This is a genomic window from Bacillus sp. SRL543, assembly GCF_984799205.1.
The window spans coordinates 3,005,001-3,061,498 of sequence record NZ_OZ481794.1 but is presented as its reverse complement, the minus strand read 5'-3'; the positions used below and the strand labels follow the sequence as shown (position 1 = coordinate 3,061,498).

56 protein-coding genes, 2 rRNA genes, 1 pseudogene and 2 riboswitches (2 of these 61 cut by a window edge) are annotated in these 56,498 nt (G+C 45.6%); of the genes and pseudogenes, 46 read left to right on the top strand and 13 right to left on the bottom strand.

Annotated features, from left to right (window positions below):
- The 8 genes from deoD to AC4E8B_RS15625 all read left to right on the top strand — a co-directional run.
- On the top strand, positions 1 to 590 hold the 3' portion of the coding sequence (gene deoD, locus AC4E8B_RS15660) for a purine-nucleoside phosphorylase (RefSeq protein WP_490214285.1). It extends 112 nt beyond the left edge of the window; the window shows 590 of its 702 coding nt (coding positions 113-702); the start codon falls outside the window, past its left edge; its stop codon occupies positions 588 to 590.
- 139 nt (positions 591 to 729) lie between these two features.
- Complete coding sequence (locus tag AC4E8B_RS15655; protein WP_490214284.1) at positions 730 to 1,605, top strand: D-alanyl-D-alanine carboxypeptidase family protein; 876 nt, start codon at positions 730 to 732, stop codon at positions 1,603 to 1,605.
- A 78-nt stretch (positions 1,606 to 1,683) separates the two neighbouring features.
- A complete protein-coding gene (locus tag AC4E8B_RS15650) occupies positions 1,684 to 1,890 on the top strand; it encodes a heavy-metal-associated domain-containing protein (RefSeq protein WP_490214283.1) in 207 nt (68 codons plus the stop codon).
- 161 nt (positions 1,891 to 2,051) lie between these two features.
- Positions 2,052 to 3,542, top strand: a complete 1,491-nt coding sequence (locus AC4E8B_RS15645; protein WP_490214282.1) for a lmo1851 family serine protease — start codon at positions 2,052 to 2,054, stop codon at positions 3,540 to 3,542.
- A gap of 144 nt (positions 3,543 to 3,686) precedes the next feature.
- Positions 3,687 to 4,592 (top strand): LCP family protein, encoded by a 906-nt coding sequence (locus tag AC4E8B_RS15640; RefSeq protein WP_490214281.1) that lies wholly within the window; start codon positions 3,687 to 3,689, stop codon positions 4,590 to 4,592.
- 153 nt (positions 4,593 to 4,745) lie between these two features.
- Positions 4,746 to 5,657, top strand: coding sequence for a CobW family GTP-binding protein (locus AC4E8B_RS15635; RefSeq protein ID WP_490214280.1), 912 nt, complete (start codon positions 4,746 to 4,748; stop codon positions 5,655 to 5,657).
- 55 nt (positions 5,658 to 5,712) lie between these two features.
- On the top strand, positions 5,713 to 6,114 hold the full coding sequence (locus AC4E8B_RS15630) for a MarR family winged helix-turn-helix transcriptional regulator (RefSeq protein WP_490214279.1): 402 nt from the start codon (positions 5,713 to 5,715) through the stop codon (positions 6,112 to 6,114).
- A gap of 147 nt (positions 6,115 to 6,261) precedes the next feature.
- Positions 6,262 to 7,092: a hypothetical protein gene (locus tag AC4E8B_RS15625; RefSeq protein ID WP_490219717.1), complete on the top strand. Its 831-nt coding sequence runs from the start codon at positions 6,262 to 6,264 to the stop codon at positions 7,090 to 7,092.
- A gap of 69 nt (positions 7,093 to 7,161) precedes the next feature.
- On the opposite strand, the gene AC4E8B_RS15620 is transcribed toward AC4E8B_RS15625, so the two are convergent.
- The gene (locus AC4E8B_RS15620) at positions 7,162 to 7,404 is read right to left on the bottom strand and encodes a DNA alkylation repair protein (protein WP_490214278.1); all 243 of its coding nucleotides are present in this window, start codon (positions 7,402 to 7,404) and stop codon (positions 7,162 to 7,164) included.
- Positions 7,405 to 7,536: 132 nt separating this feature from the next.
- Between AC4E8B_RS15620 and AC4E8B_RS15615 the strand changes: the two genes are divergently transcribed.
- The 6 genes from AC4E8B_RS15615 (at position 7,537) to AC4E8B_RS15590 (ending at position 12,905) form a co-directional block, all read left to right on the top strand.
- Complete coding sequence (locus AC4E8B_RS15615) at positions 7,537 to 7,806, top strand: hypothetical protein (protein WP_490214277.1); 270 nt, start codon at positions 7,537 to 7,539, stop codon at positions 7,804 to 7,806.
- Positions 7,807 to 7,942: 136 nt separating this feature from the next.
- Positions 7,943 to 8,932, top strand: a complete 990-nt coding sequence (locus AC4E8B_RS15610; protein WP_490214276.1) for a YncE family protein — start codon at positions 7,943 to 7,945, stop codon at positions 8,930 to 8,932.
- On the top strand, positions 8,925 to 9,608 hold the full coding sequence (locus tag AC4E8B_RS15605) for a response regulator transcription factor (protein ID WP_490219715.1): 684 nt from the start codon (positions 8,925 to 8,927) through the stop codon (positions 9,606 to 9,608). Before AC4E8B_RS15610 ends, AC4E8B_RS15605 begins: the two co-directional genes overlap by 8 nt.
- Positions 9,605 to 10,999 (top strand): sensor histidine kinase, encoded by a 1,395-nt coding sequence (locus AC4E8B_RS15600; protein ID WP_490214275.1) that lies wholly within the window; start codon positions 9,605 to 9,607, stop codon positions 10,997 to 10,999. The genes AC4E8B_RS15605 and AC4E8B_RS15600 overlap by 4 nt, the downstream gene beginning before the upstream one ends.
- Positions 11,000 to 11,399: 400 nt before the next feature.
- Entirely contained in the window at positions 11,400 to 12,185 is a 786-nt protein-coding gene (locus AC4E8B_RS15595; RefSeq protein WP_490214274.1) for a CAP domain-containing protein, read from the top strand.
- 222 nt (positions 12,186 to 12,407) lie between these two features.
- On the top strand, positions 12,408 to 12,905 hold the full coding sequence (locus AC4E8B_RS15590) for a GNAT family N-acetyltransferase (RefSeq protein WP_490214273.1): 498 nt from the start codon (positions 12,408 to 12,410) through the stop codon (positions 12,903 to 12,905).
- 15 nt (positions 12,906 to 12,920) lie between these two features.
- On the opposite strand, the gene AC4E8B_RS15585 is transcribed toward AC4E8B_RS15590, so the two are convergent.
- Positions 12,921 to 13,388, bottom strand: coding sequence for an Hsp20/alpha crystallin family protein (locus tag AC4E8B_RS15585; RefSeq protein WP_490214272.1), 468 nt, complete (start codon positions 13,386 to 13,388; stop codon positions 12,921 to 12,923).
- Between the two features lie 177 nt (positions 13,389 to 13,565).
- Positions 13,566 to 14,060 carry an Hsp20/alpha crystallin family protein gene (locus tag AC4E8B_RS15580; RefSeq protein ID WP_490214271.1) on the bottom strand — a complete coding sequence of 165 codons (495 nt, stop codon included), beginning with the start codon at positions 14,058 to 14,060 and terminating at the stop codon, positions 13,566 to 13,568.
- 231 nt (positions 14,061 to 14,291) lie between these two features.
- Between AC4E8B_RS15580 and AC4E8B_RS15575 the strand changes: the two genes are divergently transcribed.
- Together AC4E8B_RS15575 and AC4E8B_RS15570 are read left to right on the top strand one after the other, a co-directional pair.
- On the top strand, positions 14,292 to 15,071 hold the full coding sequence (locus AC4E8B_RS15575) for an SDR family oxidoreductase (protein WP_490219714.1): 780 nt from the start codon (positions 14,292 to 14,294) through the stop codon (positions 15,069 to 15,071).
- A gap of 171 nt (positions 15,072 to 15,242) precedes the next feature.
- Positions 15,243 to 16,739, top strand: a complete 1,497-nt coding sequence (locus AC4E8B_RS15570; RefSeq protein ID WP_490214270.1) for an HD-GYP domain-containing protein — start codon at positions 15,243 to 15,245, stop codon at positions 16,737 to 16,739.
- 120 nt (positions 16,740 to 16,859) lie between these two features.
- Here AC4E8B_RS15570 and AC4E8B_RS15565 read toward each other — a convergent pair.
- Positions 16,860 to 17,966 (bottom strand): annotated as a pseudogene (locus tag AC4E8B_RS15565) (mechanosensitive ion channel family protein).
- 512 nt (positions 17,967 to 18,478) lie between these two features.
- On the opposite strand from AC4E8B_RS15565, the gene AC4E8B_RS15560 reads away from it, so the two are divergent.
- Both AC4E8B_RS15560 and AC4E8B_RS15555 read left to right on the top strand, forming a co-directional pair.
- Positions 18,479 to 18,634 (top strand): YflJ family protein, encoded by a 156-nt coding sequence (locus tag AC4E8B_RS15560; protein WP_490214269.1) that lies wholly within the window; start codon positions 18,479 to 18,481, stop codon positions 18,632 to 18,634.
- A gap of 99 nt (positions 18,635 to 18,733) precedes the next feature.
- Positions 18,734 to 19,519, top strand: a complete 786-nt coding sequence (locus AC4E8B_RS15555) for a hypothetical protein (protein ID WP_490214268.1) — start codon at positions 18,734 to 18,736, stop codon at positions 19,517 to 19,519.
- Between the two features lie 61 nt (positions 19,520 to 19,580).
- Here AC4E8B_RS15555 and AC4E8B_RS15550 read toward each other — a convergent pair whose 3' ends face one another.
- The 4 genes from AC4E8B_RS15550 to AC4E8B_RS15535 form a co-directional block, all read right to left on the bottom strand.
- Positions 19,581 to 20,144: a GNAT family N-acetyltransferase gene (locus AC4E8B_RS15550; protein WP_490214267.1), complete on the bottom strand. Its 564-nt coding sequence runs from the start codon at positions 20,142 to 20,144 to the stop codon at positions 19,581 to 19,583.
- A gap of 331 nt (positions 20,145 to 20,475) precedes the next feature.
- Positions 20,476 to 21,597 (bottom strand): amidohydrolase, encoded by a 1,122-nt coding sequence (locus AC4E8B_RS15545; RefSeq protein WP_490214266.1) that lies wholly within the window; start codon positions 21,595 to 21,597, stop codon positions 20,476 to 20,478.
- A 24-nt stretch (positions 21,598 to 21,621) separates the two neighbouring features.
- Positions 21,622 to 22,200, bottom strand: a complete 579-nt coding sequence (gene uptA / locus AC4E8B_RS15540; RefSeq protein WP_490219712.1) for an undecaprenyl phosphate transporter UptA — start codon at positions 22,198 to 22,200, stop codon at positions 21,622 to 21,624.
- Between the two features lie 24 nt (positions 22,201 to 22,224).
- Positions 22,225 to 23,007 (bottom strand): undecaprenyl-diphosphate phosphatase, encoded by a 783-nt coding sequence (locus AC4E8B_RS15535; RefSeq protein WP_490214265.1) that lies wholly within the window; start codon positions 23,005 to 23,007, stop codon positions 22,225 to 22,227.
- Between the two features lie 266 nt (positions 23,008 to 23,273).
- Between AC4E8B_RS15535 and AC4E8B_RS15530 the strand changes: the two genes are divergently transcribed.
- From AC4E8B_RS15530 to AC4E8B_RS15510, 5 genes are all read left to right on the top strand, one after another.
- A complete protein-coding gene (locus AC4E8B_RS15530; protein WP_490219710.1) occupies positions 23,274 to 23,573 on the top strand; it encodes a DUF4870 domain-containing protein in 300 nt (99 codons plus the stop codon).
- 150 nt (positions 23,574 to 23,723) lie between these two features.
- Positions 23,724 to 24,575 carry a patatin-like phospholipase family protein gene (locus tag AC4E8B_RS15525; protein WP_490214264.1) on the top strand — a complete coding sequence of 284 codons (852 nt, stop codon included), beginning with the start codon at positions 23,724 to 23,726 and terminating at the stop codon, positions 24,573 to 24,575.
- A 509-nt stretch (positions 24,576 to 25,084) separates the two neighbouring features.
- The gene (locus AC4E8B_RS15520; RefSeq protein ID WP_490214263.1) at positions 25,085 to 25,864 is read left to right on the top strand and encodes a hypothetical protein; all 780 of its coding nucleotides are present in this window, start codon (positions 25,085 to 25,087) and stop codon (positions 25,862 to 25,864) included.
- A gap of 87 nt (positions 25,865 to 25,951) precedes the next feature.
- Positions 25,952 to 26,278, top strand: a complete 327-nt coding sequence (locus AC4E8B_RS15515; RefSeq protein ID WP_490214262.1) for a four-helix bundle copper-binding protein — start codon at positions 25,952 to 25,954, stop codon at positions 26,276 to 26,278.
- Between the two features lie 173 nt (positions 26,279 to 26,451).
- Entirely contained in the window at positions 26,452 to 27,027 is a 576-nt protein-coding gene (locus AC4E8B_RS15510) for a TlpA disulfide reductase family protein (RefSeq protein WP_490214261.1), read from the top strand.
- 3 nt (positions 27,028 to 27,030) lie between these two features.
- On the opposite strand, the gene AC4E8B_RS15505 is transcribed toward AC4E8B_RS15510, so the two are convergent.
- Positions 27,031 to 27,867, bottom strand: coding sequence for an EcsC family protein (locus AC4E8B_RS15505; protein WP_490214260.1), 837 nt, complete (start codon positions 27,865 to 27,867; stop codon positions 27,031 to 27,033).
- A 161-nt stretch (positions 27,868 to 28,028) separates the two neighbouring features.
- Positions 28,029 to 28,175, top strand: a riboswitch (FMN riboswitch).
- Positions 28,176 to 28,315: 140 nt separating this feature from the next.
- On the opposite strand from AC4E8B_RS15505, the gene ribD reads away from it, so the two are divergent.
- The 6 genes from ribD (at position 28,316) to AC4E8B_RS15475 (ending at position 35,028) form a co-directional block, all read left to right on the top strand.
- Complete coding sequence (ribD, locus tag AC4E8B_RS15500; RefSeq protein ID WP_490214259.1) at positions 28,316 to 29,431, top strand: bifunctional diaminohydroxyphosphoribosylaminopyrimidine deaminase/5-amino-6-(5-phosphoribosylamino)uracil reductase RibD; 1,116 nt, start codon at positions 28,316 to 28,318, stop codon at positions 29,429 to 29,431.
- On the top strand, positions 29,412 to 30,062 hold the full coding sequence (gene ribE, locus AC4E8B_RS15495; protein ID WP_490214258.1) for a riboflavin synthase: 651 nt from the start codon (positions 29,412 to 29,414) through the stop codon (positions 30,060 to 30,062). The genes ribD and ribE overlap by 20 nt, the downstream gene beginning before the upstream one ends.
- A gap of 97 nt (positions 30,063 to 30,159) precedes the next feature.
- Positions 30,160 to 31,353: a bifunctional 3,4-dihydroxy-2-butanone-4-phosphate synthase/GTP cyclohydrolase II gene (locus AC4E8B_RS15490; RefSeq protein ID WP_490214257.1), complete on the top strand. Its 1,194-nt coding sequence runs from the start codon at positions 30,160 to 30,162 to the stop codon at positions 31,351 to 31,353.
- A 13-nt stretch (positions 31,354 to 31,366) separates the two neighbouring features.
- Positions 31,367 to 31,837: a 6,7-dimethyl-8-ribityllumazine synthase gene (gene ribH, locus AC4E8B_RS15485; protein ID WP_490214256.1), complete on the top strand. Its 471-nt coding sequence runs from the start codon at positions 31,367 to 31,369 to the stop codon at positions 31,835 to 31,837.
- Positions 31,838 to 31,951: 114 nt separating this feature from the next.
- The gene (locus AC4E8B_RS15480) at positions 31,952 to 33,247 is read left to right on the top strand and encodes an NCS2 family permease (protein ID WP_490214255.1); all 1,296 of its coding nucleotides are present in this window, start codon (positions 31,952 to 31,954) and stop codon (positions 33,245 to 33,247) included.
- 536 nt (positions 33,248 to 33,783) lie between these two features.
- Positions 33,784 to 35,028 (top strand): EAL and HDOD domain-containing protein, encoded by a 1,245-nt coding sequence (locus tag AC4E8B_RS15475; RefSeq protein ID WP_490214254.1) that lies wholly within the window; start codon positions 33,784 to 33,786, stop codon positions 35,026 to 35,028.
- A gap of 47 nt (positions 35,029 to 35,075) precedes the next feature.
- Here the strand turns inward: AC4E8B_RS15475 and AC4E8B_RS15470 are convergent, their stop codons facing one another.
- The gene (locus AC4E8B_RS15470) at positions 35,076 to 35,345 is read right to left on the bottom strand and encodes a hypothetical protein (protein WP_490214253.1); all 270 of its coding nucleotides are present in this window, start codon (positions 35,343 to 35,345) and stop codon (positions 35,076 to 35,078) included.
- 154 nt (positions 35,346 to 35,499) lie between these two features.
- On the opposite strand from AC4E8B_RS15470, the gene dapF reads away from it, so the two are divergent.
- A complete protein-coding gene (gene dapF, locus AC4E8B_RS15465; protein WP_490214252.1) occupies positions 35,500 to 36,483 on the top strand; it encodes a diaminopimelate epimerase in 984 nt (327 codons plus the stop codon).
- A 54-nt stretch (positions 36,484 to 36,537) separates the two neighbouring features.
- On the opposite strand, the gene AC4E8B_RS15460 is transcribed toward dapF, so the two are convergent.
- On the bottom strand, positions 36,538 to 38,376 hold the full coding sequence (locus AC4E8B_RS15460) for a DNA ligase D (protein ID WP_490214251.1): 1,839 nt from the start codon (positions 38,374 to 38,376) through the stop codon (positions 36,538 to 36,540).
- 170 nt (positions 38,377 to 38,546) lie between these two features.
- On the opposite strand from AC4E8B_RS15460, the gene ku reads away from it, so the two are divergent.
- From ku to AC4E8B_RS15415, 9 genes are all read left to right on the top strand, one after another.
- The gene (gene ku / locus AC4E8B_RS15455; RefSeq protein ID WP_490214250.1) at positions 38,547 to 39,392 is read left to right on the top strand and encodes a non-homologous end joining protein Ku; all 846 of its coding nucleotides are present in this window, start codon (positions 38,547 to 38,549) and stop codon (positions 39,390 to 39,392) included.
- Positions 39,393 to 39,503: 111 nt separating this feature from the next.
- Positions 39,504 to 40,157 carry a phosphatase PAP2 family protein gene (locus AC4E8B_RS15450; protein WP_490214249.1) on the top strand — a complete coding sequence of 218 codons (654 nt, stop codon included), beginning with the start codon at positions 39,504 to 39,506 and terminating at the stop codon, positions 40,155 to 40,157.
- 129 nt (positions 40,158 to 40,286) lie between these two features.
- Positions 40,287 to 41,777, top strand: coding sequence for a glycerol kinase GlpK (gene glpK / locus AC4E8B_RS15445; protein ID WP_490214248.1), 1,491 nt, complete (start codon positions 40,287 to 40,289; stop codon positions 41,775 to 41,777).
- Positions 41,778 to 41,941: 164 nt separating this feature from the next.
- A complete protein-coding gene (locus AC4E8B_RS15440; RefSeq protein ID WP_490214247.1) occupies positions 41,942 to 42,889 on the top strand; it encodes a nucleoside hydrolase in 948 nt (315 codons plus the stop codon).
- A gap of 664 nt (positions 42,890 to 43,553) precedes the next feature.
- A riboswitch (ZMP/ZTP riboswitch) is annotated at positions 43,554 to 43,639 on the top strand.
- Between the two features lie 57 nt (positions 43,640 to 43,696).
- A complete protein-coding gene (locus AC4E8B_RS15435) occupies positions 43,697 to 44,548 on the top strand; it encodes a bifunctional 5,10-methylenetetrahydrofolate dehydrogenase/5,10-methenyltetrahydrofolate cyclohydrolase (protein WP_490214246.1) in 852 nt (283 codons plus the stop codon).
- A gap of 199 nt (positions 44,549 to 44,747) precedes the next feature.
- Entirely contained in the window at positions 44,748 to 44,948 is a 201-nt protein-coding gene (locus AC4E8B_RS15430; protein ID WP_490214245.1) for a cold-shock protein, read from the top strand.
- A 336-nt stretch (positions 44,949 to 45,284) separates the two neighbouring features.
- A complete protein-coding gene (cshA, locus tag AC4E8B_RS15425; protein WP_490214244.1) occupies positions 45,285 to 46,736 on the top strand; it encodes a degradosome RNA helicase CshA in 1,452 nt (483 codons plus the stop codon).
- Positions 46,737 to 46,893: 157 nt separating this feature from the next.
- The gene (locus AC4E8B_RS15420) at positions 46,894 to 47,094 is read left to right on the top strand and encodes a cold-shock protein (protein ID WP_009795530.1); all 201 of its coding nucleotides are present in this window, start codon (positions 46,894 to 46,896) and stop codon (positions 47,092 to 47,094) included.
- A 67-nt stretch (positions 47,095 to 47,161) separates the two neighbouring features.
- Positions 47,162 to 47,659, top strand: a complete 498-nt coding sequence (locus tag AC4E8B_RS15415; RefSeq protein ID WP_490214243.1) for a metallophosphoesterase family protein — start codon at positions 47,162 to 47,164, stop codon at positions 47,657 to 47,659.
- Positions 47,660 to 47,688: 29 nt separating this feature from the next.
- On the opposite strand, the gene AC4E8B_RS15410 is transcribed toward AC4E8B_RS15415, so the two are convergent.
- On the bottom strand, positions 47,689 to 48,525 hold the full coding sequence (locus tag AC4E8B_RS15410; protein ID WP_490214242.1) for a GNAT family N-acetyltransferase: 837 nt from the start codon (positions 48,523 to 48,525) through the stop codon (positions 47,689 to 47,691).
- A 163-nt stretch (positions 48,526 to 48,688) separates the two neighbouring features.
- On the opposite strand from AC4E8B_RS15410, the gene AC4E8B_RS15405 reads away from it, so the two are divergent.
- Positions 48,689 to 49,099: a cytosolic protein gene (locus tag AC4E8B_RS15405; protein ID WP_490214241.1), complete on the top strand. Its 411-nt coding sequence runs from the start codon at positions 48,689 to 48,691 to the stop codon at positions 49,097 to 49,099.
- Between the two features lie 76 nt (positions 49,100 to 49,175).
- Here AC4E8B_RS15405 and AC4E8B_RS15400 read toward each other — a convergent pair whose 3' ends face one another.
- Positions 49,176 to 49,460, bottom strand: a complete 285-nt coding sequence (locus tag AC4E8B_RS15400) for a DUF6509 family protein (RefSeq protein WP_490214240.1) — start codon at positions 49,458 to 49,460, stop codon at positions 49,176 to 49,178.
- A 315-nt stretch (positions 49,461 to 49,775) separates the two neighbouring features.
- Here AC4E8B_RS15400 and AC4E8B_RS15395 point away from each other — a divergent pair, with 315 nt between their 5' ends.
- From AC4E8B_RS15395 to AC4E8B_RS15370, 6 genes are all read left to right on the top strand, one after another.
- Complete coding sequence (locus AC4E8B_RS15395; RefSeq protein WP_490214239.1) at positions 49,776 to 49,985, top strand: cold-shock protein; 210 nt, start codon at positions 49,776 to 49,778, stop codon at positions 49,983 to 49,985.
- A gap of 319 nt (positions 49,986 to 50,304) precedes the next feature.
- On the top strand, positions 50,305 to 51,156 hold the full coding sequence (locus AC4E8B_RS15390) for a hypothetical protein (RefSeq protein WP_490214238.1): 852 nt from the start codon (positions 50,305 to 50,307) through the stop codon (positions 51,154 to 51,156).
- 64 nt (positions 51,157 to 51,220) lie between these two features.
- Positions 51,221 to 52,375: a two-component system sensor histidine kinase NtrB gene (locus AC4E8B_RS15385; protein ID WP_490214237.1), complete on the top strand. Its 1,155-nt coding sequence runs from the start codon at positions 51,221 to 51,223 to the stop codon at positions 52,373 to 52,375.
- Between the two features lie 191 nt (positions 52,376 to 52,566).
- Complete coding sequence (locus AC4E8B_RS15380) at positions 52,567 to 53,223, top strand: GDSL-type esterase/lipase family protein (protein ID WP_490214236.1); 657 nt, start codon at positions 52,567 to 52,569, stop codon at positions 53,221 to 53,223.
- A gap of 320 nt (positions 53,224 to 53,543) precedes the next feature.
- Positions 53,544 to 55,093 (top strand): 16S ribosomal RNA (locus tag AC4E8B_RS15375).
- A gap of 290 nt (positions 55,094 to 55,383) precedes the next feature.
- Positions 55,384 to 56,498: ribosomal RNA gene (locus AC4E8B_RS15370) — 23S ribosomal RNA — on the top strand (it continues 1,830 nt past the right edge of the window).
- The 16S and 23S rRNA genes sit together here, the layout of an rRNA operon.

Genomic DNA, 56,498 nt, shown 5'->3' with positions numbered 1-56,498 from the left:
GCTACAATGAAGTCCGGAACATGTTTGGATATACAGGCACTTACAAAGGGAAAAAGATTTCTGTCCAGGGGACCGGAATGGGTGTTCCATCCATATCGATTTATATCAATGAACTGATGAACAGCTATAATGTCCAGAACCTCATCAGGGTTGGTACTTGCGGCGCCATCCAAAAGGATGTAAAAGTAAGGGATGTTATCCTGGCCATGAGCGCTTCAACCGATTCGCAGATGAACCGCCTTACATTCGGCGGAGTGGACTATGCCCCTACCGCTGACTTTGGCCTACTGAAAAGCGCCTATGATGCCGGGGAGAAAAAAGGCCTGAACTTGAAGGTTGGCAATGTATTCACAGCAGATATGTTTTATAATGACAATTCCGAGCTCGAAAAATGGGCGAAATATCAAATTCTTGCCATTGAGATGGAGACAGCTGCCCTTTATACACTTGCAGCAAAATATGGAAGAAAGGCTCTGTCAGTCCTGACTGTAAGCGACCATATCCTTACCGGCGAAGAAACGACTTCCCAGGAAAGGCAGACAACTTTCAGCGAAATGATCGAGGTAGCACTCGAAGCAGCCATTAAATAATCACTAAGAACGATGCCCCCATGCCGGGCATCTTCTTTTTTTGCTGATATCGATACTATCTATGCTTTCGGATGCAGTGCAAAAAGTGTTAAGATAAACATATTGTGAAATACTAACATTCGGTACAACAATAGGATAGGTGAAAGAAATGAAGAAAATATTGATCATCGCATCGGCTGTTTTTATCCTTGGGGGATGCAGCAGAATCGAGCCATTTGTCAGCAAAATTCCTTTTTGGCCAGAAGGCGGGCAGGCTTCAGAGACACCTGCTGATGAAGCCAAAGAAGGTGCCCATGAAACCGGGTCAACAGATGGACAGGCTCAAACTGACAATGACACTGAAACTGACAATGAAGAGGCTGCCCAGGATGGACCCGTTCTGGAAACAGCATTTTTTAATCAGATAACAGAAACAGGCGGCAAGAAAGTGATCCAAAATCCTGATAATATCATGGCGCTTGTCAATAAAGAGTTTATGCTTCCTGGCAATTACGTCCCTGAAGATCTCGTCCGGCCAAAAGTCCCGTTCTCTTTCGGAGAACAGGATATTGAAAAAAGTTATATCCGCAAGGACGCGGCTGCTCATATGGAAAAGATGTTTGCTGCGGCAAAGCAATCCGGAATTGAATTGTTTGCCGTGTCCGGATATCGTTCATATGATAGGCAGGCAGTGATACTTGATGCTGAAATCCAGCGGGCAGGGGAGGAAAAGGCTGTCCAGGCGGTAGCCATGCCCGGCAGCAGCGAGCATCAATCCGGTCTGGCAATGGATATATCCAGCAGAAGCGCCAAACTGGAGCTCTCTGAAGCGTTCGGTGATACTGCAGAAGGAAAATGGCTTGCCGGAAATGCCCATAAATTCGGCTTTATCCTGCGCTACCCTAAAGGCAAGGAAAGTATAACAGGCTATCAGTATGAGCCCTGGCATTTCCGCTATGTCGGCCCGGCAGCGGAGGGAATTTATGCAAAAAAGCTGACTCTCGAAGAGTACTTCAGCATTGTGAAGGAAATATAATCATGTCAGGATGCTGTTTTCACCTGTCCTGATCGGGGAATAGAATGACTGCAGGACTGAAAAGGGAGGAAGATAATCATGAATAAAACAACCATGACCGTACCTGAAATGACATGCGATCATTGTGAAGAATCCATAAAGAACGCCCTCCTTTCACTTGATGGGGTTGCCGGGGTGTCAATAGCACTTCAGGGGAAAACAGTAGAGGTCGATTATGATCCGGAGCAGACATCGGAATCTTTGATCAAGGAAGCAATTGAAAATGAAGGGTATGGTATTGCCTGATTGATTTTTGGGGATGGCATGGGAGCATGCCATCCTTTTAAATTGGCCTATTCAGAAAATGTCATCTTTCATTCATAGATTTTTCCGTATTTGTACATATTTCTTTGTTAATTTACTCTATAAAATGTTATTCTAATTTTTAAGGGTCTAAGGACTTCTTTATGGAAACGAAAGTGGTGAACAGCTTGGACAATAATCATTTAGACCAGGAAAATTCAGACAGGCAGCTTGATTCCGGATATATCCGGATGAAGAAGTTTCAATTTGTCATGCTGCTTTTTTTCATTGTATTCCTGGCTGCTGGAATTACAACCTTCGCGCTGGCATTCGGGGATGAAAAAGCTGTCAGCATCGGCAATGAACGAAACGAATTTGATAAGCTGTATTCCGCTTACGATACATTGAAAGGCAGCTACTACAAGGACGTGGAGCAGGACACACTCATTAACGGGGCTATTAACGGGATGGTAGAGTCCCTGGATGATCCTTATTCAGACTATATGAATGAAGAAGAAGCAGCAAGCTTCCATCAGAGCATCTCTTCTTCATTTGAAGGTATAGGTGCAGAAATTCAGGAGCAAAACGGGCAGATCATCATTGTTTCTCCGCTCAAAGGCTCGCCGGCAGAAAAGTCCGGCCTGAAGCCGAATGACAAAGTCCTATCTGTGGATGGGAAAAGCCTTCAGGGCAAGAGCTCTACAGAAGCAGTAACTATGATACGGGGCAAGAAAGGTACAAAAGTAGAGCTTGAAATCCAGCGGGCAGGCGCTGATGAAGCGATGAAAATAAGCATTACCAGGGATACAATCCCGCTTGAAACCGTGTATGGAGAAATGCTGGAAGATGGTATTGCAAAAGTCCAGATCACCACGTTCTCTGAAAACACCTCAAAAGAGCTCATTGATGTGCTGAACGATCTGCAGAAGCAGGGAATGAAGGGACTTGTCCTCGATTTGAGGCAGAATCCTGGGGGATTGCTGAACCAGGCGATCAGTATCTCAAGCCTGTTCGTGCCGGAAGGGGAAATATTATTCCAGATCGAAGACAGGGAAGGCAATCGTGAAGTGGTAGAATCCAATTCTGAAGGCAGTCCTGACATCCCGCTTGTAGTCGTAATCGACAAAGGAAGTGCGAGTGCTTCTGAAATACTGGCAGCGGCTGTACACGAATCCGCAGGTGTCCCTCTCGTTGGCGAGAAGTCATTCGGAAAAGGCACAGTGCAGCGTGCAGAAGATTTCACAGATGGATCGAACATGAAATTCACAACGGAAAAATGGCTCACGCCGGAAGCCAACTGGATCCATGAAAAAGGCATCGAGCCTGATTATAAAGCAGAGCTTCCTTCCTATGCATCCCTTCCGTTCATTAATCCTGACAGCGAACTGAAGATGTCTTCTTCTTCTGCTGAAGTAAAGGCTGCACAGGAGATGCTGAAGGCGCTTGGCTATGAACCAGGCAGGACTGACGGATTCTTTGACGAAAAAACAAAGCAGGCAGTCATTCAGCTTCAAAAAGCTCAGAAGCTCGAGCAAACTGGTGTAATCACTGGAGATACCACGGTAAAGATGATGGATCTCTTAAGAGAAAAGCTTCTTAAAAATGATACGCAGATTCAAAAAGCAGTCGAGGTGCTTAAAGAGAAACTGCAGTAATATATCAAATGGAAAGGACCGGCATGCAGGCCGGTCCTTTTCTGTATTTGCCAGGAGTCGGAATTTAACAAATTTTCCCCGTGAGGTATAGGGCAGCGCCGGATGCCCGAAAATGAATTTAAACGATACTAGGGAGGCAGGCCAGTGACGAAAAAAATATTGCTTTTCATCTGCTTATCCATTCAATTGACTGCATGCTCGGGGCCCATTGATCAAGGGGCGGGCAACGGAGCTCCTGGCGTTCCAGATCCAATAGGAAATGATAGTAACCCTCTAAGGGAGGATGTAGAGGGAACGACTTTCCTCCTGGTCGGAGTGGACAGCAGGGGAGAAGCACACTCAAGGTCTGACAGCATCATAGCTGCAGCTTATATGCCCGAAGAGAAAGAAATCAAGCTTATTTCTTTGATGAGGGACACTTACGTTGAAATACCGGGAACAGGAAAGCGGGCAAAACTGAATCATGCGTATTATGAAGGCGGGAAAGAATTGCTAAAGGAGACGGTTGAGGCGAATTTTGGACTGGAAATCGACCATACTGCCATTATCGATTTCAAAGGCTTCATTGCCGCAGCTGATCTGATTGCCCCTGATGGGCTGGAACTGGAAGTGTCTCAGGAAATGATAGAGGATATGAAACTGGATCTGCAGCCTGGGAAGCAAATCCTTCACGGAGAAGAGCTTTTGTCATATGTCCGCTTCAGGCATGACGGTGAAAGCGATTTTGGCCGGGTTGAGCGCCAGCAGGAGGTTTTAACCGCTCTCAAAAACAAGCTTGCTGAAAGGTTCAGCGATATAGAAGGGATGATTGGTTTGCCGGCAGTAGTTTTAGAAGCAGCAAAGTATATTGAAACCGACATTGGTGCAGATGAAGCGATCCCGCTGGCCGTTTCCTATCTGCTCAATTCCGCTGAAGATGTTCAGACATTGAGGATTCCAGTAAGCGACAGCTATGAAAATAAGCTTGTAGAGGAAGCTGGAGCCGTGCTTGAAATTGATTTTGGAGAAAATAAAAAGGCAATCAAGCAGTTTATTGGAGAAAAACAATAATAAAAGGGCAGCCATGCCCTTTTATTTTTATGGTCCGGAGTAATTTTAAGCTTGAAAATGCCTTTGCAGCTTTTTTGCTTTCAAACAAGGCAAAGTTTAGGTAACATATGATTGGAGCGTTAACCAATTTTGTCAGGAAGTGAACATGCTGAAATGGTAAATAAAACAGAGGTTTATATATTATCAGGATTCCTTGGAAGCGGAAAGACCACTTTGTTGAAGAAGCTGCTTTTACAGGAAAAGAAGGATGGCCGGAAGACAGCGGTCATGATGAATGAGCTTGGGAAGGTTTCCATTGATTCGGAAGCGGTAGATGGTGAGGTTCCTTTGAAAGAACTGCTTGGCGGCTGTATTTGCTGCAGCATCCAGGATAAATTGGAATCCCAGCTGCAGGGGCTGCTTTATGATGAAAAACCTGAAGTGATCTATATTGAAACGACGGGCGCAGCCCACCCTGTGGAAGTGCTTGATGCTGTCCTGTCGCCGCTGTTCGCAGACAAACTGCAGGTTAAAGGCATCATGACTGCGATTGACGGGATGAGATGGCTGTGCCGGAAGTCGCTGAGCCCGCAGGTTCAGCAGCTGCTCATAGAGCAGGTGCGGCATGCAGACTTGATCCTGGTGAATAAATCGGATGAGATGACCAGTTCAGAGCAAGCCTCTGCCGTGATGGAAATTCAGTCTTTTAACCAGCATGTTATGCCAATTCTCACCACATATTCCAAAGTTTCGATGGACATGGTCCGCGGGCTTAAAACGAACCGTAAGACCGGGGCTGAAAAGGCCTCGATAAAGGATTTGAACCTTGGATCTTATGTTCATACCTTTAAAGGGCCAGTCAGCCAGGAAGCGTTTGAGTCTTTCCTGAGGGAGCTTCCTGATTCAATTTTTAGAATAAAAGGATATATAAAATTTTCTGCTGAGGGCTATCCTTTCTTGTTCCAATTTTCTTATGGAATGCCCATATATATGAAGGAATATATGAATATGCCCTTAAACATGGTCTTTATCGGCGAAAATATAGACTGGGAGCAGGTCAGCGGGAAATTGAAGGACATGGAGTGAATGATATAATTAACGAAAAGATCATTTAGCCCATATAGGGAAGGGACGATTTTCTTTGAAACAAGCAGCAGAACTGGAAAGAGCATTCCGGACTGTTTTTCGGACTTTGAGGCAGGAAGTGAATAAGCTGATGGGCGATGAAGTCACAAGCAATGAATTCACTGTGCTGAAACTAATAGCAGACGAACCTATGATGGCTTCTGCCATTTCTAAAGAGCTGAATGTATCGGCAAGCCACATTACAAGCGTGACCGATTCACTTGTCAGAAAAGGCTATATGACGAGAAGCCGTTCTGAAAATGACCGGAGAGTGGTGGAATTGGTGCTTACAGAAACCGGCCAGGAACTTGTTAAAAAACTGGAGGAAAAAAAATCTGCCTATTTGCAGGCAAAATTCCGCTCTTTTACTGAAGAAGAGCTGGATCAGCTGGTAAAGCTGTTTCAAAAACTTATGTAGTATCAATTAAAAGAGCCTGGGCGGCGCCCGAGGCTCTTTTTTTGCTCATTTAACCTTGCCGGGATACCGGCGCATAAAATAAGGTTTGCGTGGGACACTTTTCATTGAGGGCCGCATGACCCATCCTATCAAGAGAGAAATTGAGTGATGAAAATGAAGTTCTTAAAACAGTTGTCAGCCTTTATTTTCGCAAGCTTTCTTCTTCAGGGATACTATTCCTATGCTGATGCATCCGTCAGGCCAGCGCTCCTCGAATGGTCTGAAGTCAATGAGCTCCTTCCCCGATATAGTACATTCACGGTAGAGGATGTAGAAACGGGAAGGGAATTCAAAGTGCAGCGGAGGGCAGGAAGCCGCCATGCAGATGTCCAGCCATTGACGCCGAAGGACACAGCCTTGATGAAGAAAATTTATGATGGCAAGTGGAGCTGGAGGCGGAGAGCGATCATTGTAAAATCGGAAAAATTGAGAATAGCGGCTTCAATGCATGGGATGCCCCATGGAGCTGGAGCACTTGCCAATAACTTTCCCGGCCACTTCTGCATCCATTTTAACGGAAGCACCACTCATCGGAGAGATGAGATGGACTTATCCCATAAATTGATGATTTTGAAGTCAGCAGGAGAACTGGATGCATACACCGGAAGTGCAGAACCGGAAGAAGCAGCTTCAGCATTCATTGCAGGTTTGAAGCAGCAGGATGAAAATATTGCAGGCATGCTTTCTTTGCAAAAGCTGCCATGGAAAAAAATCCTCCCTATCATTGAAAATGTTCAGCTTGAAAGTGCTTCCGGCGGCTTCAGCATGGAGGAAAAGCAGAACCAGCTTCTAGAAGTCCCTGTTGAAATTGACTGGTATATTAAAAATGAAGGAAAAAGGCATTACGAAGGAAAAATGGAATTGATAAAAATGTCAGCTTTTGACGGCTGGAAAGTAAATGCGCAAAAATTCCTTGAAGAAAACCGCTTAGTCGAATAAGCGGTTTTCTTTTTCCAGTATAAAGGCTTGCAGAAAAGTAAAAAGGGAATGCTTTGGCATCCCCCATTTCTATTTCATCTCTCCAAACTTTACAAACGTCTTCTCATCCTCTACCAGCCCGCAGGCTGCACACTGCACCCTGACTTCAGGTCCTTTATAAGCCATATGGAAAGGGCTCAGCTGCTCTTCAGCATATTCTTCCAAAACACTGCCAGAGCCGGGATCGAGCTTTACTGGCTGTGCTACCTGCCTGATGATATTGAACCTGCTTCGATTGGTTTTACAGTTCGGGCAGCGGTAAGGTGTCCCCATGAACATTCTCCTTTCATACTTCCTGTAATTTTGCCGGTGAACGTATTTTTTGCCATTGCAGTCTTCTTTATGCATATATAGTAGGGGTATACTAGAAAGGATGGAAAGACGCAGGCAAGGAGAGATTGAAAAATGAACAATGATTATGCTTATTTGCTTGACCAGTACAGGCAGCTTTGGAACAACCGCAGGCTTGAAGGTCCCGGAACACCCGAAGATATTCTCAAGGATGCTATCCGGAGGGAGCTGAAGGATGAAAATGCCCATCCGCGTGCCAGAAAGCGGGAGGCAGAAAAGTTCTACCTGGCTGTTAAGAGGATTACAGAGTCGGACATATACCCTGAAGATAAGCTTATTCTGATAGATATGCATTGCCAGTTATTTGAACAAATTACTTCATGAGGGTCCTCAGCTGCATGACCCCTTGAATTGAGAAAAATGGCAAAGCCGGTCTAAAAATATGATCAATAACTTTTCACAAATACTTCACAGGAGAAGGATATAATCTTCGTATACATAGCAGAAAAGGGGAACACTCATGAGGGCAATCGGACTGACGCTGGGATTGGCATGGATGCTGCTGGTGCTGACAGCCTGCAGTTCTGAACAATTTCCGCCAATTGCAAAGAACAAAAAGGTGGCGGCCACCGTCAATATTAAGGACATGTCTTTGACCTTCATTGATTTGGATGCACAGGCTGAAATGGAAACCTGGGATCTGCAAAAGCCGTATACGGGCGGCCTGATCCTTCCTGATGGGGACTCGCTGCTATTATACGGAAAGCAGCTGGATACCATTGATATGTATTCACTCGAGGAAGGTGCAAAGATCGGTGAATGGCCCGCAGGTGCTGGGATAGTCAACGGCAGGCTCCTTGGAAGCCGGGAGGAAATTGCTTTTGCCGATCAGGAAAAAGACGAAGTCAGGTTTTATGATTTAAAAGGTAAAGAAACCGGTGCCGTTCCAACGGAAGAAGATCCATTGACGATACTTGAAGAAAAGGAAAAAGGGAGATTATTTGTCTCCAGCTTCAATCACGAAATGATGACAGTCATAAATTTAAATCAAGGCAGGAAGGTATCGTCCTTTAAAATTCACCCTTCCGCAGCGGGTGCCCTGATTAGAGAGGAAGAAGGGGAACTTTGGATAGGCGGGCATGGAGAGGGTGCAGAAGCCGAGAAGGACATCCATGTTTACAGCCTGGATACGGGCATTTTGGTAAAATCAATCCCTGCCCCTACCATGCCGGTAGGATTTGCCGAGATGAATGGATTTATCTATGCCCTCAGCCACGGCTCCAGTACATTATATAAGATGGACAGCCTCGGTAAAAAGGTAAACAGCATCCAGGTTGGGGCCAATCCTTTTGAAATGCTTTCTTTCGGGGAGTATCTGATTATAGCGGGCTATGACAGCAGCGATGTCCACCTGATTGATCCCGGACCGCTCCAGGTCAAAAAGACGATCAAAACAGGAGAAGGGCCATTCCAGATCATACTCCGGGGGGACATAAAAAGTGATGAATAATATAGAATTATTGATAGTTGATGATGAAGAAGATATGCGGCACTTGATCGGAATGTACTTAGAGAACGCCGGCTTCCGCTGCCGCTATGCAGCAGGAGGGACAGAAGCGCTGAATGAACTAGGAAAAAATGTCCCTGATCTCATCCTTTTGGATATCATGATGCCTGGTGAGGATGGATTCGCAGTTTGTGAGAAGATCCTTGCCCAATATGAGGTCCCGGTCATTTTTTTATCTGCAAAAGGAGAAGAGTGGGATAAGGTAAGAGGGCTGCAGATCGGGGGAGATGACTACATCGTCAAGCCTTTCAGCCCGGGCGAATTGACAGCGCGCATCCATGCGGTCCTGAGGAGAAGCGGAAGCATCATCGGAGCCGATTCAAATATAGTGGCGGCAGGAAAGATAAATATTGATAAAAAGGCGCGGAGCGTGAAGGTAGAAGGCAGCCATATCATGCTGACGCTTAAAGAGTATGAGCTCCTGATGTTTTTCATCGGCCACCAATCACATGCATTGAGCAGGGAACAGCTTTTAGAGCAGATCTGGGGAATGGATTACCTCGGCAGTTTAAGGACTGTTGATACCCACATCAAAACATTAAGAATGAAGCTTGGGGCAGGAGATTATATACAGACAGTGTGGGGGATCGGCTATAAATTTGAGGTGCCCCGCGAATGACATACTTCTCAGGCAGCCTGGCAAGGAAAATCTGGCTGGCGATCATGGCCGCCATTGTCATCACCATTGTGTACTCTTATTTTCTATCCTATCTGTTTTATGAAAACCTTTATGTTTCACATATTGAGGAAGAGCTCCTTCAAGAAGGCGGGCGGCTTGCCTCACAGTACCGTTCCGGCCCGATTACCGAACAGTATAAAGAAAAGGTGGAGTGGTATAACCAAGTGTCGGATGCGGAAGTTTTTGCTGTCAGCAATCCAAGAGAGCTGAGTGCCTGCCTCCCATTTGAGATAGATTATGACACGCTGATCGGACCTGAAGAAAGAGAGCAGCTCCTAAAAGGAGATCATATCCTTAAAACAGGGTATGAAGAGCGCTTTGGCCGGAGAATCATGGGGGTCATCATCCCTTTGCTCGACGAAAACAGGCTTGAAGGGATTTTATACTTATATATCCCCGTGGAAAACATCTCTGAAGTCACAAAGGATTTTGCCTACTGGTGGATAGCAGCTGCTCTGCTGTTTCTCGGAGCTGCCTTCATATTCGGGACAAAAGTGATCAGAAAACTGACACATCCGCTTGCAGATATAAAAAATGCAGCAGAAAGAGTGTCCTCCGGAGACTATTCCAGCAGGGTCACCATACAGTCGGAAGACGAAATAGGACGCCTTGCCAGGGCATTCAACCAGATGTCATCCTCCATCCAGAAAGAAGATGAAAGAAAGAAGGAGTTTCTGGCAGACATTTCGCATGAGCTCAGGACACCAATCAGCTATATCAAGGGATATAGTGATGCAATCCTGAAAGGGATCGCGGAAAAAGATGAAAAGTATCTGCACCTGATCAACAGGGAAGCGGTCCGGATGGAACGGCTGGTCGGCGACCTCCTTGATTTATCAAGACTGGACACAGATGAATACCAATTACTCAAAATGCCTCTTCCCCTCGCTCAGGTTATTGAAGACAGCCTGGTGCGGTACACACCCGCACTTAAGGAAAAGGGAGTAGAAATGCAGTCAATGCTTGATCCTGACATCATCATTTATGGCGATGAAGGCAGGATTGAGCAGATTGTCCAAAATATAATAGACAATAGCATCCGATATACAGACAGGGGCTATATTGCAATTACACTGGAAGCTTCCGGCAGCAAGGAATGCATCCTGGAAATAAAGGATACAGGAAGCGGAATCCCGCCGGAAGATCTCGAGAATATCAAGCAGCGATTCTACCGGGTAAACAAAGCCCGATCCAGGGATGACGGAGGTACTGGCCTAGGGCTCGCCATTGCCGAAAGGCTCGTCCAGCTGCATAATGGCACGATCTGGATAGCCAGTGATCCTGGAACAGGCACAACTGTAACCATAAAGCTCCCAATGATAGTGGATTGAAATGGAAAACCTGGAATTTCCGGGTTTTTTCTTTTTTCTAATATACGAATTTCTTTCACATTTGTAATTGCTGTGTAATAAAAGTAAACAATGCTGCCTCTTTGAAAATGTGTCAATAAGGCTTCTCTATCATATGTTTGGAAAAAGGGATGTTCTTTTCCAATAGATTAATTATTATCCATTCAATAATATTCCAAATCATTCTCATAGAATATGCTGATGCAATAAGCTTTTCCTGCAAGTATGGCCCGAATGCGGAAAACTGCAGAACATCCATGTACTTCAAAACTACTATTATGTTAAATCCTCCCTCTAATATTACAAAAATCGTATGCTATGATATTACTGCAAGCAAGAGAGCAACAAAAAACAAACTACGATAATCAGGGAGGATTCATACATGAATAAAAAAGTGATCTTATCAGTAGCAGCGGCAGCAGCATTGCTTGTGTCACCAGGACTTAACAAGGCAGATGCAGCATCGAATTGCCCGACTCCACAGCAAGTTAAAGTAAATTATTCTGGAAACTTAAATAATGAACAAATTAACAGCCTGCTTCAGAAATACCTGAAACAATATAATATCAACTGGGAAAATGTCCAGTTAAATAAACAGCCGGCAAAAGCGGCGCAGCCTAAGCAGGAAGCATCTGCACCAGCAAAAGCTGAGCAGCCAAAACAGCAAGCACCAGCACCGGCACCAGCAAAAACTGAACAGCCTAAGCAGGCAGCCCCTGCTCCAGCTCCAGCGAAACAGCCTGCACCGGCACAAGCTGAACAGCCAAAAGCTGCACCTTCATCATCACAAGTGAGTGCGTTTGAGCAGAAGGTTGTCGAGCTTACTAATCAGGAACGCGCGAAAAACGGTGTACCTGCCCTTCAGCTTGATACAGAGCTGAGCAAGGTTGCACGCGAAAAGTCTAATGACATGAAAACAAAAGGCTATTTTGACCATAACAGCCCAACATACGGGTCTCCGTTTGACATGATGAAGAAATTCGGCATCTCTTACAGAACAGCCGGTGAAAACATCGCAATGGGCCAGCGTTCACCTGAAGAAGTGGTGAAAGCATGGATGAACAGCGAAGGCCACCGCAAGAACATCATGAACGCCAACTTCACACACATCGGTGTAGGCCATGTGGCAGAAGGCAACTACTGGACTCAAATGTTCATCGGAAAATAATATGGCACCTCAAAAGAGACAGCACCCGCTGTCTCTTTTTTGTACAAAATTTATCCTCAGGATAACCGCGATGGGCTGTTTGTTACACAGCATCATTTAGATGAGCATGAGCTTAGTGGTCAACAGGGGCAATCCTGTGCTGAAATCGGCCGATTTTCCTTCATGATTTTCCCGAAAAAGGTTACAATACTTCCTAGAGCTAATTAAAGACAGGGGATTTCTATGGACATCAGAAAAGCTGAACCAAAAGATATACATAAAATTATGGAAATTGTAAAGAAAACAGTTGAGATTATGAAGCAGGAAAAAAATGATCAATGGACAGATGAATATCCTGCAGAAACTGATTTCCTTAATGATATCAAGAACGGAACGATGTTTACTGCTGAGATGGATGGAGAACCTGCCGGTGCAATTACATGCGACCAGGTCCAGGCAGAGCAGTACAGCCAGGTATCCTGGCAGAAGGATACTGGGGAATGCTATGTGTTCCACCGTCTGGTCGTTAATCCTGAAATCAGGGGAGGCGGAATTGCAAGCCGTCTTATTTCCTTTGCCGAACAGCATGCGGTACAGCAAAATATCCCTTACATGAGAACCGATACATATTCACTTAATAAGAAAGCCCAGAAGCTATTTGAGAAGAATGGCTACAAAAAGGCTGGCAAAATCTATATGGACAGGGAGCATCCTTTCTTTTGCTATGACAAGCTCCTCTGAAAAAGTTCCGGCAGTTCAAGTTTCCATCTTAAAGGGAATATCGACAGCTTCTTCGCTTTCAGGAATGGGCATGGCGATTGTCAGCAGACCGCTTTCCAGGGAGGTTTCAATTCCTTCCCGAATGACCTGAAAGGGAATGGTAAGCTTTTTCTCAAAGTTCAGGCTGGGGCGCTCTTTTATCAAATATTCCCGGTTGGGGAGCAAGGTCAGATATTTTCCTTTAATAATGATTTCATCCTTAGTCAATTGAACCTTGATTTCTTCCCGTGAAATTCCAGGAAGTTCTGCTTCCACAATGAGGTAACTTCCGGATCTGTAGACATCACATCTGGGAACGGAGCCCTGCTGGCTAAAGAACGCTGCTCCCAGATTGGATGACATATTCCGGTCATCATGATTCTTTTTATTCAGATTGCTGAGCATCGGCTCATTTTGGAACTGGGTGCTCCACTCTAGCAGCTGTCTGAATTGTTCCAATTCCATCTTCTTGCCTCCTTAAGAAAAAGCGTAAGTGCCTTGCTCCCGTTAAGAGAGCTGTGTCCTGCGGGAACGTCTTCTTGCCCCCTCTGTCAGGCCTGGAGGGTCAGGTAATATGCCGGGGAGTCACCGAAATTAGTGATTTTTCATCTCATATCCCCCAAATATGCCATGGGAAAGCGGCTACAGGATCTCGGTCACTTCAATCTCAGAAAATTGCATATCAATATTTTTCGGTATCCTGACTTCAAGCATGCTGTCTTTGAAGCTGGCAGAAGAGCCTTTCCTTTTCACAAGTACAGGAAGGGTAATTGTATGTTTGTCGCCATACTCAGGAATATTCTCCAAAATCATCTGGTTTGAAGTATGATAAAGCTTCAGCTGTTTAAGCCAGGATTCATCTTTAATCCCAATCCTGACAAAAACATAATCATGTGTTTCGTAGACAGAGGTATCGAGCTTAGAAGAACCGGGAGGAGAGGGATCAGCAGTAGCATTCCCCTGCTGGAAGGGATTAAATCCCTGCATCATATTCTGCGGCCCTCCCATTCCCTGCATTGATTGAGGAAACAGCTGCCCCATCATACCTTGAACATATTTATCAATTTCGTCGGGCTTGAGCTGCTGCATCGTGTTTTTCATGTCTTTGTTAAACGGGAAAAGGTTCCAGGGAAACATATGATACATCCTTTCCTAAAGAGGCATATGCCCCGCAATCAGTATATCTTGCAGTATTATATGCAGGCAGCAGCCTAACCGTTAATAAACGATGGATTTCTTACAATGGCCGGCTGTCAGTCCAATGGCTTATATTTGCATCCAGCCTCTTTTTATTTGCATATCTCAATGGTTCTTCATAGTATAGTGATTAAGAAAGCAGAAAAATATATTGCGGGGTAATGTATCTTGGTGAATGTAAAGACGGCTTTAATCACCGGCGGAGCGGCCGGCATCGGAAAAAGGACAGCCATTGAACTGGCAGGCAATGGGGTTTCGCTTGCAATCAACTACCGCAGCAGCAGGGAAAAAGCTGAACAGCTCGCAGGGGAACTGACGGAAACATATGGGACAAAGAATATTGCGGTCCAGGGTGACATTGCTTTAGCAGAAGACTGCCGCCGCATCGCTGAGGAGTCACTGAAATATTTCGGCTCAATCGATATCCTGATCCATAATGCCGGACCATACATACACGAACGAAAAAGAATGGCCGATTATTCCCTTGAAGATTGGAGCTACCTGATGAATGGGAATGTGAACGCGGTCTTCTGGCTGACAAAGCTCCTTCTTCCTAAAATGAGGGAAAAACGCTGGGGAAGGGTCATCACGATAGGATTTGACAGAGTTGAAACGGCACCGGGCTGGATATACAGATCAGCGTTTGCTGCAGCAAAAACGGCTGCGGCTTCTCTCACCAGGACTCTTGCACTTGAAGAGTCTGAGAACGGGATTACAGCCAATATGGTCTGTCCCGGTGATATCGTCGGAGAGTGGAAGGAAAGGGAAATCGTTCATGCCAGGAATTTGATCGGAAATCTGCCTGAAACTGAGAGAGATGCCACCGGGGAGGATATTGCCAGGGTCATTTCGTTCTTGAGTGATGATAATTCCGCCTTTATAACCGGGAGCATCATCCCGGTTACAGGCGGAAAGGATATATTGGGAAAAGCATACAGGCGTGAAGGATGAGAAGGGCACATTGCTGGCGGCAATGTGCTTTTTGCTGAAAAAAAATTGTGTTGTTACAAGAGAAAGTTTGAGAGAAACCTGGCTCAGAATCGAGTACGTATAGTTTTGAAGGTGGAAGGGTGATAAAATAGTAGGAAATAACTACAATTTTAATGCAGGGTGCTGTGAAAGATGGACATATATAATAGGTTTCTTAAGAAACTCCTAATCAATTACATATTCGGCTCTTTGATTGCAGTGCTGGCAATCGGGGCAACCTTTATCTTTACTACCATTGATGCCAGGGGATATGATAAGGCCCTTATATGGATGATCCTGGCCGGGTCAATGATGATCATGTTTTTTACCGAGGGCTTCTTCTTCAGGCAGCATATAAAGCCCATCCGTGCTGTCTTTCATTCTGATGGAATGGATGCAGAGTCTGTCAGGAAAGCGATCTTGAGGCTGAAGCAGTTTCCAGTCCTCACGGTCAAGCGGATTTTGCTCCCGCATCAGCTCGGCCTGACAGTACCTGCAGCTTCGGTTTCACTTTACCTTATCGCAGCAGGCGTGCTCCAGCTTTCCTTATATATGGTGCTGTATGCAGTCATTGCCGCTTTTCTTGTAGCCAGCATGCACGCCCTTGTAGAATTCTACTTGACGCTCCGGGCAATCAAGCCGGTACTGGCGCACTTAAAATCAGCCGGAGCGCCAGTCAGGCGGCTTTCGCAGGAGATACCATCGACCATTCCTATCAAAAAGAAATTCCGTTTGACAGTCCTTGCCATTGGTGTCCTTCCTGTCCTGATCTTCATGGTTGCTGCCCAGATCAAGCTGGAAGGTCTGGGGATGGAAACAGCTGTTTTTTGGCAGTGGGCTGCTGTTGTCATCTTTATTACAGTTTGCTATGCTGTGCTGACTGCGAAGTATATGGCGGAGGATATTGAAGAACCGATTTCCCGCCTGCAGACACAGATGGCAGAGGCGGAGAAACAGAACTTTGCCTATTTGGAGGATAATGTTTATACGGACGAATTCTCAGAGGTTTTTAACGGCTTCAATATCATGATATCAGCATTAAAGCAGAGGGAAGAGACGAACAGGCAGCTGCTGGAGAGCTTCATGACCGTGCTCTCAGCCGCACTTGATGCAAGGGATCCATATACTTCCGGACATTCCATGAGAGTGGCTTCTTTCTCCCGTGACATAGGAAAGAGGCTTGGGCTCGATGAGGAGGAGCTGAAGAAGCTATATCAATCTGCCCTTCTCCATGATATTGGCAAGATAGGGGTCCCGGATGAAGTCCTGCAAAAAGAAGGAAAGCTGACAGACGAAGAATTTGAGTTCATAAAGGCCCATCCGGTGATTGGTGAAACCATTCTCAAGCAGGTACAGCCGGCAGGCGAAGTGGCGTCATTGCTCCCCGGGATTCGTTCCCACCACGAAAGGATCGATGGAAAAGGCTATCCTGATGCTCTTCAGGGGAATGCTATCCCTTATTTTGGCCGCATCATCGCTGTAGCCGATTCTTATGATGCCATGACCTCTGACAGGCCTTACCGCAAAGGCATGCCGCCAGAAAAAGCTTTGAATATCCTTGAGAATGGAAAAGGCACGCAGTGGGATCCTGACGTTGCAGAGGCTTTTATAGAGCTCGCCAGAAGAAGGGTGAAGCCTGATGCCTCCTGATCTTTCTGGTTATCTGTGGGCTATAAGATAAACCCTTTATCTTTCAAACAAAATAAAAAGCCGCACCATATTGGCGCGGCTTTATCAAAGCAAGCAGATTTTTCCCGCCGGAGGCATACTTCATGATGAACGCAGCAATGCCTTCTCTTCCTGAAGAATCCTGCTTCGAGCCTGAGCGTCTTCTGATTGGACAACCAGCGTCCGTGTCGGGAAAGCCATGCTGACTTCTTCCTCTTCAAGGATATGCATGATTTTAAAATTAACATCTTCTTTGATGGAAAGATAATCTTCGAAAGAGGTAACATTCGTAAAAAAGTACAGGTAGATATCAAGGCTTGATTCATTGAAACGGTCAAAGCGGACAATGATTGTGTCATTATGGATCTCTTTATGCTCAATGAGCATCAGTTCAATGCGCCTTGCGATTGTCTGGAGCTTTTCCCTTGATGTTGAATAAGTAACCCCGAGGTGAAAGGCAATCTGCCTTTTTCCCATTTTTGACCAGTTTATGATCGGCTCATTGGCGAGGGTCGAGTTGGGAACAGTCACAAGAGCCTAGGCAAAAGTACGGATCTTAGTGCTTCTGAAGGTTATATCTTCCACAGTTCCTTCAACACTGGGGGTTTTAATCCAGTCGCCGATTGTAAAAGGTTTTTCCGTTACAATGACAATCCCGCCAAACAAATTGGAAACTGTTTCTTTCGCCGCCAGGGCAAAAGCAAGTCCTCCGAGACCCAGTCCGGCTATGAATCCATTGATATTGAATCCCCATTCTTCCGCAATCATGCTTCCTCCGAGAACAATGACAAGAGTCTTGGCCATCTTGGAAATAAAAGGGATGACCAGCTTATCAACATTGATATCAAGTCTGTTCATCAGTTTAGGAAACAGCACCGTCGTCATGCTGCTTAAGTTGAAAAGGCCCCAGGCCGCAAGCAGAATGAAAAAGGACCGGAACAGCTTTTTTTCGGCAGCATCACTAATCAGATCATATGGAAAAAACTGCAGTGCCAGCTGCAGCCCAATGACTACAAACAGCCATCTGACAGGCTTTTGAAAGGAATTAAGGATGTAAGAGGCTGTGTTAATGCCTTTTTTATCGGTGAAATCGATAATCAGCTTAAAAATATATCTTGTGAAAACTTTGCGGAGCAGCAAAAACAAAATCAGGATTCCGGCAGAAATGGCAAACTTTGTCCAAAAATCATCAGATAGCAAGTAACTCATTATTTTCCTCCTTGAAGCAAAACTAAGCAGTGATAAACATTAAAACACTTTACCACTAACTGCAGAAAAACTTAATAGGTTTAAAGACATAACTTTCAATGAACACAGACGGGACATTAAAAAAGGGGGAGAGAAAAGTTCAGCTTTATATTTAAGAAGCACCAGCCAAAAAGCCTGTCTGTCTTTTATACGTATGCGGAGGTTAAACATGAAAGTACAAAAATGGATATGCTGTTTTTTCTTATCTTGAATGAGGGGTGTTCTCTTTTTTGGATAACCTTCCTGACAGCCTTCACTGTGCAAATGCAGTTTGATACATGCTGCGGGCCGATGCTATGATTCAGGGAGATGAATGCTGCAGAAAAAAGTTCTCTTTGCATCATTCCCTGCTATTCTACTTATGGTTTTTCAGCGGGGCTGATCCGCTGCCCTGAAATTTCTCCATGAAGGTCTTCTGCCGCCTCTCCGTGCATATATTTTACGGACAAGCGATTTGGAGAGGAGAATGAAGGGTGGCATATCAGGGGTCAAAAGGCTGGTACATTCAAAAGCTGAAGGAAATGGGGATCAATAAGCATCCAATAGACCGCAGGAAAATAGAGTTGTACAAAACATATATTGTGAGAAAACTGTACATCGAGGAATTGAATAAACATCAAGGGAAATAAGCACAAGCTGAGACTGCATAGAAAAGCAGTCTCTTTTGTTATGGCATTTTGGAAAGCGGCGGAGCATATGATGAAGGATAAAAGGGGTGGAGGTGGATAGTGAGATCTCTAATTGCAAACAAGCTGACCGCCATTTGGAAGGAAGCGGGGGACTGGTGCCCAGATGTTCCAGGTGAACCGGGAAGTCAGGGGCAGCGGGCCCGGCAGCGGATTTACTTGCTGAGGCATTATCCGGTTCTGCTTCATGAATACTATTTGATGGCCCGCCTGATTATCCATGCCAATTGGCTTGTACGGCCTTACAATCTTTTCTCTTTTAAATGCGGAAGCGCGATTGATTATGATGCTTTTTATGCGGCAGCATGTGAGGAAAATATCGACAGCTTTACATACACAGGCATTGACGAGGAATTGTGGGGCAGCCAGAACGGTGTCCCGCCCAATAAATTGAAGCTGATTTGGTCATCTTCATCCTGTCTGCCAAGCGGGGAATTGGACACTATTAATCTTCTGCTGTTCCCTAAATCTTTATATAGCTTTTCAAGCAAGGAATTTGAAGCGATAAGCCAGCAGCTGCAGAAGGCCGATATGACACGCAAGAGAATATGCCTGGCATTTTCGGCATCAGATCCGGAAAAGCCTGAGTTCGAGCTAAACCGGTTCCACTCACTCCTTGAACAGATTTCCAGATGGCAGAAGTACAAAATCTGCAAAGAGCAAACCATTCACTTCCGAGCTGCTGCAGCCTCTCAATACGCTGATAGCCGTTTCGAATATCCCAAAAAAATTCTGAAGGAATTCAGTGAAAAGGAATCCTCATCGATCAGGCCGGTCGAGAGGCTTGAAAAGGCGTATATAAATGCGGTTTTCCTGGAAGCGCGGTAGTTCTGCCCAATGAAAAAAGCCAGTCTGGAATGACTGGCTTTCATTTATGGTTTGTGCCGGGTTATGCCTCCAGCAAATGAGAAATGTCCTGAACCTGCTGGACTCCGCCCCGCATCACGTGAAGCGTGTATAAGTCCTTTGGAATTTCGTATAAGTTGTAGATAAGCTCCTGCTTGTTCAGCTGTTCGAAAAGATGCTTCCTTGATTCATTTGCCTGAATAACATACGGAAGCTTCTCAGCAGCTCTTTGAGACCGAAGATTGACACTTCTGATCCTCATGAAGATCGTTTCGATCCCGGCTTCGTAAAAAAGCTCATCAAAAAAAGCATCCTTGGCCGTCTTGTTATACCCTTTGCCATGGTATGGCTTGCCGAGCCAGGTGCCGAGGAATCCAGCCTGCTCCTGGATATCGAACAGATTGATGGTTCCTATTGGAGCACCCCATTCATCCAGGATGGTGCGGGAAATGAGCTCACCGCGTTCCTCTGCTTCAATCGTCTGCTTGGTCATAAATAAAAATTCATCGTAGGAATAGGCTTTTTGTCGCACAAAAGGGAAGACTTCCGGGTGCGTCATTAATTCGTACAATGCATGGCAATCCTGAAGATCGCGTTTCTTGAGCATGTATATTCCCTCCAGCCCGAGGTAGTCCTGCTCCACGCCAAATAGAGCCCTGGTCCCACCCTCGAAATTTTTTGTAATGTTGCTAAAAAATTTCGGGGTGGGAATCGAACCCACTAGGACCATTCTCAGCTGTGCTGGATGGTGGCGCACCATTTGCCTTCCCTATATCTATTGCATTCCATTATGTGTTTTATCAAAGGCAAGAATTCATTCAGAATGATTGCCACTTAAGGTATCATACTAGAAAAAAATAAAAAAATAAATAGGTAAATTGTTAATATTTCATGAAAAAATTACAGCAAAATTCACCAGTAAATTTTGACAAAATTCATCATTCGGAAAATGCGAATTCCCCGTCGATCATCGTCCAAAAAGGCTTGGCCATAAAGTGGAACGGATGAAGGCTCCATAGCGCCAAATCTGCATCCTTGCCTGGCTCTATGGAGCCGATTCTGTCCTCAACCTTCAAGTTCCTGGCCGGAAGAAGTGTGATGCCCTCGAGCGCTCGCTGTTCGGGAAGGCCTTCCCGGACAGCAATGGCTGCACATACATTCAAGTACTGTATCGGGGTATAGGGGTGGTCGGTCGTTATCGAGACTTCAATCCCCTTTTGGGTCAGCTCGCTGTAAGTTCTCCATGTTTTATTTTTCAATTCTACCTTCGATCTTCTGGTCAATGTCGGGCCGACAGATACTTTTAATCCCCTGCCGGCCAGTTCGTCTGCAATCAGATGGCCTTCAGTGCAATGCTCAATCCTTAAATCGAGATTGAATTCATCTGCCAATCTTACTGCTGAGATAATATCATCAGCTCTGTGTGCGTGAATCCGGACAGGGATCAAACGTTCAAGGGCCAGGAGAAGCGGTGCTATGCGGAGGTCTTCCGGTGATGCCGAGCTCTTGGCTGCATTAAAAGCCTCCCTCAGCATCCCCATGATGCCCATTCTGGTGATCGACTCTTTATTGCCGTGGCTGTGAATCCGCTTTGGGTTTTCCCCGAGTGCGATTTTGAGGCCAGCCGTTTTCTGGATCATCATCTTTTCAATATTTTTGCCGGCGGTTTTAATGACAGAAGTGGTTCCGCCGATGACATTGGCGCTTCCGGGCATGATATGGACGGCAGTGATTCCATAGCGGACAGCGTCAGAAAAAGCGGGATCCAGCGGATAAACGCCATCCATGGCCCTGATATGGGGACTGAGGGGCTCAATCGTCTCATTGGCATCATTACCTGCCCAGCCGGTTCCTTCATCATAAAGGCCCAGGTGAGTATGGACATCAATGAAGCCGGGGAGAAGATGCCTGCCGCTGCAGTCGATGATCCTGACAGCGGAATCCGTTTTAATCGAAGGGGCGGCCTTTTCAATCTTACCGTCTGAAACAAGGACGTCCCCTTTGAAGGGAGCTGAAATGATCGGGTAAACTAGTGCATTTTTCAGCAGCAGCCTCGGCATGCCCATGCCTCCTTTCTTTTTGCATCAATCTTTTTTCCGTGCTTTTACAGTAATATAACCGGCAAGCAGGATTGCGGCCAACATGATGATTGGAGCCAGAAAAGGTTTGGCATAATCCTTGACTTCATTCCAGTGGGTGCCAAGCTCCATTCCCAGCAGCAGAAAAAGCACAGTCCAGGGGATGATGGCTGCCACAGTGTACAGAAAAAAGGTTCTGAGTGGCATCTTTGCTATTCCGGCCGGGATGGAAATGGCATGCCTGACTACAGGTATGAACCTGGCAGTAAAGATAACTCCGGTGCCGTATCGGTGAAACCATTTTTCAGCTGCATCCAGATGGCTGCTTCTGATCAAGATATACTTCCCGTATCTCTCAAGAACAGGTCTTCCCCCAAAATACCCGAGCCAATATAGAAAAAGCTGCGCAGCTGTTCCGCCTGCGACCCCGGCGAGCAGAGCGCCCGCAAAATGGATTTTTCCGCTTGCAACCAGGTATCCGCCGTAGCTCAGGACAATTTCACTGGGAACCACTTCTGCCATCAATCCTAGAGCAATCCCCCAATAGCCAAGGCTGGAGAGAAACTCAAATAACTGTACGATCATTTCCTTCAATGGATTATGCCTCCCTTAAAATATTCCCGTCATTTGGAGGGCGAGGACTGCAAAGCCTAAAATCCAAACATAAACCGCAAAAAGCTTGAGCGATTTTCTTTTTAAATATGAAATCATCCAGACGACAGCCGCGTAGCCGAACAGGGCTGAAGAGAGTGTGGCGATCAATAAGCTCCCAAAAGGAATGGCTTCAGTATGGCCGGCATACATTTCTCCTGCCTGCATCACGATCCCCCCCGCGATCGCCGGGATGGAGAGCAGAAAAGAAAAATAGGCAGCGGTTTCTCTGTCCAGCTTGCGGAAAAGGCCTGCGGCAATCGTCAGGCCGGAGCGGGAGAGGGCAGGGAAAATAGCGGCGGCCTGGAAGGTGCCGATGAAAATGGCATCACCCATGCTAATGTCGTCCATCTTTTTCCTGCCTTTTCTAACCCCGTCTGCTGTCCACAAAACAAAGCCGGTCAACAAAAATTCCCACCCGATAGTAACGCCGGACTTTGACAGCGAATCGAGAAGATCACCAAGAAGGAGCCCTGCAATCACGGCAGGCACTGTCCCCGCAGCAAGGAGCAGGGACATGCGCCCGAATGGCCTCCGAACGATCTGGAGAAGCTCATCTTTATAAACGACAAGGACTGCCAGCAAGGTTCCGACATGGAGCATGGTATCAAGGAACAGGCCGGCATCATCAAGCCCGAATAAATGCCTGCCGAGGTATAAATGCCCTGTGCTTGAAATAGGCAGAAATTCAGTCAGGCCCTGGATCATTCCCAGAATGAGCGCTTCTATTTTAGATAGCATCCTAATCACCCTTTACCTTCTATTTGGAAATGTGGAAGAGAGCTATTCTATGTACAGGTCCCTGTCTGATATGTGCCCTCACTAATTTGTATTCAAGTTGTCCCAAACAAGAACAGGGAAAGGGAAAGATGCTGATAAAGAATAATTTGCGGAAGGATGAAACCTTTTTAAAAGTGGGGCGTAGTAATAGTTATAAGAAATCATTTTTAATATTGGAGGAATTATTAGTGGAATACCAAAAAAATTCTAGCAGCGATGAAAGGCTGATGGCTTCCCTGATTTATATATCAAGCCTGTTTACAACCTTCCTCGGGCCTCTTGTCATTTGGCTTTTAAAGAAAGATGATTCTGAGCTGGTGAATCATCATGGAAAAGAGTATTTTAATTTCCTCATATCATATGGGGTATACAGCATCATCAGCACCGTCCTTATGATCGTGCTTATCGGATTCATCACCATCTGGATCGTCGCGGCGTTGGCGTTCGTCTTTACCATTGTGGCTGCTGTAAAAGCCTATGAAGGCAATGAATATAGAATACCGCTGGTTTTTCGTTTAATAAAATAAGCCTTCTGAGCTGCTGGTTCCCTGTTAAAGGGGGTCAGCAGTTTTTTTGTCTGTTATCCATCAGGCCGTACTTGTGACAATGATCATTATTTTTTGTTAAAATATATCCATTATCAAGCTATGAAGCATTAAGAGAGAGGAGTCTTTATCATGCTCAATGAAACCGGCCTGGTGCTGGAAGGCGGAGGAATGAGAGGCGTCTATACAGCAGGGGTGCTGGAATACTTTATGGAGCAGAATCTGTCTTTTCCCTACATAATAGGAGTGTCAGCAGGAGCCTGCAATGCCGCTTCCTATATTTCAGGGCAGAGGGGACGGAATAAAACAGTCAATGTGGATTATGTCAGCGATCCCCGCTATATTTCATGGCGCAATTATCTGCGTAACAGGCAGTTTTTCGGGATGGATTTCATTTTTGATGAGATACCGAACAAACTTGTCCCTTATGATTATGAAAAGTTCCATAACAGCCAGGCTGAATTCGTGATTGGCACGACTGACTGCCATACAGGCGAACCTGTTTATTTCAACAGGGCCGGTTATGGACAGGATGTCCTGCAGGTACTGAAAGCCTCAAGCTCCCTGCCGTTCATCGCACCCGAGATAGACTACAAAAGCAGGAAGCTTCTCGATGGGGGAATCAGCGACCCGATCCCGCTGAAAAAAGCCCAGCAGGACGGCTTCTGCAAAAATATCGTCATCCTTACAAGGAATAAAGGCTATCAGAAGAAGCCTTCGAAGTTCCATTTCCTTGTAAGAAGAAAATACCCGGCTTATACCGGCCTTCATAGAGCTATGGAAAACCGCTACCGCCTGTACAATCAGACACTGAGCTATCTGGCGGAAGAAGAGCAGAAGGGCACCACCCTGGTCATCCAGCCGTCAGAGCCGCTCGAAGTGGGAAGGATGGAAAGGAGCCCCGCCAAGCTCGAACGCCTGTATAACCAGGGATATCAGGATGCAGAGAAGCAGATTGGGCGGATACAGTCTTTTATTGGGTGACAGGCACCTGTACCAGTTGTAGACCAGTTTAAAATCCCCAGCCAAATGTTGGCTGGGGATTTAACTTTGATTAGAGTCTGATTTTTTATTAGAAGGATGCCCGTTTTGAGAATAATATGTTATTGAACCTCATGAATAATAATAGAGGAGGCAGTGGGGAGAACGAATACCCTCAGAATCCATTTAAACCCAACAGAGGGTGTCAGTACCGCCGACTAAGACCCTCTAAAACATTTAAAATCAAACAGAGGGTGCTAGTGAAGCCGACTAAGACCCTCTGGAACCCATTCACCTAAATAGAGGGTACCAGCATGTCATCTACTAGCTTCTGAATCACAAAATGAGCCATTCTGATGGCACTTCTTCATCCAAAAGACGGCAGTCCCAAAATAATTATCGATACAGGTGCCCATCTAATCTCTAGCATAGTTTCACCCCGTGTTTAATAGAATTAAAGAGCAGCGATAAAAATTGAAATCTCAAACAAATTCTTCACGGGAGACTTGCTGATGAATATTCAAAAGCATTACAGCCGATTAGCAGATATATCTCTTAATAGCAGCCTGGCAGCACTCGTGCCTCTATTGTTTATCCTTCCTGCCTGCCTGGTCATGCTGCCGGGCAGGGAGCTGGTGCTGGCAGCTGTGCCTTTTCTTTTGTACAGCTTTGGCTGCTATCAGATGAGTGTGGTCCATCAATCAAGGTCAAAAGCGGTGGACAGGCTGGACAGCTTCCCTTATCAGGGGCGGCTATTGGAAGAAAATCATCTGCTGGTTTCCCATCTTCCTTCATCGTCTTTAAGAATGCTGTTATTCACCCCTGACGGGCAGCTGGCGGGAGAGCTTAAAAATTCGGGCGTGACTTTATTTCAGAAACTGTGCCCCGCTTTTCTTAACAAGGTTTTTCAGCGGGAGTACGGATTATATAATCGATCAGGCGTCCTGTTGATCCTCTTTCTGTCCAGGAAAAATAAAGTGGATATTTTCAGGGCTGACCGCCGCTATATCGGAACGATGCAATTTATTCATACGCTAGGAGGATCAGCTGTAATGCAATTCAACCAGAAGACGCTTTACGCCCGAAGAGAAAGATTTTTCCTGGATTTTAAGATTGCATGGGATGGCGGGAAAGAATTGATGAGCTACAAAAAGGGCCTGATGCCTGTAAGCTGGGCCGAGACTTTCCAGAATCCCAATATGGAGGTTATAGCTTTTAATGACAATGCTGGACAAAAAGAGAGGATTTTGGCACTGGCAGCGATCGCCAAGCTATTTGCTGGCGGGAGCTGATGGAAAGCAGGCAGGTTTGGAGGTGCTTAGATTAGGGAATCTGTCACTTATAGAATCATATATTGCAAAAGAGCGGAGGCTAATGTGATGGATAACAGCTATGAAGATTGCAAAAAGGCGTGCCTTGAATGCCTGGAAGCCTGCGAGAGTTCTTTTCGGAAAACCCTGGAAGAAGCAGATGCCGGGCAGAGGTCTGCCGCACTCCGGCTCTATAGGGAAAGTGCTGATATTTGCGCACAGACAATCAAGGCGCTTGAGTCAGACAGCGATTTTATAAAAAAGTATACTCTGCTCTGTTCAAGGATAGTGGATCAATGTGCCGAAGAATGCAAGCAGTTTGAACAAGCTCATTGCAGGAATTGTGCAGAAAAATGCTATATGTGTGCGGAAGAATGCAGAAAGCTTGCTGCTTGAAATAACACTGAAATAAACGAGTACAATCCGGCCGGTGGTGCCGGTTTTTTTATGCAGGCTGTTTACTTAGCTTCCATAGCATAATAAAATGGTGTTCTAGCAAGAATATTAGCTTTTGCCGCTTATGCAGGCAAAGTTTCTATAAGATTGCTAATAAAAGCCCGAGGTGCGCTATGAAAAAGTTTCTTCTTGTTGCAGGCATTATTGTGCTGGCTTTGTTTATCATTGATAGAACGGTCCTGAAGGATAAAGGGGTCGTAAACAAAGTGCTGCCCGCGGAAAAATATGAAAAGCTGGAAAATCCGGAGGAAATAGCAGTGGGGATTGAACCGGGCAACAAAGCACCGGATTTCACCCTGACTGACATAGAGGGAAAAGCAGTGAGCCTCAGTGATTATAAAGGCAAAAAAGTCTTCCTTAATTTCTGGGCAAGCTGGTGCCCGCCCTGCAAGGCCGAGATGCCGGATATGCAGGAGCTTTATGAAGAAAAAGCAATCGGGGATTTTGAAATATTGGCCGTCAACATGACATTTATCGAAAAAAACAAAGGCGACGAATTGGCTTTCGTAAAAGAGAACGGCCTTACTTTTCCCATCCCGCTTGATGCAAAAGGGCAAGTGATGGGCGAGTATGAGATTATGGCCTACCCGACCAGCTTCTTTATTGACTCTGACGGAATCATCAGAAGCAGGGTAATGGGTGCCGTGGATAAGGATTTTATTAAGAAAGAAAGCAAAAGGCTTCCATGATGTTCATGGAAGCCTTTCTTCCGTTCCTGGCGGCAAAATATCTGGCGCTGCTGCCTCCAGGCGCTCCTTAATCTTCCGTTTCCTGTAAAGCATCATTCCCGCTTCCCCGATATCACCTACTGCTGAGCGGTTGATGAATGCCCCAAAGATCAGCCCTGCAATCGGCACCATCTGAAAAAGCTTCTTCCAGCCAAACTGATCACGATAGGCAAAGACAACCTCACGCCACCCCTGAATTTCTGATGCGATTTCACGCTGAACGTCTTCTTCCGGAGAATCGATGTCAGAAAGCTGCCTGAGTATGGCCTGCTTGCCAACGATATCGGCGGAAACAAACTGCAGCGCCTTCACGATGAACAGGCGCTCTTTCTTGCTTTTTGGATCATAGCCGTAGCAGATGGCAATATCCTGTAGCGTTTTAAGCTGCATTCCGAGAAGGACCGGGATATCCAGACTTAAAGTAAATAATCCTCCAAACCCTGTGCCTGCCCCCTGTATGGCGGCAAGCTTCTTCCTGCTCCCTGTCAGCTTCTCTGCTGCCGCATCCATCTCTTTGATGGACAATGTTCCTGTATCCTCCAGAGTATTCACATTTCGCCCCGGGTAATAAGATTTAATAGAATTGGAAGTGCTTAAATAGCTGCCGCCCGTCTGAATATAGCTGCCGAGTTCATCAAGCATAACTCCCATTTTTTTCTGAATGAATGCCGGCGTCAGCTTGTCCAGCATTTTAAATGGAAGCCTGCCGATTTTTTCCCAAAACCAGAGACCGCTCTGATCTTCTTCCCATTCGCGGCATTTCTGCAGTTCGGACTGCAGCTGTTGTTTCGTCTCCTGCATAGTTAAATTCCTTTCTGCTTGTAATGATCTTTATACGTATATCACCATATAAAGGTTTCACGTTCAAAAGCACTATTTTGATTTAAATATACTGCTCATAAGCTCTCTGAATTGTCGGAAGAGAAAATTCATGATAAGATGCCTTTAATATTATAAGTATAATATTCCTTCGGGGTCGGGTGAAAATCCCAGCCGGCGGTGATGAGGCATGCCTCTAAGTCCGTGACCCGGCTTCACGCATAGTGAAGGCGGTGGATTTGGTGAAATTCCAAAGCCGACAGTTAAAGTCTGGATGGGAGAAGGAATGGATGTGTAAACCGCGTTTTTAACACTGTGTTTCGAACGCTTATTTCGTCATGTCTGATTTGGCCCCGTACTGATTTCTGTACGGGGCCTGCTGTTTTTTCTGGAGAGAAAAAATGGAACTATAGGAAAAGAGGGTGTACATATGACAGATGAAGACTATATGGATCTGGCCCTGTCCCTGGCCAGAAAAACAATCGGGCAAACCAGTCCGAATCCATGTGTCGGCGCCGTCGTCGTCAAGGATGGACAGATAGCCGGGATGGGAGCGCACTTAAAGGCAGGAACCCCGCATGCTGAAGTACATGCCATCACTATGGCGGGTGATTTTGCCAGGGGAGCAGATATTTACGTCACGCTTGAACCATGCAGCCACCACGGAAAGACGCCTCCCTGCGCAGATCTGATCATTGAATCAGGGATCAAAAGGGTGGTCATTGCCGCGAAAGATCCCAACCCTGTTGTTGCCGGACGCGGGATCAGCAAGCTTAAAGACGCTGGGATAGAAGTGGCAATAGGGATCAGGAGGGAAGAGGCTGAAGAGATAAATGCCCCATTCTTTCATTTCATGAGAACCAGCAGACCATATGTAACTATAAAGGCCGCCGCGTCATTCGACGGCAAAACAGCAGCAAACACTGGTGACAGCCAATGGATTACCTCTCCAGAATCCAGGGAAGATGTACACCGGTTAAGACATGAACATGACGCAATATTGACGGGCGTAAACACAGTCATCCATGATAACCCCCAGCTTACCGCCAGACTGCCCCGAGGCGGAAAAAACCCTATAAGAGTAATATTGGATTCTGCATTAAGGATCCCTGATGATGCAGCTATCCTGCATGATCAAAAAGCTCCGGTCATCATTTTTACCGGCAGCGGATATAACAAAAGCAAGGCTGAGAAAATTAAAGCTTTGGGCACGGAGCTTGTACATCTTCCCGAGGAAGAGGTGCCAGCAAGCCAGGTGCTCGAGGAATTGGGAAAAAGGCAGATTCTCTCTGTCTTTGTTGAAGGCGGGTCTGAAATCCATGCTTCTTTCATTAAGGAGGAGCTATTCCAGCAAATCATTCTGTATGCTGCCCCCAAAATAATCGGCGGGAGGGAAGCTGTCCCGTTTGTAGGGGGAAAAGGGATCTCTTCAATGGATCAATCCATTCCCTTGGCATTTAAATCGGCCGAACGCATCGGTCCGGACCTGAAAATTACTGCGGTGCCGCAGCGAGAGGAGGGCCATCATGTTCACAGGATTAATTGAGGAAGTCGGCAGGGTCGAACAGATTGTCCACCAGGGGAAAACTTTAAAGCTCACCATATCGGCCGGACTGATACTTGAAGATGCGGGAATTGGCGACAGCATTGCCGTAAATGGCGTTTGCCTGACAGTCACTGATTTTACCGCGAGAAAATTCAGCGCTGATGTTATGCCGGAAACATACCATTCTACCAGCCTTGCCGAACTGAAGCGCAATAGCCCTGTAAACCTTGAAAGAGCCATGAAAGCCGGCGGCCGCTTTGGGGGCCATCTCGTATCAGGGCATATAGATGCCAGAGGCAGGATCCTTAGAAAAAGCCATGAAGAAAATGCCATCTATTATGAAATCGAAGTGCCGGAGGAATGGTCCCATTTGCTGGTGGATAAAGGTTCCATTGCTGTAGATGGTGTTTCGCTGACAATTTTTGAAGCGGGAGCTTCTTCCCTGACAGTTTCCCTTATTCCGCATACTGCATGCCATACCATCCTGGGAGGGAAGGAAGCAGGGGAAAGTGTGAACCTTGAGTTTGATATGCTTGGAAAATATATTTACAGCTTTATGAATAAAGCTGCCTCCAAGCCGGAAAAGCAGACTGTTTCGGAGGCTCTTCTTAGGGAAAACGGCTTTTTGTGACAGCCTGAGAACCAAGCTTTAGCAATAAAAGAAGGAATGTCTTTCGCCAGGAGTGAATGGGGAAAAACAGACCCTTAACCAAAGGAGAGCTGTAACCATGTTCAATACAATCGAAGATGCTATAGCAGAGCTAAAGAAAGGCCGGCCTGTGATTGTAAGTGATGATGAAGACAGGGAGAATGAAGGCGATCTTATAGCCCTTGCAGAGTTTGCCGGACCGGAAACCGTCAACTTCATGGCAAAGGAAGGGCGGGGGCTGATATGCATGCCTGTTACAGAGGAGCTTGCAGAGAGGCTTAACCTTCATCCCATGGTTGATATCAATACAGACAGCCATAGAACAGCTTTCACTGTCAGTGTCGATTATAAGGAGACAAAGACAGGCATCAGCGCATTTGAAAGGGCGCAGACCATAGAAAAGCTGCTGGATGAAAGTTCCGTTCCCGAAGATTTTGCCCGTCCCGGACATATCTTTCCTTTGATTGCCAAGGAAGGCGGTGTCCTCAGAAGGGCCGGCCATACAGAGGCGGCAGTGGATCTTGCCCGTCTGGCCGGGGCAAAGCCTGCAGGGGTCATCTGTGAAATCATGAAGGACGATGGATCCATGGCATTGGTGGATGATTTGAAGGAAATGGCCACGAAGTTCGAATTGAAAATGATTACGATTAAAGATCTGATAGAGTACCGTCTTGAGCACGACTCTCTTGTCAAAAGAGAGGCAGAGATCGCGCTTCCTACTGAATATGGACAATTCAGGGCAGTCGGCTACACAAATAAATTGGATGGAAAAGAACATATCGCCCTTGTAAAGGGAGAAGTTTCAGAAGAGCAGCCAGTGCTTCTGAGGGTGCATTCAGAATGCCTGACCGGGGATGTGTTCGGTTCAAACCGCTGTGACTGCGGACCACAGCTTGAAGCAGCCCTCAAGCAGATAGAAGAAGCAGGTTCAGGAATCCTCCTTTATATGCGCCAGGAGGGAAGAGGCATTGGCCTAATCAATAAAATGAAGGCTTACAAGCTGCAGGAGGAAGGCTATGACACTGTTGAGGCCAACCATATGCTCGGATTTAAGGACGATCTCCGCGATTACGGGATAGGGGCGCAGATACTCCGGGACCTGGGTGTAAGGAAGATGCGCCTGCTGACGAATAACCCGAGAAAAATCGCCGGCCTTGAAGGCTATGGGCTTGAACTGTCAGAAAGGGTGCAGCTTCAGCTTCCGTCGAAAAAAGATAATGAAGACTATATGAAAACAAAAAAATCAAAACTAGGTCATTTGCTGACTTTTTAATGGAGGAAATACTATGAAAAAAGTGATTGAAGGAAATCTGGTAGGTACTGGTCTGAAGGTTGCAATTGTCGTTTCAAGGTTTAATGAATTCATAACCGGGAAGCTTCTTTCAGGAGCAGAGGATAGTTTGAAAAGGCATGGTGTCGCAGAGGAAGATGTAACGGTCGTATGGGTGCCGGGAGCCTTTGAAATCCCACTTGCCGCTAAAAAAATGGCCGATTCAGGAAAGTATGACAGCGTCATAACGCTTGGGACTGTCATCAGGGGAGCCACCCCGCATTTTGACTATGTAAGCAGCGAAGTATCAAAAGGAGTGGCATCAATCAGCATGTCGAGCGGAATCCCGGTCATCTTCGGGGTCCTGACTGTCGATACGATCGAGCAGGCGATAGAGCGTGCCGGCACGAAAGCCGGCAACAAAGGCTGGGAAGCGGCTGCCGGAGCCATCGAAATGGGGAATCTCTACAGGGAAATGGCCAATTAAAGATGCGCCTATTGGCAGAGACATGATTGTCTGTTAAAATATATCCTTGTGGCTCACCTGTTTATCAGGGAGAGCGGGTAGGGAGAGGGCTATACAACAGAATAGGTAATATTTATGAAAGTGCTAAATCAATTATTCCAGCTTGATGCCAATGAAACAAGCTTCAAGAAGGAAGTGATGGCGGGTGCGATCGGCTTCTTTACCATTGTGTATATCATAGCCGTTAATTCGCTCATCCTATCGGAAGCCGGAGTACCGCTGGAAGCTGCCATCATGGCGACTATCATTACTTCAGTCGTCGGCTGCTTCCTGATGGGATTCTGGGCGAATGTACCGATCCTTCTTGTGCCTGGAATGGGAATTAATGCCCTGTTTTCTTACACACTTGTGCAGTCTATGGGACTGTCATGGCAGGAAGCGCTGGCGGTTGTATTTGTTTCCGGGCTGGTTTTTGCTTTCGTGGCTTTTTCGCGATTTGCAGGGAGCCTGAGTGCTGCCATTCCGCAGTCGCTGAAAGAAGCCATCACTGTTGGCTTGGGATTATTCCTGATGCTGATTGGGCTTGAAAAGGGCGGCATCGTAGAGAAAGGCACCAATTCTCTCATCGCTTTAGGAGATCTCGGAGACCCTCAGGTGCTGGCTACGATCATTACATTCCTGCTGGCAATAGTTCTGTTCATGCGGAATGTCCCGGGAAATTTTCTGATTACAGTTGCCGCTGGTACGCTCATTGCCTTGCTGTTTGGGAATATTGATATATCGCAGGCAAAAGAATCTTCTTTTTCTTTTGGCGATTATATGGATGTTTTCGGGGCGATGTCCTTTGAAAGCTTCTTTTCCATAACGTTCTGGGTAGCAGTATTCTCACTGACCATGGTCCTGGTGTTTGAAAATATCGGCCTGGTTCACGGCCATGTTTCGTTCATCGGCAAACCCGAACGTTTCAAGCGGGCTTTTCAGGCAAATTCCGTTTCTGCACTGCTTTCCGGCCTTTTCGGCACAAGTCCGACGGTTTCAACCGTTGAAAGTGCAGCCAGCATGGCTGCAGGAGGCAGGACAGGACTTACGACAGTGGCTACAGGGCTTCTGTTCATGCTGTCAGCTTTCTTCATTCCGGTAATCAAGCTGATTCCAAACAGTGCGATTGCCCCTATCCTCATCATCATCGGCGGATTGATGCTCCAAAATATCCGCAACCTTGATATGAAGGATATGAGCGAAAGCTTCCCTGCGTTCTTCATCATTGCGATGATCCCATTTACCTACAGCATCGCAGACGGTATTGCCGTCGGCTTCATCCTCTATCCGATCCTGAAAATCGCGATCGGAAGGGCAAAAGAAGTCTCCGTTGCTCTGTATGTAATCGCAGGACTATTTCTGGCAAACTTCGTTTTTCATGTCATCAGCTGATTTTTAAAAAAGCGCCATTATGATTGGCGTTGCACAATGTTAACAAAAAGGGGTACGGAATTAACTCATTCCGTGCCCTTTTTTTTTATGCTTCTGATTTAATTCTGACAGCGAGAGTCGAAATCAGGCTGAGTCTAATGAGCTGCTTATTATCTCCCTGCTGAAAGGTCTCTAGGAACTTGAATACCATCTATATACAGAACCGAAGCCCCTTATAGAGAACCTGTTGTTTGCAGTGGAAGGCACGCAGACTCCAGTGGGAAATAGCGGCAGGGCTAAGACCCCGCAGGAGCGGCAGCGACGAGGAGGCTTAGCGCCGCCCCGCGGAAAGCGAAGTGCCTGGAACGGAAAACAGCAGCCCCATCTTAAAATGAAAGTTTGCCTAAAACATCTTTTCTGTAAAAGACGTTCTAAAAAAGTGTTCTTTTATCCAATAATATATACCATTCTACAAACTTCGACAGACATACTGGCAAATATTGTTTTACAATAAAAACAACCCAACATTTGGAATGCATAACAGCGGAGGTTATAGAATGGAAGTCTTTGTTGCGAGGCAGCCGATTTTTAATATCAAGGAAGAAGTATTCGCTTATGAATTGCTGTACAGAAGCAGCCAGGTGAATGAATTCCCCCTTATCAACGGCGACCAGGCGACCGCCGACGTCATTATAAATAGTTTCTTGAATATCGGAATCGACAGGCTGTCCGAGGGCAGGCCCTGTTTTATCAATTTTACAGAAAATCTGCTCAAGCTCCGGCTCCCGACCTATTTCAGGCCGAGGGAGATTGTTGTGGAAATACTGGAAACGGTGGAACCCAGCAGCCATCTGATTGATATCTGCCGGGAACTGAAAACCCTGGGGTATCAGATCGCCCTTGATGATTACGTTTTCCGGGAAGATAATCCTTTTTCAAAGCAGCTGCTCGAGTATACAGATATAATTAAAGTGGATTTTCTCGCCACTCCCGCCTGCATGAGGGAGAGGATTGAGTTCGAAGCCAAAAGGCTCAAGCTCAAAATGGTAGCGGAAAAAGTCGAAACAAGAGCTGAGTTTGAGGATGCTAGAAGAAGGGGCTATGATTATTTTCAAGGCTACTTTTTTGAAAAGCCCACAATTGTATCAACTTATGATGTCCCGACCTATTTTCATTCTTATTATGAGATGATCCATAATCTCTCAACTGCTGATCCAAGCATAGATCTGATATCAAATCTGATTGAAAGAGATTTATCGCTTTCCTATAAGCTGCTGAGGCTGATCAACTCTCCAGCTTTCAGGCCTAAGCACAAGATAAACAGCATCAGGCAGGCGACGGTTCTGCTGGGGCTGAATGAAATCCAGAAATGGATATATGTGCTTGCTGTCAGGGAGTCAACCTTGGAAAAGAAGGCAGTCCAGAAGGAAACCATCAGGATTTGCCTGATAAGGGCAAAGATGGCTGAATCTGTTGCCGTTCTCAGGAAAAAGGGGGCTTTGAATGCCCAATATTTTTTGACAGGGATGTTTTCAATGATGGACACCATCCTTGGTGCATCAATGGAGGACATATTAACTGATCTGCCGCTTCAGGACGAAATAGGGGATGCGTTGAGGGGCATCGAAAATCCTTTGAAAAATGTGCTGGATCTTACGGTTGCTGTTGAAAGGGCTGACTGGAAGCTGATCAGTGAAAAAAGCAGGTGCCTTGATATAGAAGAGAATGCTCTTTTTCGCATATATTTCGATTCTATAGCCTGGGCCAATAGTCTGCTTTCAGAGGAATCTCTTTATATATGATTTCAGGTGACTCCAGAAGCGCCGGTCTGCGGCGCTTTTGAAGTTTATCAGAGCCACCGTCTTTGCGGTTTAACATATCTTTTTGCTTCTGCGGCCAAAAGCTTCCTTAATGATTTCTGGGATGCAGCAGCCATTATGTCCGCAGGGTTGGGGAATGTTCCGTGATCATTGAAGCGGACCCGGATAGAGCCATTGTAAATTTCTTCGTCCCCGTAATGGATCCTCGTATCAACAAAAGCGGTTTTTTCTGTTATCCCGTTTGCTGCCTCAAGCTCTTCAACCCTGCTGATGAAAAATTTGAACTTATATTCCTGCATCGCTTTGACTCACCTCCGGCCTGCACATAGGTCAATACCCGCCATATTGTATTCTAACTCATATCGTCCGCAAGAGGATTGAACTTCAGAAGAATTTATGGCAATCTATTATTATGATGATTTAGCAGGTTAAAGGAAAAATGGGGGTTTTGAAATGGAAATAAAAATACTGAAATGCCATGGGTCGGGCAACGACTTTTTGCTGATAGATGAAATATCAAAAAATTATGGATTTACTGAAGAGCAGCGGCGGGAGCTTGCCATCGCTCTTTGCCGCCGGGATTCTGAACTGGGGGCAGATGGAGTTCTTTTTGCAATGAAAAGTGATAAAGCTGATGCCCGGATGAGGGTTTTTAATGCCGATGGTTCAGAAGCTTCCATGTGCGGCAATGGCCTGCGCTGTGTCGCCCGCTATGTATGCGAACTATTAGATTTGAAGGAAGCGATCATTGAAACAATGAAAGCTGATTTGAAGGTTGAAAAGCGGCCGGATATCTTCCCGGAGATTCCAACCTATCTTGTTGAAATATCACCAGTCTCCTTCCAGCTTCGTGATTTGCCGCTTATGCTGAATCAGGAGACATTGAAGGATGAGAAAATAAGCTCGCTGTCAGATTCGCTTCATTTCACAGCTTTGGCTGTGCCCAATCCGCATCTGATTGCAGTTTGCAGCAAAGATGATATTCAATCAGATCTTCAAAAAGAAATCAGCGAGCAGGTCAATGGCCCGAATGAGCTGTTCCCTGATGGAGTGAATGTGAGCTTCATCAAGCCTCTTAAAGAGGAAAGCATTTACGTGAGGACTTTTGAGCGCGGAGTGGGCTTTACGAATGCCTGCGGAACTGCGATGTCAGCTTCCACCCTGGTTTCCTGCCTTCAAGGGATGAATAAGCTTGAAAGGCCGGTGGATGTGTACAATAATGGGGGGAAGGTCCAATGTGTCGCACATGAATCAAATGGCGGGTATTCAATCGATCTGATCGGGAACGCCACGTATATGTACCGTGTAGAGGTCTATATGGATCCTGCCCAGCCTAAGGCGTTTACATTGGGTGAGAAAAATTACTTTGAGGCCGAAGCAGGCCAGTATGGTAAGCTGCAGAAACATGCCGGTGAAATAATAGAGAAATACCTATGATGAGAAAAGAATGCTGCCGCCGCAGCATTCTTTTTCATTGAAGAAATATACTCTTCAGGTCTTTTTTTCAGCATTCAAAAACTCAAGCACCGGAGAAAAAGCCTGCAGATCCTTTGCGGCAAAATAGCCTTGCAGCGGGTCTCCCAGTTTGTTGATCCGTTTTACCACATTATCTACCCGGAATTCTTCCATCCTGAGCCGGTCATTGACTTCTTCCCAAAACAGCGGTGCCGCGATACCGGCATACTGGTTGCCTCTGGCTGAATATGGTGCCACGATCGTCTTTCCCTCTGCATGCTGGATATAATCAACATAAAGTCTGCCGCCCCGGTTTTTCTTCATTCTTTCAGTTGTAAAAAGGTCCGGTTCTTTGGATATCAGATAGTCAGCAATGAAAGAAGTGAACAGGCGTGTATCATCATAAGTGTAGGCATTCTCAGGAAGCGGGATGTAAACCTGCAGTCCTTTATTCCCGGATGTCTTCACAAATGAAGTGAGTTTAAGATGGTCAAGCACTTCTTTAATCATCAGGGCGGCCTTTATCGCAAGGGTGAAAGCGTCCCGGGACGGCGGATCCAGATCGAAGACGATTTCAGACGGACCTTGGCTTTTAATGGTCTGAAATGGTATATGAAATTCAAATGCCAGCTGATTGCCGAGCCAGAGAAATGTCTTGAGATTATTGCAGACAATATAATTGATTCCATCTGACATTTTTGTTTCAGCAAAATCAGGTGTATAGTCCGGTGCGTTTTTTTGGTAAAATGGTTCCCCGAAAATACCGTGCGGATACCTGATGACGGTGAGAAGCCTATCTTTTAAAAATGGCAGCATATATGGGGAAATTTCCCGCAGATAATGGATGAAGTCTATCTTCTTAAGGGCTGGCGTTTCCCAGATGGGTTTGTCAGGATGTGTGATTTCTACATCTTCGGGCAGGTTTTTCTGCTGTTCGGCAAATTGGCTGTAGGTGCACTGTTCGGGCATAAGGTCAAAACGGAATTGATGGAAGTGGGGCTCGCGCATCTGTCCATCATAAATCTCCAGGTACTTCAGTTCTGTACAAATGCCGGGATTTACATAAACAAATCTGCCATCTTCATCTCTTTTGTTGTTTTTGATTGTCTCCATAAGGGCCTTCTTTTCATCAGGCTTTAGCCCGAAGATAAATTGGCCGATATGATGGACCCTTCCGCCATCGAACACGCCTGCATAGAAATAACCATTTGATTTTTCATAAGCCGTGATAAAACATGACACATACTTCCAATTTTTATATTTTTGCCACGAAGTTGAGCGTTTTCCTTCCTCCCATTTGCTTTTCTCCTGTTTAGCCACAATTCCTTCGCCATCATGAAGGATCACCTGTTCCCACAGATTTTTGAAATCATCATATCTTGGTATCAGTTGAAGAAGCTTTGTGCTTTTTTCGTCAGGCTCAAGCGGGAGCTTTGCTGAAGTGAAGAACTTCTCCAATTCGGCCTTCCTCTCCTTATAATCCAATGCTGCAATGCTCTTTCCTTTAAGCTTTAATGCATCAAATATCAATAAGCGGCAGGGCGATTGCCTGGCTTTTTCCAAAATCCTCTTTTCTGAACGCATTCTCCCTCTTACTTGGATAGAACCAAAATGGGCTTTATGTTTATTTTCTAAATAAACAAGCTCTCCATCCATTTGAAGAGGAAGGAAGGGCCGGAACAGCGGGATGTTTTCCTCAAGAAAGGACCTGATTTCCGGAAAAAGTTCAAGCAGCGGTTTGCCATTTCTGCTCGTCAGAGAAAGTCCCATCTCATCCCACTCAAGAATGGCCCGGAATCCGTCGTATTTTACTTCATAAAACCAGCCCTTGGCATCTGGAGCATCAAAGGTCAGGCTCGGAAGCATCGGCTTCATAAAGACACTCCTTTTTTTTGCTTCATAATTTATACATCAGCTTGCGTATCTGCTCATCCTCCATTATTCCTTTCTGGCGGGAATCCTACTCTGCTGGCAGAAGTTATCTTGCATTTCATATGGTGAATCATCGCACATTATAGTTAAAGACTATAGAATGGAGAATCAGAATGCATACAATCTGGAAAGGAAGCATCAGCTTCGGGCTTGTCAATATACCGATTAAGCTCCATGCAGCAACAGAGGACAAGGATATTAAACTGCGGACGCTTCATAAAGAGTGCCATTCACCAATTAAATATGAGAAAATCTGTCCGGTCTGTGATACAGAAGTCAAGCCTGAGGATATTGTGAAGGCTTATGAATACACAAAGGGAAAATTCGTCGTTCTTGAAGACGAAGATCTGAAAAAATTAAAGCAGGCAAATGAAGATAAAGCTGTAGAAATTATTGATTTTGTAAAAATGGCCGAAATCGATCCCATCTATTATGACCGCAGCTATTATATGTCGCCAGGGGACGGGGGAGGGAAGGCTTATTCTCTCTTGAGAAAAGCCCTGGAAGACTCAGAGAAGGTGGGGCTGGCCAAAATCATCATCCGTTCAAAAGAGCAGCTGGCCGTTGTCAGGGTGTTTGAAAACACATTGATCATGGAAACCATACATTTCCCGGATGAAGTGAGGAAAGCCGGCGATGTCCCGAATGTCCCTTCTGAGGACAAAGTAACGGAAAAAGAGCTGGAAACTGCCATCATGCTCATCGATCAGCTGACTACAGTCTTTGAGCCGGATAAATATACGGACGAATACAGGACGGCGCTTCTGGATCTAATTGAATCAAAACGTACAGGCAAAGAAGTTGTCACTCCTGCAGAGAAGGAAACAAAGTCCAATGTCACAGATCTGATGGCAGCATTGCAGGCATCCATCGACAATACCAAACCCGCTAAGCCGAAAAAGCCGGCCGCTCGCAAGAAAAGGGCTGCTGCAAGGCCGAAAGAAAAGAAAGAAGCATAAAAAACCGCCTCTGTGCGGTTTTTTTCTTATTGAATAGCCGGATTATGTTCACAACCCGCCTAAATAGGCAATATAGAAGTATTGGTTAAAAACAAGAAAAGGAAGTCGTGTATGAAAAAACTGACGAGAATCAATACTTTGTATATTCTTTCTGCTGCTGCTCTTCTTGGCCTTTTTACTTTTCTTTTTGCTGAAATCGCAGAAGAGGTGAAAGAAAGCGAACTGGAGGCTTTTGACCATGCAATCATCAATATTGTCCAATCATTTATCAATGACCAGCTGACTGCATTGATGTTCGCGGTTACATTCCTGGGTTCTGTAAAGTGTCTTGTATTTCTGGCAGCAGCAGGTGGAGTTATACTCATGGTTTTCAAAAAATGGGCATTAAGCGTCTTTCTGCTGGCTGGGTCAGGTGGGGGTGCGCTGTTCAATCTGCTCCTCAAGTGGATTTTTAAACGGCAGCGGCCTGATATCCTCCCGCTCCTGAATGAAACAGGCTTCAGCTTTCCCAGCGGGCATTCTATGGGTTCTTTTATATTTTACGGAGCATCCGCCTATATATTGGTCCATCTGTTTTCGCGGCTCAGCCTGAAGCTTCTGTCTGTCACGGCAAATGTCCTGGTGATTCTTATGGTCGGCTTAAGCAGAATTTATCTGGGAGTTCACTATCCTAGTGATGTGATAGGCGGATTTCTTGCCGGGGGAGCATGGCTGGCTGCCTGCATCATACTTTTCAGGCTCTACGAATATCGGAAGAATCTGTAAAGGAATTCATGGAAAAATGCAGAATCCTATCATATGGCTGAAATTTAGTTAGGGTGGCAGGTGGAGTATTTACGGCCATTTAAATAAATGGCTGGCGCCTGCCGCGCATAGATTTGGAGGAGATTTTGGATGGATACATATATATTGTCGCTTGATCAGGGGACTACAAGCTCAAGGGCTATTTTGTTTAATCAAAAGGGAGAAATCATCCATTCTGCACAAAAGGAATTCACCCAGATTTTCCCGGCCCCCGGCTGGGTGGAGCACAGCGCTAATGAAATTTGGGGCTCAATATTGGCAGTTATAGCGGGCGTCCTCTCTGAATCGGGCATCAGCCCTAAGCAGATTGCAGGGATCGGCATTACAAACCAAAGGGAAACAGCTGTCGTATGGGATAAAGAAACAGGGCAGCCTATTTATAATGCGATTGTCTGGCAGTCCAGGCAGACAAGCGAAATCTGCAAAGAATTAAAAGATCAAGGATTTGAAGATTTATTCAGAAGAAAAACCGGCCTTTTGATTGATGCTTATTTTTCAGGTACGAAAATCAAATGGATCCTGGACCATGTTGAAGGAGCAAGGGAGAAGGCTGGCGAGGGGAAGCTGCTTTTTGGGACGATCGATTCCTGGCTCATCTGGAAGCTGTCAGGGGGCAGGGTCCATGTGACAGACTATTCAAATGCATCAAGAACGCTTTTGTTCAATATCCATGAACTGAAATGGGATGAAGAGCTATTGGAAATATTGGGGATTCCTTCTTCCATGCTCCCTCATGTCCGTTCTTCTTCAGAAGTATACGGAAAAACCGCTTCTTACCATTTCTTTGGCGAGGAGGTGCCGATCGCCGGAGCTGCGGGAGATCAGCAGGCAGCATTGTTCGGGCAGGCCTGTTTTGAAGAAGGAATGGTAAAGAACACATATGGAACAGGATGTTTTATGCTGATGAATACCGGTAAAAAGGCGGTAGTCTCAAATCATGGACTCCTGACCACCATTGCATGGGGAATCGGCGGGGAAGTGGAATACGCCTTGGAAGGCAGCATATTTGTTGCGGGTTCAGCGATCCAATGGCTCCGTGATGGGCTGCGGATGATCAAGAAAGCGGGAGACAGCGAAAGATATGCCTCCGCTGTAGGTTCAACAGACGGTGTCTATATAGTCCCTGCTTTTGTGGGCCTGGGAACACCGCACTGGGACAGTGACGTAAGGGGTTCTGTCTTTGGAATTACCAGGGGAACTACAAAAGAACATTTCATCCGTGCGGCGCTTGAATCACTGGCATATCAAACGAAGGATGTACTTGAAGCAATGGAAAGCGATTCTTCCATCAGGGTGAAAAGGCTCCGGGCAGACGGCGGAGCCGTCAAGAACAATTTTCTAATGCAATTCCAGGGCGACATCCTCAATGTTCCTGTTGAAAGGCCCGTTATCAATGAGACGACAGCCCTTGGAGCCGCCTATCTCGCAGGCCTTGCCGTCGGCTATTGGGGAAGCCGGGATGAAATAAAGAACCAGTGGTCCTGTGACAGGGAATTCACTCCAGCTATGGAGGAGGAAACAAGAAAGACCCTGTGTGAGGGGTGGGGGAAGGCGGTTGCTGCAGCAAAGGTTTTTAGATAATACTGATAATATGTCCCTGGTGCATAAGAGTGAGGTTGATTGAATTGGGTGCCATTAAAAAAGCAATATAGCCTTTATAGGCTTTTTTACTCTGCCTGCAGCCCAAAGATGTTTAAAGAGGGCTTTGCCTGCATAAGTATGAGCAATAGGGAAAGGAGGAGATCATGGTGATCAATATACTTCTGTTTGTAGATTCTGGTATTGATGACTCACTTGCTTTGATGTACGCCGTGCAAAATCCGGAATTGAATATTGTCGGGGTAGTAAGCGGGTATGGAAATATCACCAAGGAAGAATCCCTCAGAAATACAGCCTATCTCCTTAAACTTGGCGGCCGTGAGGATATTCCGATCATTGCGGGTGTTTCCGGGCCTCTCTCAGGCAAACCTGCCACATTTTATCCGGAGATACATGGAGAAGAGGGGCTCGGACCCATTCAGCCTCCTGAAGATTTTACCGGGGTGAAGGTTTATGATATCAATAAGATCATTGACATTATTAATCAGTACAAAAATGATATTGTCCTTGTTGGCTTAGGCAGGCAGACAGATTTAGCTCTCCCGCTGATTATTTATGGAGAGGATGCCTATAAGGATGTTAATGCAATCTATATGATGGGCGGTGCCTTTCTGGTTCCCGGCAATGTCTCAGCGGAAGCAGAGGCTAATTTTTATTCTGACCCCCTTGCTGCTGACATCGTTCTGGAAAAAGGAAGGAATGTATACCTTTTTCCACTTAATGTCACCAACAAAGCTGTCGTAACGCCTGAAATGATTGAATACATTTTCAAGAATACTAAGTCCCCATACAAAGATCTTATAAAGCCAGCCTTTGAATATTATTTCCAGGCTTATAAAAAAAACGTACCCGGCATAGGAGGCGCCCCCATTCATGATGCTGTCCCGCTGATTGTACTGACCAATACGGATTTAGCGAAATTCATTAAGCGGAGGGTCAGGGTTGAGCAGTTTGGCGGAGCGCAAGGTAAAACGAATGCTGATTTTCGGCCAAAGCCTGAGGAGCAGCCTGAGGATACTCTAGATTATATTGCAATGGAGATTGATACAGCTAAGCTTCTTGAAACGTTTATGCTGAACTTCACCGCCGTTTGACATTACAGGTTCAGGTGACGGACAGGAATTCGGCTGTTGATTTCCAGATAGTTGACAGTCTTTGATTTTATGATATACTAGTGAAGCACGTATTTGAGGATATCTGCGGGCAGAATGGAGCGGAACGCCATTTTGCAGATCATGCTCTTTAGATTTTTACTGCTTAGCAACAATAGGTTTATACCTTTAAGAATTAATTTGTGGACAGCTTGATGATCAGGTGCGGCTGCTGTACAGCAGGGTGCGGCCTGAATGGTATGATTTCTTCTTAATGCACATCTTCTATAAACCCGAAACATTTTCTTCGCATGAATTCAATTCAATAATGCGGTCTTTAAATGAATGAATCTTAAAGAGCTGCTATCTTATCCCGATTGTTTACCTGATTCTCGCTGGCGCGGTCTCGGAGCCGCAAGGATGGAAGAGAGGCAGGGCTTTCATTGTTTTAGGTTAAAATTACATTTAATAATATACTATATATAGCCTCAAATATGATAAAAAGGACAGCGTGCTTGCATGCTGTCCTTTTTCAATTCACTGATATACGCCTAAAGTAATACTTTATATGATACTAGCAGCGCGTGTTGAAAATACGAACGTTTATATAGAGTATTATTCATATCATCTGTGTTTTGTGATATAATTGTGATGGGGAAAATATTAAAAAAGGCGCAGTGACTGACGACGATAGTGGAAGAAACCACAGTGGAGCTGCGTACATATATATAGCCGGTCGTCTGGGCAGCCAGCAGACTGCTTTGGCATTTGCAAAAGCGGACTGAATCTTATACCTGGAGGTTGTATGCTATGAACGAAAAAATGATTCTTGATGGTAAGCGGGTGGCAGCTGATATTAAAGAAGGATTGATGCCAAGGGTGGAAAACCTCAGGGAAAAAGGCATCACTCCCTGCCTTGCCACAATCCTGGTTGGAGATGATCCATCTTCTGAGACTTATGTCAGAATGAAAGGAAATGCCTGCGCCCGGCTTGGCATCCGGTCTGAACGAATTCACATGCCGAAAGAAACCACAACAGAAGAACTGGTAAAAAAGATTGAGGAACTGAATCAAAATAAGGAAGTTCATGGCATCCTGCTTCAGCATCCTGTTCCTGGACATATAGATGAGCGGAAGGCATTTGAAACTATCAGCATTGAGAAGGATGTTGACGGCGTGACAAGCCGCGGATACGGGCAGACTGCCTTGGGATTTGGTACATATCCCTCATGCACCCCTGCAGCAATTATGGCAATTATCGATTATTATAAACTTCCGGTTGAAGGGAAGCATGCTGTAGTGGTAGGGAGAAGCCCGATCCTCGGCAAACCGGTTTCTGCGTTGCTTTTAAACAGGAATGCGACAGTAACAACTTGCCACTCCTATACAGAAAACCTTTCCCAGTTTGTTGGGCAGGCCGATCTTGTCATTGCAGCTGTCGGAAAGCCGGAATTTATAAAAGGAGATTGGATCAAGCCCGGGGCTGTCATTCTGGATGCGGGATATAATAAAGGGAATGTTGGGGACGCGGAATATGAAAGCTGCTTAGAAAAGGCATCAGCCATTACACCTGTGCCAGGCGGGGTCGGCCCCGTCACAATTTCCATGCTGCTGAAGCATACGGTTGTAGCAGCTGAAAAGACGCTGGAGACAGGCTCCTGAACAAAAGGTTGACTTGTTCTTTTTAATGAAGTAATATTAAGTTAACACTTTAAGATTCGTTTTATATATTTGGATAAGTAGTCGAAGCTGCAAGATTGTAGTCGGATCTTAAACTTCTTCAACAAAGCAGGCTGCGATTTTTTTGTTTTTATATTATACCGCAAACTTATAGTGAAACACTTTTTGGAGGTTTTTATACATGAACACAGGTAAAGTAAAATGGTTTAATGCAGAAAAAGGATTTGGATTTATCGAAACATCAGAAGGCCAAGACGTTTTCGTTCACTTTTCAGCTATCCAGTCTGAAGGTTTCAAGTCTTTAGAAGAAGGCGAAGCAGTATCTTTCGAAATCGTTGAAGGCAACCGTGGACCACAAGCTTCTAACGTAGTTAAAGGCTAATAGCATTAATGATGAGGTGATGCATGGCAAAGCATGCATCGCCTTTTTGTGTATTGAAACGGACGGCAATTTTAAAAAAAGAAGCAGGATCCTAAATAAGGCTTTTCTTTCCTTCATTTACTCCATTTTGTATCCTTCCACCATTCCCCTAGAATACCGCCCGGGAGGCGGACTTTGATTGTGCTTTAAATATAATCACTTGGGCGGGGTTTAAACTTATTTGAATCGGAAATGTAAAAAAGAGATAGAAAGTGGTTAGCCTAGAAATATACCTGCTGCAACCCTATAAACAATTGATAAGAATCAAATGGTTAAAAATTAAGGAGGATTTACACTTTGACAACTTTTTCGGATTTTAATTTAAGCAAAGAGCTTGAAAAAGCAGTTTCCAATATGGGCTTTGAAGAGCCTACCCCAATCCAGGCACAGGCCATCCCGATCGGGCTGAGCGGCAGGGATATGATTGGCCAGGCGCAGACCGGGACAGGGAAAACCACTGCTTTCGGCATTCCGCTTTTGGAAAAGATAGACATAACTGAAGGAATTCAGGGCCTTGTGCTGGCTCCTACCCGCGAGCTTGCCGTACAGGTGGCTGAAGAATTGAACCGGATTGGACAGGTGAAAGGCGTCCGTACCCTGCCGATTTATGGCGGCCAGGACATTTCCAGGCAAATCCGCGCTTTGAAGAAGGACCGGGGCCCGCATATTATTGCAGCTACGCCGGGAAGGCTGATTGATCATATCGAGAGAAAGACAATCCGCCTGAATAAAATTAAATTGGCTGTGCTTGATGAGGCTGATGAAATGCTGAATATGGGCTTTATCGAGGATATTGAACGCATCCTCAGCGAAGTGCCTGAACAGCGCCAGACTTTGCTGTTTTCAGCAACAATGCCAAGGCGCATCCAATCTCTGGCAGAAAGATTCATGACAGAACCAGAGATGGTTCAAGTCAAGTCGAAGGAACTTACTGTAAAAAATATTGAGCAGCATTATATGGAAGTGCATGAAAAGCAGAAATTCGATGTTTTATGCAGCATGCTGGACATCCAGTCCCCGGAACTTGCTATCGTGTTCGGACGCACTAAGAAGCGTGTGGACGAAGTTGTGGAAGGGCTGATCAAACGCGGCTATTCTGCTGAAGGCATCCATGGGGATGTTCCTCAGAATAAGCGTGACCAGGTTATCCGCCGCTTTAAGGAGCAGACGATCGATATCATGGTGGCGACAGATGTGGCTGCAAGGGGACTTGATATCAGCGGTGTGTCACATGTATACAACTTTGATATCCCTCAGGACCCGGAAAGCTATGTACACCGTATAGGCCGGACTGGGCGCGCAGGGAAAAAGGGACTTGCCGTAACATTTGCATCCCCGCGTGAAATCGATCATCTGAAGCTCATCGAGCGGGTAACGAAAACAAAAATGACGAAAAAGCCGATACCTAGCTTTACTGATGTAATTGCCGGCAGCCAGCAGGCAACCATCAATAAAATGATGAAGGTTATCGAAAATGAAGAATATAACGAATATAAAAGATCTGCAGAGAGTTTGCTTGAAGAAACAGATTCAGTCACCCTGCTGGCAGCTGCTCTTAAGCTGCTTACAAAAGAGCCTGATGTGACACCTGTCAAGCTGACTGCTGTTGAACCGATCCGCTCAAGAAAGCCGAAGTTCGACCGTGACAGAACCCGCCGGAACGATAGAAGCCGGAGTGGTGGAAGCGGACGCGACCGCAGAAGAGGCAGAAGCGGAAAATCAGGTTTTACTCCTAACTCAAAGGGGTAATATATGATTAAGGGCAAGTTTAAGGATTTTATTTGAGGATGGAATATCTTTCCTCAAAAAAATTTAAAAAATGATTATAAAATCTGTAAAACTTACCCATATTAATACAGCAGGGCATTCGCCCAAAGATTTTGTTGAAATTTAGGAGGAAAAGTAAATGGCTACAGGTAAAGTAAAATGGTTCAATGCAGAAAAAGGTTTCGGATTTATCGAAGTTGAAGGTGGAGAAGATGTATTTGTTCATTTCTCTGCAATCCAGTCTGAAGGCTTCAAAAGCCTTGATGAAGGTCAAGAAGTTGAATTTGACATTGAAGAAGGCCAGCGTGGACCGCAGGCTGTTAATGTGACGAAACTATAATATTGACTTCATATGATGAAGAGTCTCCTAGCGGGGCTCTTCTTTGCTTTACAAAGGAGGGGAAGGTTTGCTTATAACCGCCTTATCGGATACCCATATGCCAAAAAGGGGAAGGAAGCTGCCTAAGCTTCTTGCAGAATATCTGAAAATCTCTGATGTCATCATTCATGCCGGTGATTGGCAGGACTTGTCTGTTTATAAGGAACTCGCATCTTTCGGGAGGCTGGAAGGGGTACTGGGCAATACGGATAGCGGAGAGCTTAAGGGATTGCTGGAGGAAAAGATCATCCTGGAAATAAACAGTTATAGAATAGGTGTTGTGCACGGACATGGAAAAGGGAAGACGACGGAAAAAAGGGCGCTTGATGCTTTTGCAGCCATAGAGCTGGACTGTGTTATCTACGGGCATTCCCATATTCCCGTCCTGAAAAAGGAAAACGGGACCCTCATTGTAAACCCTGGTTCGCCTGTTGATAAAAGGAGGCAGCCGCGGTTTTCTTTTGCAGTAATCAGAGCAGAGGAAGAGCTCTCAGCAGAGATTGTTTATTTTGATAAAGAAACATAAGGGAAAAAGCAGGGCGCATTTGCGTCCTGCTAATCAAGTTTCAGTTCATAATAATCCTGGGATTCAAGCGGGATGAATCCGCATGATGTATAAAGCTTTAGGGCATTGTTATTTTCTGCGGCCACTTCCAGGAAAATATCCCTCTCTTGTTTCCTTTCCATCCCTATAATTCGGCTTAAAACGGTTTTTCCGATGCCGCGCCCCTGAAACTCCGGAAGGATGGCAAATCCATAGATCCAGCTCTCTTGGCCTTCAGTCTGGATCCTTACTTTTCCGGCGGGGATACCATGGTATTCAATAATGAATGAAGTCTGTTCCTGGTCGGCTGCTGTTTGCTTATAAAACATCGCTGCATCCTTTTCGGACATGCTGAAACAAAGAACATCCAATCTAATGCTTATTTCCGCATCTCCGGCCGTTGCGTTCCTTATGGCTACCCCTTCTTTTTCAGATATAGCAACCGAATGAAAGTACTTCATCTGATGCTTCATCTGATGCTCTGTGAATGAGTACGTGCAAGGAAGCGACTTGAAAAGCTGTTTGGCAGCGCCGGACTCCGCTGGGGCATTTAAAAGGACCTCCGTAACGCCAGCCAACTGTGTTTCAGCTTGTCTTAAGAGGGCTGTGAAGACTCCCTTCTGCCGATGCTCAGGATGAACCATTCCGCAGACCTCCATTTTAGCTCCAAAAGGATAAAGCGCTAAAAAACCTGTCAATCTTCCGTCCTTATAAGTGAAGAAGTCCGTTTGTGCCTCGATATGCCTTGATTTCAGCATATCCCAATTAAGTTTCAGCCTGAAATTTTCGTGTTTTTCACAAATGTCCTGAAGTTCCCTGATATCTTTCAGCTGTCTTTCTGTAAGCATCGCTGTTCCCCCTGTCTTTTATATCTATATTAGCGTGAGGAAGAAAAAAGCGATATATATATATGTGAAAACCATAAGAATTATGAAATCAGTGGCATTTAATTGTGTAGTTCAGCAGGAATGGTTATGATAAGTAGAGTAATGATTCCGGAGGTGTTGTATAGTGAAAAGTTTCACAGTTGAATTTCACAAAGAAGATCAGGTTGAAGCCATGAAGGTTAATAAATTGAATGAAGAGGATTTCAATACTGCCACAGAAGGCGGGACAAGGCATCTTTTCGAACTTGATACAAATGTCGGCTTCTTTATTTACTTTGATGCCATCAGCAAAGAGGGGGAAGAATCTTATTTGGTCCTCCATTATGAAGAAGAGAATGAAGATCCAAGTGCCTGTTATTCATTTGAGCTGAAGGATTTCTATCAATTTGCGGCACTCCAGCTGAACGATCTTGAATTCAGTGAAGAAGCAGGGGACGATAGTGAAGGTGAAGAGGAAGAAGTGTACGGGCCTATCCATCATCTTGCACATCTTATGTACCATATCATTGAAGAAGGAAAAAAAATTGAGGAATAGAAAAGGAAAAAGAGCAGCTCGCTGCTCTTTTTTTTACGGGGGGAATTATGCTATTGATATACTCCCGTAAGGAAATTTATGATGCTGGGAGATTAGTCCGGCAATAACTTTCCACCATCTTTTCTTCTTCTTCATCAAGTGCAAAATCCAGAGCTTTTTCGTCTGAAAAAAAGAAGTGGTAATTAAGGATTTTTGAACCTTTTTCATCTTTGTAAAAAAGGACGCGCAGGCTCAGGCCCTCATCGGAGTGCAATTCATCTTCTTCCGGAACTTCTATATCTATAAGGAACTCAAACCTCTGCCCTTCGAGTATCCCTGTAGGATCAATGATTTCTTCGATCGAATGCCCTGTAATTTCCATCTGTATCATCCTTTCTATTATCTCTGATTATCGACATTCGTAATTATACACTTTTATGCAACCCTGCGTAATCTTTTGTTCTTATCCTTCTTCAAATCCAGGTTTTTCATCCTTAACTGGCACTGATTCACAATAACAAAATTTAAATTGGTACATTGACAAAAACAGGGAAATGCTGTATACTTATAAAGTATTTAATTCAGCTAATTACATTTAATTTCAGATTCACTTGTTATAAAGGATCTAGTCCATTTATTTTATAACGGGTGAATTTTTATTTTCCAAGGGCTTCAGCTCTTTGAGGAGGTGCCTTTTATGGCAATGGGATTCGGGAGAAAAAATACCGAAGAAGTAAAAACGGAAGAAGTGAAAGTCTGGGAATGTATTTCTGACAGCTGCAAGGGATGGCTGCGTGATAATTTTAAAAGCAGCGATAAGCCGGCTTGCCCCCTTTGCAACAGCGAAATGAAGGAATCGACTAAGCTGCTTCAGGTTGTTGTTAATAATAGCATCTACTCTAAATAAGGAAACCAAATGGCCTAGCCATTTGGTTTTTTTTCGTTTATAAACGGTAATGATTCAAGATGACTATGAAGTCTCGCCGTACGCCAGGCAGCAGCGCCTTCCCCGGGGGTCACATGCAAATCCTCCGATAAAGGCCAAAAAAACGAACTTTCGGGAGGAACGACATGGCGACCGAAGGAAGCTGCTCATCCAGATGTTGTCTATGGCTTGGCGTTCTCTAGTCTGCGTTCCTTTTTGATCCATGCACTTCTTTGTTCTATGCTTGGATGAATCAGGCAGCAGCGGGCAACCTAAAGAAAAACCTCTGAATATGATGGATGTGAAGAAAGCAGTGTCGAACATGCATCTTTTTGTTGCTTTGATATTTCTTAGTATTGTGTTAATGATTATATCCTTCAGGAAAGACATACGGGTGGCGCTACCGCTCTATTTCTTTGTGATGGGACTGTCCTTTATATTGGAATATATAGTTTTTATTCTGGGAGAGGCATATACATACAAGCCGGCTGTATTTGATGAAAAGTGGTTTGATGCAGTATTTGGTGCAAGCGTTTCGCAGGCGCTTTTTATACCTGCTGTACTTACAGCGGTCTCCATTTTCCGTTTTGGCTTTCTATGGAGGCTTGCTGTCATAGCCGTAATCTTTTTGATAGAGAGCTTTTTCTTGAAAGAGGGCGTCTATGAACAGTATTGGTGGAAAACATGGTACACAAGCTTAATCCTTTTTGCAGCTATGTTTGTCGTCGACAGTTGGAGGGATTCATTAAAAAATCCTTCACCTTTTGTAAGATTTGTGACGGTTTATATGGCAATTACCACTATTATTCAGTCTGTAGTTTTTTATACGGTAATTTTCTTTGGGATACATATCTATCATCCAGGCATTTTTCAGTCGTATGTCCGTGATCAGATAGCTTTCAGCACACTCTTATGGCTGATTTACAGCCTGATTTTAGCTGTAATAGTCATCTGCGAATTCAGGAAGGCAGTATTTGCAGGGCTATTTGCGGGAGCTTGGCTTTTTGAAAAGCTTTTGATCCAGGCAGGTGTTTTGACTATTTCGCATTTGTGGAGTCCGTTATATTCAGCCGGGCTCATTACATTGTTCTGCTTTTTGATCGGCAAGCTGGCCGTTCTTATCTTTCCTGATATTGAAGGTAAATCTGTATAATGTCCTTTCACGCGAAATGCATTATAATAAAAGAAATAATGCACTCTTTAAGGAGTAAGTTTTCATGGATGAAGTTCAACGGCTTAAACAGGAAAATGCCGAATTACTGAAGGAAATATCACAACTTAAAAAAAACGCAGAAAAAACCCAGAGTCATTGGCCTGGACTGGATAAAGGGGAAGAAGGCGTTTCATTTGAGCAGCTGGAAAGCTTCCTGAATCCTATACTTGATCTGGTTCCACATCATATTGTTTTTATAGATGGGAGCGGACATATAACGCTATGCAATCTCCAGGCTGCGAGAGACCTTCATGCTGACAGAAGGGAAATACTGGGGCGCCATATCAGGGAGCTGCTCAAAATACCTGATGATAAAATCAATTTGCTTGAATCCCTAAGGACGAAGAAGCCGATCAACAACAGGGAAGTACTTGACAAAAATTACGGAATCAATAATACAAGGATCATATTGGATGAAAGTGGAAATGTGAAAAGGGTATTGGGTGCGTTCCAGTTCCTTAATGGAGTGAAGGAAGCGGAAAAGCAGGCTCTGGCAGGGAGGATTGCAGCAGGTATAGCCCATGAAATCAGAAACCCGCTTACCACGGTAAGAGGCTACCTCCAGCTTCTGCAAAGCAAGACCAGCCAAGAGGTCTCTGAGCTATTCTCTTCCCTGCTGATTCCTGAAATTGACAGGGCCAATAAAATCATCACAGATTTTCTCAGGATAGCAAAACCCTGGGAAACGACCAGCGAGCTGCTTCACACAAAAGAATTTATACTGGAATATACAGGCAAATTCCTGAATAGCGAGGCGCTTCTTTATAATGCGGAAATTGAATATCATATTACAGAAATGGCAGATGAAACAATTTTTAAAGGTGATCGTGATGAATTGCTTCAGGTATTCATCAACCTTTTCAGGAATGCGTTCCAGGCTAAAGGAAACGAACCTCTTAAAATAATCATATCTGTCAAAAAGGTGGACTCTTTTATCAGAATCGAATTCAGGGATAATGGAAAGGGGATCCCCTCCTCTATTCTGCCCCATATTTTTGATCCTTTCTTTACGACGAAAGATGACGGAACAGGCCTGGGCCTCTCTGTTTCCAAAAAGGTTATCGAAAATCACGGAGGCATGATGAATGTAATGAGCGATGGGCACGGAACGCAGTTTATCATTGACCTTCCCGTTGAAGGCCTGTACGGCTATAAATAATTTATTCGTACAATCACCCATAATGGGCCCTGCTGAATATGAATAATTAAATTCCTGTAACTCCCGCGGTTAAAGCCGGAGGGGGTTATAAGTGATTACTTGAGCGGAAAGTACCCCATTTTAAAGGCAGGCTGAACCCTGCATGGGCTGTTCTTTCGCTGAAAATTCCAGTCAGCAGGGAGGGAATCAGGTTGGATGACAAAAAAAGTCCGCTGAACTATACAGCAGTGGGCGATTCGATTACTGCCGGTGTGGGTGCTTCTTTCTTTTCGCCCGGCTTCGTGCCTCGATTTGCCAGACTTGCCGAAGAATCCCTTGGCAGGAGGGTTGCCTTTAAAACTTATGCGAGGCCCGGAGCTCTTTCAGGGGAAGTTCTGGAAGCTATCAGGTCTCCTATAGTATCCAGTGCATTAGCAGAATCAGAACTAATTACGATTACAGCCGGAGGCAACGATCTTATTCAGGGTTTAAGGTCATATCAGCTGACAAAAAATGAAGAAGAAATTTCTTCGCGCCTGAACATTTCGGCAGAAAAGGTAAGCGGCATCGTTAGCCATATAGCCGGGTTGAAAGCAGAGTATGGAGGACCTTATATGGTTTATCTCTTAAACCTGTATAGTCCTGTCCCGGAGGAAGAAACAGCCGGCAGGTGGATCAGAAAGTTCAATAAACAGCTCCAGCAGCTGTGCGATCACCATCATTTTCGGACAGTGAATATATACCAGGCATTTAAAGGGAACGAGAATGATCTTGTGGCAATGGACAGAGTGCATCCCAACGACAGCGGCTATAATCGCATTGCTGAAAAAATAAAAGATACTGGCTATGGACTTCTGATCTGCCAATAGACAGGTTCCGGCTCAAGGGAGGGCGCCTGTCTTGTTTTTTTGTAAAACCAATAATTACCACCTCATTTGCTGTTGACCATCTGCTCTAGTGTTGTTATTATAAATGAACAGCAATCGACATTAGCTGCTGATTATTTTTCCATACCAATCTATGAATCTCCAACAAAGATTTTAGAATAATCATGTTGACAACAGATTGGTAAACTGGTATTATAATAAAGCTGCTTCAGAAGAGCGCTATCGAAAGATCGTCCTTTGAAAACTGAACGAACAAAAACGTCAACGTAAATCTTATTTTTATCAGAGCTAAATCTTACTCTTATATGGAGAGTTTGATCCTGGCTCAGGACGAACGCTGGCGGCGTGCCTAATACATGCAAGTCGAGCGGACGGATGGGAGCTTGCTCCCTGAAGTCAGCGGCGGACGGGTGAGTAACACGTGGGCAACCTGCCTGTAAGACTGGGATAACTTCGGGAAACCGGAGCTAATACCGGATAATGCATTTCCCCTCATGGGGATATGCTGAAAGATGGTTTCGGCTATCACTTACAGATGGGCCCGCGGCGCATTAGCTAGTTGGTGAGGTAACGGCTCACCAAGGCAACGATGCGTAGCCGACCTGAGAGGGTGATCGGCCACACTGGGACTGAGACACGGCCCAGACTCCTACGGGAGGCAGCAGTAGGGAATCTTCCGCAATGGACGAAAGTCTGACGGAGCAACGCCGCGTGAGTGATGAAGGTTTTCGGATCGTAAAACTCTGTTGTCAGGGAAGAACAAGTGCCGGAGTAACTGCCGGCACCTTGACGGTACCTGACCAGAAAGCCACGGCTAACTACGTGCCAGCAGCCGCGGTAATACGTAGGTGGCAAGCGTTGTCCGGAATTATTGGGCGTAAAGCGCGCGCAGGCGGTCTCTTAAGTCTGATGTGAAAGCCCACGGCTCAACCGTGGAGGGTCATTGGAAACTGGGGGACTTGAGTGCAGAAGAGGAAAGTGGAATTCCACGTGTAGCGGTGAAATGCGTAGAGATGTGGAGGAACACCAGTGGCGAAGGCGACTTTCTGGTCTGTAACTGACGCTGAGGCGCGAAAGCGTGGGGAGCAAACAGGATTAGATACCCTGGTAGTCCACGCCGTAAACGATGAGTGCTAAGTGTTAGAGGGTTTCCGCCCTTTAGTGCTGCAGCTAACGCATTAAGCACTCCGCCTGGGGAGTACGGCCGCAAGGCTGAAACTCAAAGGAATTGACGGGGGCCCGCACAAGCGGTGGAGCATGTGGTTTAATTCGAAGCAACGCGAAGAACCTTACCAGGTCTTGACATCTCCTGACAACCCTAGAGATAGGGCGTTCCCCTTCGGGGGACAGGATGACAGGTGGTGCATGGTTGTCGTCAGCTCGTGTCGTGAGATGTTGGGTTAAGTCCCGCAACGAGCGCAACCCTTGATCTTAGTTGCCAGCATTCAGTTGGGCACTCTAAGGTGACTGCCGGTGACAAACCGGAGGAAGGTGGGGATGACGTCAAATCATCATGCCCCTTATGACCTGGGCTACACACGTGCTACAATGGATGGTACAAAGGGCTGCAAGACCGCGAGGTTAAGCGAATCCCATAAAACCATTCTCAGTTCGGATTGCAGGCTGCAACTCGCCTGCATGAAGCTGGAATCGCTAGTAATCGCGGATCAGCATGCCGCGGTGAATACGTTCCCGGGCCTTGTACACACCGCCCGTCACACCACGAGAGTTTGTAACACCCGAAGTCGGTGGGGTAACCTTTTGGAGCCAGCCGCCTAAGGTGGGACAGATGATTGGGGTGAAGTCGTAACAAGGTAGCCGTATCGGAAGGTGCGGCTGGATCACCTCCTTTCTAAGGAATATATACAAGACGTGACGGTCTTTGTTCGTTCAGTTTTGAGAGTATGATCTCTCATTTTGTTCTTTGAAAACTAGATAATGTAATGAAGAAGACATTACCGAGTAATCGCCATTTTAGGTTTTCTCTCTTATATCAAATAAGAGTTTAAAAACCGTGAGGGTGATGAGAAGCGAACAGATCGAGGAATTGATTGAGGAAGCACCGGAGCGTATGTTTTGTATACGTGAGGATGCTGACGATTGAGATGACGAAGAGATGTGAAGCTTATCAGCAGCCGAACAGGTTAAGTTAATAAGGGCGCACGGTGGATGCCTTGGCACTAGGAGCCGATGAAGGACGGTACTAACACCGATATGCTTCGGGGAGCTGTAAGTAAGCTTTGATCCGGAGATTTCCGAATGGGGAAACCCTCTATCCGTAATGGGATGGAACCCTTGCCTGAATACATAGGGCATTGGAGGCAGACCCGGGGAACTGAAACATCTAAGTACCCGGAGGAAGAGAAAGCAAACGCGATTCCCTGAGTAGCGGCGAGCGAAACGGGATTAGCCCAAACCAGGAGGCTTGCCTCCTGGGGTTGTAGGACACTCTACACGGAGTTACAAAGGAACGGAGTAAATGAACAGGCATGGAAAGGCCGGCCATAGAGGGTAACAGCCCCGTAGTTGAAACTTCGTTCCCTCCAGAGTGGATCCTGAGTACGGCGGGACACGAGAAATCCCGTCGGAAGCAGGGAGGACCATCTCCCAAGGCTAAATACTCCCTAGTGACCGATAGTGAACCAGTACCGTGAGGGAAAGGTGAAAAGCACCCCGGAAGGGGAGTGAAACAGATCCTGAAACCGTGTGCCTACAAGTAGTCAAAGCCCTATGACCTTCGGGTCAGGGTAATGGCGTGCCTTTTGTAGAATGAACCGGCGAGTTACGATTACATGCGAGGTTAAGTTGAACAGACGGAGCCGCAGCGAAAGCGAGTCTGAATAGGGCGAATGAGTATGTGGTCGTAGACCCGAAACCAGGTGATCTACCCATGTCCAGGGTGAAGTCCAGGTAACACTGGATGGAGGCCCGAACCCACGCACGTTGAAAAGTGCGGGGATGAGGTGTGGGTAGCGGAGAAATTCCAATCGAACCTGGAGATAGCTGGTTCTCTCCGAAATAGCTTTAGGGCTAGCCTCATGTTGTAAGAGTCTTGGAGGTAGAGCACTGTTTGGACTAGGGGCCCCCATCGGGTTACCGAATTCAGACAAACTCCGAATGCCAAAGACTTATCCATGGGAGTCAGACTGCGAGTGATAAGATCCGTAGTCAAAAGGGAAACAGCCCAGACCACCAGCTAAGGTCCCAAAGTATACGTTAAGTGGAAAAGGATGTGGAGTTGCTTAGACAACCAGGAT

Coding starts and splice junctions, on each gene's coding strand:
- AC4E8B_RS15650 (WP_490214283.1), top strand. CDS start 1,684: ATGAATAAAACAACCATGACCGTACCTGAAATGACATGCGATCATTGT.
- AC4E8B_RS15645 (WP_490214282.1), top strand. CDS start 2,052: ATGGAAACGAAAGTGGTGAACAGCTTGGACAATAATCATTTAGACCAG.
- AC4E8B_RS15635 (WP_490214280.1), top strand. CDS start 4,746: ATGGTAAATAAAACAGAGGTTTATATATTATCAGGATTCCTTGGAAGC.
- AC4E8B_RS15625 (WP_490219717.1), top strand. CDS start 6,262: ATGAAAATGAAGTTCTTAAAACAGTTGTCAGCCTTTATTTTCGCAAGC.
- AC4E8B_RS15620 (WP_490214278.1), bottom strand. CDS start 7,404: ATGGGGACACCTTACCGCTGCCCGAACTGTAAAACCAATCGAAGCAGG.
- AC4E8B_RS15615 (WP_490214277.1), top strand. CDS start 7,537: ATGAACAATGATTATGCTTATTTGCTTGACCAGTACAGGCAGCTTTGG.
- AC4E8B_RS15610 (WP_490214276.1), top strand. CDS start 7,943: ATGAGGGCAATCGGACTGACGCTGGGATTGGCATGGATGCTGCTGGTG.
- AC4E8B_RS15605 (WP_490219715.1), top strand. CDS start 8,925: ATGAATAATATAGAATTATTGATAGTTGATGATGAAGAAGATATGCGG.
- AC4E8B_RS15600 (WP_490214275.1), top strand. CDS start 9,605: ATGACATACTTCTCAGGCAGCCTGGCAAGGAAAATCTGGCTGGCGATC.
- AC4E8B_RS15595 (WP_490214274.1), top strand. CDS start 11,400: ATGAATAAAAAAGTGATCTTATCAGTAGCAGCGGCAGCAGCATTGCTT.
- AC4E8B_RS15590 (WP_490214273.1), top strand. CDS start 12,408: ATGGACATCAGAAAAGCTGAACCAAAAGATATACATAAAATTATGGAA.
- AC4E8B_RS15585 (WP_490214272.1), bottom strand. CDS start 13,388: ATGGAATTGGAACAATTCAGACAGCTGCTAGAGTGGAGCACCCAGTTC.
- AC4E8B_RS15580 (WP_490214271.1), bottom strand. CDS start 14,060: ATGTTTCCCTGGAACCTTTTCCCGTTTAACAAAGACATGAAAAACACG.
- AC4E8B_RS15570 (WP_490214270.1), top strand. CDS start 15,243: ATGGACATATATAATAGGTTTCTTAAGAAACTCCTAATCAATTACATA.
- AC4E8B_RS15550 (WP_490214267.1), bottom strand. CDS start 20,144: ATGCTCAAGAAACGCGATCTTCAGGATTGCCATGCATTGTACGAATTA.
- AC4E8B_RS15545 (WP_490214266.1), bottom strand. CDS start 21,597: ATGCCGAGGCTGCTGCTGAAAAATGCACTAGTTTACCCGATCATTTCA.
- uptA (WP_490219712.1), bottom strand. CDS start 22,200: ATGATCGTACAGTTATTTGAGTTTCTCTCCAGCCTTGGCTATTGGGGG.
- AC4E8B_RS15535 (WP_490214265.1), bottom strand. CDS start 23,007: ATGCTATCTAAAATAGAAGCGCTCATTCTGGGAATGATCCAGGGCCTG.
- AC4E8B_RS15530 (WP_490219710.1), top strand. CDS start 23,274: ATGGCTTCCCTGATTTATATATCAAGCCTGTTTACAACCTTCCTCGGG.
- AC4E8B_RS15525 (WP_490214264.1), top strand. CDS start 23,724: ATGCTCAATGAAACCGGCCTGGTGCTGGAAGGCGGAGGAATGAGAGGC.
- AC4E8B_RS15520 (WP_490214263.1), top strand. CDS start 25,085: ATGAATATTCAAAAGCATTACAGCCGATTAGCAGATATATCTCTTAAT.
- AC4E8B_RS15515 (WP_490214262.1), top strand. CDS start 25,952: ATGGATAACAGCTATGAAGATTGCAAAAAGGCGTGCCTTGAATGCCTG.
- AC4E8B_RS15510 (WP_490214261.1), top strand. CDS start 26,452: ATGAAAAAGTTTCTTCTTGTTGCAGGCATTATTGTGCTGGCTTTGTTT.
- AC4E8B_RS15505 (WP_490214260.1), bottom strand. CDS start 27,867: ATGCAGGAGACGAAACAACAGCTGCAGTCCGAACTGCAGAAATGCCGC.
- ribD (WP_490214259.1), top strand. CDS start 28,316: ATGACAGATGAAGACTATATGGATCTGGCCCTGTCCCTGGCCAGAAAA.
- ribE (WP_490214258.1), top strand. CDS start 29,412: ATGTTCACAGGATTAATTGAGGAAGTCGGCAGGGTCGAACAGATTGTC.
- AC4E8B_RS15490 (WP_490214257.1), top strand. CDS start 30,160: ATGTTCAATACAATCGAAGATGCTATAGCAGAGCTAAAGAAAGGCCGG.
- ribH (WP_490214256.1), top strand. CDS start 31,367: ATGAAAAAAGTGATTGAAGGAAATCTGGTAGGTACTGGTCTGAAGGTT.
- AC4E8B_RS15480 (WP_490214255.1), top strand. CDS start 31,952: ATGAAAGTGCTAAATCAATTATTCCAGCTTGATGCCAATGAAACAAGC.
- AC4E8B_RS15475 (WP_490214254.1), top strand. CDS start 33,784: ATGGAAGTCTTTGTTGCGAGGCAGCCGATTTTTAATATCAAGGAAGAA.
- AC4E8B_RS15470 (WP_490214253.1), bottom strand. CDS start 35,345: ATGCAGGAATATAAGTTCAAATTTTTCATCAGCAGGGTTGAAGAGCTT.
- dapF (WP_490214252.1), top strand. CDS start 35,500: ATGGAAATAAAAATACTGAAATGCCATGGGTCGGGCAACGACTTTTTG.
- AC4E8B_RS15460 (WP_490214251.1), bottom strand. CDS start 38,376: ATGAAGCCGATGCTTCCGAGCCTGACCTTTGATGCTCCAGATGCCAAG.
- ku (WP_490214250.1), top strand. CDS start 38,547: ATGCATACAATCTGGAAAGGAAGCATCAGCTTCGGGCTTGTCAATATA.
- AC4E8B_RS15450 (WP_490214249.1), top strand. CDS start 39,504: ATGAAAAAACTGACGAGAATCAATACTTTGTATATTCTTTCTGCTGCT.
- glpK (WP_490214248.1), top strand. CDS start 40,287: ATGGATACATATATATTGTCGCTTGATCAGGGGACTACAAGCTCAAGG.
- AC4E8B_RS15440 (WP_490214247.1), top strand. CDS start 41,942: ATGGTGATCAATATACTTCTGTTTGTAGATTCTGGTATTGATGACTCA.
- AC4E8B_RS15435 (WP_490214246.1), top strand. CDS start 43,697: ATGAACGAAAAAATGATTCTTGATGGTAAGCGGGTGGCAGCTGATATT.
- AC4E8B_RS15430 (WP_490214245.1), top strand. CDS start 44,748: ATGAACACAGGTAAAGTAAAATGGTTTAATGCAGAAAAAGGATTTGGA.
- AC4E8B_RS15420 (WP_009795530.1), top strand. CDS start 46,894: ATGGCTACAGGTAAAGTAAAATGGTTCAATGCAGAAAAAGGTTTCGGA.
- AC4E8B_RS15410 (WP_490214242.1), bottom strand. CDS start 48,525: ATGCTTACAGAAAGACAGCTGAAAGATATCAGGGAACTTCAGGACATT.
- AC4E8B_RS15400 (WP_490214240.1), bottom strand. CDS start 49,460: ATGGAAATTACAGGGCATTCGATCGAAGAAATCATTGATCCTACAGGG.
- AC4E8B_RS15395 (WP_490214239.1), top strand. CDS start 49,776: ATGGCAATGGGATTCGGGAGAAAAAATACCGAAGAAGTAAAAACGGAA.
- AC4E8B_RS15385 (WP_490214237.1), top strand. CDS start 51,221: ATGGATGAAGTTCAACGGCTTAAACAGGAAAATGCCGAATTACTGAAG.